This window comes from Dehalococcoidia bacterium (assembly GCA_021295915.1).
Taxonomy (GTDB): Bacteria; Chloroflexota; Dehalococcoidia; order Lucifugimonadales; family UBA1123; genus VXRN01.
Map to the genome: position 1 here is coordinate 238049 of JAGWBK010000001.1, position 47863 is coordinate 285911.

The window sequence follows — 47863 nt, forward strand, 5'->3', positions numbered from 1 at the left end:
TCGAAGCCATCCTTTAGAGCGAGAGGAGCAACATTAGTAAAGGGCGTGATGTCTGAAGCGGCAGTAGCCTCTTCCACAGCAGCGGGCACCTGGGTATCGGGGACCGGAGTCGAAACGGCGACCTGGGGCACTGGAGTCGAGGCGACACTCGCCACGCTTGGACTCGATACCGGAACTGCAACAGGCTGAGGCGCGTCATCAGAGCATGCAAAGACGAAGATCCCAACGGCAATCGTCAGTACTGCGGTCAGGATCCTCAAGTTGCCTCCCAGAATAGCCCCAACTTCAGATGTAGGACTGGCGTCCAGAGTCAGAGTTTGGCGAGCACCTGGAGACATTGGATCTAGGAACCTTCTGCAATTCCGGCGGTCATATCTGCCGGAGCCGTGGGTCCAGCTTATCTCTCAACCAGTCGCCGAAGAAGTTCATCGAAAATACGATCAGTAGAATCGCGCATCCCGGGAAGAATGAAATCCACCAGTCAGTGGCGACGTACTGTCTCCCCTCCGACACCATGCTGCCCCACGAAGGCTGCGGAGGTGGAATGCCAACGCCGAGGAAGCTGAGCACTGACTCCGTTAGAATCAGTGAGCCTACCTGTAGAGACGATAGCACCATGACCGTGTTAACAACCCCGGGCAAAATGTGCTTGAGCGCTATTCTGAGCCCTGACGCCCCTGCGACCCTTGCCAAGGCGACGTAGTCCGTAGTCTTTAGTTGAAGAGTTTCAGCTCGTACCTGTCTTGCGAAGGGCGCCCAGGTAAACAGGGCCAGCAGTATGATCACAAGCTCCAGACTCGGGCCCCAGACCACTGAGGCCACCAGGGCCACAACGATGAATGGCAATGCGAATACGAAGTCCACAAGCCTCATCAGCGCCTCGTCTACCAAGCCTCCAAGGTAGCCTGAAACAAGTCCCACTACGGTCCCAAGGGCAGCCCCGGCTACAAGCACAACAGAGGCTACTAACAGGGATATGCGTGCACCAAATATCATTCTGCTGAGAACGTCACGCCCTATGTGGTCAGTTCCCAACAGGAACTTCGACGAGCCCTCCTCATCCCAGACAGGAGGAACTCTGACGTCAACCAAGTCCCCTTCCAGCGGATCGTGCGGGGATACGAGCTCTGCGAAAACTGCGACAAATACCAGGATCAGGACGATAGCCACAGGGATTACGGGCCAACGCCTGAACGCCTGGAACATCGTCACAAGTCGATTAGTTGAAGGTGCGAACTCGCGTGAGATGGCCCCAGCATCCGACCCGGCGCTATTCATAGCGAATTCTCGGATCGAGCACACCGTAGAGTACGTCGGCGACCAGGCTGGCAGCAAGGAACATCATACCGAACACAAGAGCCAGGCCAGTTACCAGCGGGAAGTCCGTGTTGAGAGCCGCATTTACTGCAAGCCTTCCAATGCCCGGCCAGGCAAACACGGTCTCCACAACCACAGTGCCGGTCATGAAACCGGCGAGGAGTATCATGGCGTATGTGACGGGTGCGATCAGAGCGTTCCTGAACGCATGTTTCCACACGATTGTGCCAAAGCTTACACCTTTCGCTCTCGCCAACTTGACGAACTCGCTGTCAAGTACCTCAAGCATCGACGACCTGGTAAGACGAAGAAGTCCAGCGGCCGGCAGCCAGCCCAGTGTCGCAACAGGGAGGACGTAGTGTTGCCAGTCGCCCCGTCGAGAAGTGGGGAGCCAGTCCAGTTGAACGCTGAATATGATAACCAGCACGATTGCTATCCAGAACGGCGGGACCGACTGTCCAAGCAGAGCGAAACTGCGTCCGGCATAGTCCCAGGCCGTGCTTCGCTTGACTGCAGAAAGTACACCTAGCGGGATCCCCAGGACCATAGCTGTCATAAAGGAAATTCCCGATAGTTGCAGTGTCGCCGGCAGAGACTCAAGAATCATGTCGAGCGAATTCCGCTGGTAGTACACGGAGGTCCCAAAGTCTCCGCGTACCGCCTTGGCGACCCAGATTATGTACTGAACAACCAGGGGCTTATCCAGGCCCATCGCCTTCCCCTGGGCCTCCCAAGCCTCGGAAGTGGTCCTGGTGTACTGCGTCATGTACAGGTACCGCGGGTCTCCCGTGGCATGGGACAACGAAAATACAAGTATGGTCAGTCCAAACAGAACGACCACTATCGCGGCAAATTTTCGAAGGATTAATCTTCGCATAGTCGGGTGCCGTAGGCTCCCCTCAGCTATTGGCAGTCAGGCAGCGACCAAGGGAGAGGCCGCTGCCTGAAGTCTGTGTCAATTCTATCGCTGAGGCCGAAGCCTACTTGTCGATGACTACCGTAGCGGGATTATTGAAGCTGCTTCCCCAGTAAGGGTGCCACTCCTTGATCGTCGGCAGTTTCACCCAGAAACTCTTGACCGTCACTACCCCGGCATTTATATGCCAATACGACATATAGTTCTGGAAGTGGATGCTGTTCTCGATCCTCTTCTCCAGATTTGGCTCAATGTCGTTCTCGTAGTTCACATCGCAGATTACCGCCGGCAGCTCAGCGCCACCTAGGTGTCCTGGAGTAGGACAGAAGAACGGAGCCTTGGTCCCTCCTGGAGGCATGCCCCAGCCGTGCAACCACGGAACGTCCATTTCTTTCGTGACTGTCTCAGGTCTTCTGGAGGCGTAAGGTGATTTGTCCACCGTGACATCCAGGTTGAGGTTCTCTCGCCACATCTCGCCCACGGCATCCGCCACTTCTGGGTCCCATGTGTTTGGAACGCTTTCCGTAGCCCAGAAGACGACCGGGAAGCCATTAGGGAATCCGGCCTCTGCGAGGTATTCCTTTGCCATGGCAGGATCGAATGGGACTGTCCAATCTTCCTGGAAGTTCTCATCCCCTGGTGGGAACTGCGTGTGCATAGCCGTGTACGCTACATCACTGAAGCCGTCCATAACGTTGTCAACGATAGCCTGGCGGTCGATGGCCATAGACATTGCCCAGCGAACTTTCCTGGGCCCTTCCATTTCAGGGCAGACTGAGCCCGCAGGCGGAGGCAAGGCCGAGAACAGCGCATCATAGTCGCAGCCCTCGCCATACGGGTTACCAATCCAGGGATGCTCTTCGTCGGGAAGGAATCCAGGCCTCGGATTGGCAATCAGGTCAGGTTCTTCACATTCAGGGCATACCTTTGCCCAATAGTTGCCCGAGAAGTAGATCGTATTCGGGTTGGGCAAGCCCATGGGCACCGCAATACCGCTGGTGTCATCGACTATCCCGGCTACTTTCTTCACTGAGATCTTCGTGATGTCAACTTCGCCGGTGCGGATCGCGGCTTCACGAGTCGCATCTTCCGGCATCTCGTATATGTTCAATGTCTTGACGTTGGGGACTATCCGCCAGTGGTCGACGAGCGCCTCTGCCTGAATCTCGTCGTTCCCAACCCACCGGTTGGCCTTAAACGGGCCTGTCCCAATCGGAGTCGTAATAAAGTCAGCCTCACCCATTTCCTCGAAGCAGTGCTTGCAGGTGATTCCGAACGTGGAGTCCCAGCCAAGTCCACCGTGGAGAACGCCCCAGGTCGGGCTGAATTCGCCAGGAACGACATTCATCTGCGCGGTGAACTCGTCTATGACTTCCCAACCTGCTCTGTGTCCAGGCGAGAGCTGCTCGCCTGCATTGCTGACCGAACCCGTCTTGAAAGCGTTGTTGAAAGTGAAAACGACGTCCTCAGCCTTTAGTTCGCCCCAGTCGTCGTGCCACATGATTCCGCGTCGAATGGTCAGCGTTGCGCTGTTCATATCGTCAGCGATCGTCCATGACTCGGCAATCTCCGGCTCATGAATCTCCTGTGAAGGGATCGTTCCCGGCTCAGTGAACTGGGCCCTGAAGATTCCCTCAAAGATCTGGAAGTCCGTACCGGGTCCGCCAACGGTTCCGTTTGCGTCTTTCTCTTGTAGCTGCACCAGTGGGTGCAGTAGCGGGACACCGACGTAGAGTTCACCCTTCGGTTCCTTGTCCATGGCCTGTGGCGGAGCCGGAGCAGGCACTGCCGTGGCAGCAGGAGCGGGAGCCGCAGGTGCCGAGGTCGGAGCCGGCGCGGCAGGGGCCGCTGGGGCCGCCGGTTCGGCCTCTTCTTCGCTGCTACAGGCGATCACCATCAGAACGGCGATTGCGCCGAGAACCAGTACACACAGAGGCACTGAAAATGCCCTGCGTCTGAAGTAACCCATTAAAGCCTCCCAAAGGTGCTATGTGTCGCTCGAATCCGTATGGTCGAATTCCCGCTCTATGAGGGTGAGCAGACAACTACAGCGGAACTTAAATAGTGTCCGCATTGGGTGCAAAAATACGTCGGCACTGGATATATGTCAAGTTTCCGCACTGGCTCTCTACCGGAGCACGTTTACGTTCCCTTATTGCCCGCAAAACAGTCTAATCGTTACAATGTGGAGCGTTGGCGGTAGTCGGGGCGTAGCGCAGTCGGTAGCGCGCCACGTTCGGGACGTGGAGGTCGCTGGTTCAAGTCCAGTCGCCCCGACCAGGCGGGTCCGGTCATCTTGAGCCCGCGCTCTGCTTCGGGTCGCACTGTCATCGGAATGGCCGGTGCCAGTGGATTATCTCGGGGAGACGATCTACTTGAACGGCGATGACGGCCGCGTCGGCATCCTGATGGGTGGCGGCCCAGCTCCGGGCATCAATAGCGCAATCAGCGCCGCTACCATAGAGGCGGTCAACCAGGGTTACGAGGTAGTCGGTATACTGGACGGCTTCTCTCACCTGATGGAGGGCCGCACCGACATGGTAGTTCCTCTCAGTATCGTCGATGTCGCTCAGATCCATCATCGCGGTGGCTCGATAATCCGCACTTCCCGTGCCAACCCTACACGCAGACCCGAACACCTCGAAAACACCGTGAGCGCTCTTCAGCGTCTGGGAGTCTCCTACCTGGTTACCATTGGAGGCGACGACACCGCCTTCAGCGCGTCAGAGGTCTCCAGTCATGCTGGCAACCGCATCAGAGTTGCCCACATTCCTAAGACAATCGATAACGACCTGCCGCTGCCCGGTAACATGCCTACCTTCGGCTACGAGACGGCCCGACATCTGGGAACTGAGATCGTCCGTAACCTGATTGAAGATTTCAGGACCACCAACCGGTGGTATCTCGTGACCGCAATGGGACGCGCCGCCGGCCACCTCGCGCTCGGCATCGGCAAGGCGGCTGCCGCCACGCTAACCATAATTCCGGAGGAGTTCCCCGGAGACCGCATCAGACTGAGCCAGGTGTGCGACATCCTGGAGACAGCCATCTTCAAGCGTAGGGTCATGGGGAAGAGCCGGGGGCTCGCGGTGATTGCAGAGGGCGTGGCCGAGAGATTCGATCCTGAAGAGTTGGCGAGCATTCCAGGTGTGGAAGTATCCAGAGATCAGCACGGCCACCTGAGGCTTGGCGACATCCAGTTGGAAAAGGCGCTCCGACGGGAGATTCAGACGCGATTCGCTGTACGCGGGGAGAACCTCCAGATTGTGGACAGCAATGTTGGATACGAACTGAGATCGTACCCACCTATTCCGTTTGACATCGACTACACTCGCAGCCTTGGCTATGGTGCCGCAAGATTCCTGCTCGGTAGTGCAGAACAGTCTCCCGATACTACTGGAGGACTGATCTGCCAGGTAAACGGGAAGATTGAAGTCCTCCCATTCAGCCAGCTCAGGGACCCATCCACCGGACGAACGAAGGTGCGGACTGTAGACATTCACGGCGATGGCTACCGGATAGCACGCAAGTACATGATCAGGTTGGAAAAGTCAGACCTGAAGGATCCCAACATGTGTCGCAAACTGGCCGATCAGGTAGGCATGACGCCCGACGCCTTCGTCCAGAGGTATGGCGGTGTGGTAGAGTTGGCCGGCGCCAATTAGTTTCACAGGATATGAGGGATGACCGCTGAAACGCTAGTCCGGACCGCCCAGACGCTTGTTGCCCCTGGAAAGGGAATTCTCGCTGCTGACGAGAGTACACGCACCATAGGCTCCAGATTTGTCCAGCTTGGCATAGAGAACACCGAGGTCAACCGTAGAGACTATCGTGAGATGCTCTTTACAACTGTGGGTATCGACGATCATATCAGTGGTGTGATTCTCTACGATGAAACACTTCGGCAGAATGGCGCGAGCGGTACATCCATCGTTGAGATGCTCTCGCGACGAGGAATACTGGCAGGCATAAAGGTCGATACCGGTGCCAAGGATCTTGCAAATGCACCGAAGGAAATGGTCACCGAAGGGCTCGACGGGCTTCGTGACCGGCTCAGTGAGTACAGGGAAGTAGGCGCGAGATTCACCAAGTGGCGGGCAGTCATCAATGTCGGCCCTACAATCCCCACCGACTACTGCATAGAGGTCAACGCGCATGCGCTTGCCAGATATGCTGCCCTGGCGCAGGAGGCTGGCCTTGTGCCGATAGTCGAGCCGGAGGTCATGATGGCCGGCACTCACGACATTGACCGGTGCCAGGAAGTGACAGAGTTAGCCCTTCAACGCACGTACGCCCATCTGCTGTCGCAGCGTGTGCTACTAGAGGGCACGCTCCTGAAGCCGAATATGGTGGTGTCCGGCAAAGATTCATCAAACAGGGCTGGCGTCCAGGAGGTCGCACTCAGGACCGTTGAGACCCTGATGAGGTCCGTACCGGCTGCCGTACCTGGAATCATGTTCCTGTCCGGCGGGCAGGGAGATGAGGAAGCCACCAGTAACCTTAACGCTATCGTGCTCAGAGGCCGAGAAGTGGGTGTTCCGTGGGAGCTTAGCTTCTCGTTTGCACGGGGCCTTCATTCAGCCTCCTTGCGAGAGTGGGCTGGCGATGTCGCGAATGTCGTGAAGGCCCAGACAACTTTCCAGACACGGGCGCGCCTCACTGCCGCCGCCCGGCGGGGAGAACTGTCCGCTCAGTCGGTCGCATCCTAGTACCAGACTGAAGCAATTACCGCGGGACCGTCTCTAGGGGACGTCCATTGTCCTGAGCCGCCATACTGTCAGCAGCCAGAAGGCAACGGCCACCAACGCAGCTCCAATGAGCGCCACCGGCATGTCGATAGTCTGCTCTGCCACCGCCTCAAGTGCACTGTCGCTAAGCCCATACATGACAGAGAGGGCGTAGGCGCTCACACTCAGGTACTTCACCCCAGGGACCAAGGCACTGATGACACCCTCCCACAGGAAGACGTAGACAATCGCAAAGGCTAGTGCTCTCGTTGTTATGAGTCCTGCCCAAGTGAAGACTGCTGCGTAGGCTGCGGCTCCGACAATTGTACCCGCACACACGGCGGCTACCGTGGTCACATCGCCATCCATGCCGACGTAGATAGTGACAGCGGCGCTCACTACTACCAGCGGCGCTCCGATCAGAACCGGCGCAGCCAATTTGGAGAGCGCGATCTTCCACCTCGCCGCGGGTGTCATGATGATGAAACTCAGAGTCCTGTCCTCTAGGTCGTTTCCGAAGACGGTGGTGGAGAACGAGATCATCACGATCGGAAGTACGACACCGACAATCAGGGCGTTTACTATGGCATTTACGAAATCCCCAGGATCCCCGTCCCCATCGGAGGCCGTGAGACGCAGCAGCACCGTCAATGCAACTGGGAGCAGCACGAGCAGTAGGACGATAAGTAGACGCCGAACCCCGGTTATCTGCCTGAGGGACAGCCCAAAAACGGGTCCCATCTAACGTTCCACCATGTACTCGAAGAGGCTCTCCAGCGACTCGTCCAGCGGCTCTACTCTCGTCAGGCGAATGCCTCTCTCCTGGGCTAGCTTGGGAATAGAAGTCTGAAGAGCCGCCACGTTACGACTGTGGACAATAAGAGAACGGTCGTCGGAAAAGGCAACAGAGTCCACGGTGTTCATGCCAATGATCGCAGAGGCCATCTCGTTGGGACGATCGACTACTACTCGGAGCTGGTACGCGTGTTCATCCAACCTCGCCCTGATCGCGCGAAAGTCTCCCGATGCCGCGAGCTTTCCGCTGAGCATGAGTAGGATCCTTCCAGCGAGAGTCTCTACTTCCTCTAGGATGTGGGACGAGATCAGAATGGTCTTGCCATCAGATGCCAGTCGTTCCATGGAGTCCTGGAACTCGATGCGCTGACGCGGGTCCGTGCCATTGAGTGGCTCATCCAGGATGATCACTTCCGGGTCGTGGACCAGCGCGGCCGCCAGCCGCATTCGCTGTCTCATGCCCCTGGAGTAGCCGCCCATAGACCTGTTCTGGACGTCCTGAAGTCCGACCATCTCCACTGCTCTATCGACGGCATTTGATACGTCGGCTACCTCGTGAAGCTTGGCCGATGTTTCAACGAACTGGCGACCGGTCAGAAAAGGATAGATTGACTCGTGCTCGGGCATGAACCCTACGCGCCGATAGAGTCCCGGGTTGTCCCTTACCGGCTGATCCAGGACGTTGACAGCACCTCTCGAACATGCGCTCAGGCCAGCGACCAAGTACAGAAGTGTCGTTTTTCCCGCTCCGTTCGGTCCGAGCAACCCAGTGATGCCGGGATATACCTCTAGAGAGACATCGTTCACGGCAACAACATTGCCATACCACTTCGACACTTCAGATACCTCAATTGAGGCCCTGAGTGAATTCAGCGCTCCTTCTTGCATCAAGTCACTAGCCTTCTATAGCGGCTCCACAGAACTGCTGCCGGGACCGAGACTATGACGATCCACCACACCACCGCTACAGAGGGCGGCAACGGGATTAGTTCTGTCTCAGGAGTTAACTCCTCTTCATACTCGCCAAAAATCAGGTCACTAATCTGCAGCGGAATGCCTCCAAAGTCGAGCAGTCGTGCCCACCTTCCCACGATTCCGAGCTCGGGTTCGCAACCAGTGTTTGAATTGTCGAGTCCTGCGAGGCCGCCGCTCCCAAACGTCACGGCAAGGCTAGCCCCAGACGTGGAATCAGAGTTCGCCTGCCGGCCCGATGTGCTCTGTTCCACATCGGGTGAAGTTACACAGTCGATCTCACTAAGCGCAGCTACCACAACCGTGGTAACCACGAACAGACCTATCACCGCCAGCGAAGCGTAGGCTCGCCTCGTTGTAAGTGACGCAGCCGCGAGAGGTATAGTCGTGGTCACAGCAGCGATAGCCAGTCCAGCCAGTAGGAATCTCGGAACGTGCGCCCAGTTCTCTCGAACATATGCAAAGGGCTCTTCTGAACCCATTGCCAGCCCGGTGAGGAGCACCACCTGTCCTGCGTATATGAAAACGAGGCTGACCGCAAAGAAAGACAGCCATCTGCTTGCCACATAGTCATTCGACGACAGCGGACGCACCAGGTACAGGTTAATCACGCCACTCTTACGGTCTGAACAGAGGAGTTCAGGGGCGATGATTGCAGCAAAAATCAGTAGAATCGGCGAGACAATCGCATAGTAGTCCTGAGGTCCAGGGAGGTCCAGCACATCGGCAAACACCTCTCCCAGCAGTCCTGCCATGATGGACAGAATCGCAGCCGGGGCCATGACCGCCACGAGGAAGAGCACTGGCAAGACCTTGGCCCACGCGCCTCGGCCTAGTCCAAAACAAGTCCGAACGCCGTTCACGAAGAGTGCTCTGCGCGCCCGAGTTCTTCCTTCTCTGGGACCGTCATAGTGGCGATATCCGAGGTCGAAAACCTGGCCCTCGGGAGTACTCATTCCGACCCATCTCTGAATATGTCGGACAGACGGCGGCGGCGCGGACCCAGTCTCCTGAGCCTCGATCCTGCTTCTACAAGGGCATCCCTGATCTGATCGTATTCGGAATCACCCACGCCCTCCACAGCAACGGAGACACCGTCCACAGACGCTTCCAGTCCACGTGCCGACAGCGTTGCAATAAGCGATTGCACATCGTCGTAAACGTCAATGTAGACAGTCTCTGACTCTGCGGTGAATCCAGAGACATCGCCAGCCGCAGTGACTTCCCCGCCCTCCAGCACGATGATGCGGTCGCACGTTGTCTCGACATCTCCCATGAGGTGAGTGGAGAGCATGATGCTGATTCCGAATTCCTTGCCAGTCCGCCGGATCAGCGCCAGCATCTCCTCACGTCCCACGGGGTCCAGTCCAGCCGTTGGTTCATCCAGAAAGACCATCTCGGGATCATGTACAAGAGCCTGCGCGAGCTTAACTCTCTGCTTCATGCCAGTGGAGTATTCCCCCATGGAACGGTACCGCTCTTCGTCGAGACCAACGTGTCTGAGGATGTCTGCAGTCCGGCTGCGCGCGGCACCAGTCGGGAGTCCACTGATCTGCGCCATATGTGCCAGGAACTCGGTGGCTGTCAGCGGCAATGGAAGACATTCATGCTCTGGCATGTATCCAAGGTGGGTACGCGCCATTACATTCTCGTAAGGCTTCTCCCCCATGACGGTTGCAGAACCCGACGTCGGGATAAGCAGGCCGAGGAATAGCTTCATGGCCGTACTCTTGCCCGCTCCGTTCGGACCAAGAAGCCCAGTGATGCCACTTTCAACGGTGAAGTTCACACTGTCGAGGGCAAGTGTTGAACCGTAGCGCTTGGTGAGGTCAGTGGCTTCGAGTAGGGGCGGCATGGAGTGAGTATATTGGCGTCTTCCGAATAGAAACAAGGCCGATATGACAGCCTAGCTAATCGGAGACTTTAACTGTTGAACACCTTGTCGGGCCGCCACTGTCGAAGCTTGGCGTCGAATCGCATTATGGCAACGAAGGCGCCGTCCGTACCGTAGGCTCTGATGCGCCCTGAGCCCGGTTCAGTTGAAGGCCCAACGCCTGGGGGTAGTGCTCTGCCATTGCGTATTGCAGACTGGTGTTGTTGGCCGACGATTATTGCCGGCATCGACTCGAGGACACTATCCGGGCCAATCAGCCAATCAGCCGTACGACCGGACTCTATCTCCCGCTGAGCATCCTCTAGTGAGACTGCATCGTCAATGTGAAAAGGCCCCGTCCTGCGGCGGACCAGCGACTTCATGTGACCTCCACATCCGAGCGCGTTCCCGAGATCGTGGGCGAGTGAACGAACGTAGAACCCCTTTCCACACACGATGTTCACCGTGGCAACTGGAGGGACCCACTCCGTAAGATAGATTTCGTGGACGACTACTGGCCTGGAGTCAAGCTCGACCTTGACACCTTCCCTGGCGAGATCATAGAGTCGCCTGCCCTGCCTCTTCAGCGCGCTGTACATGGGTGGGACCTGGGCGATCTCACCCTGGAAGTCTTCAAGTGCCGACTCTATCGCCTGGCGTGTGACGTGGGAGGCATCTCGATCAGCGGCAATGTCGCCCATCGCGTCATAGGTGTCCGTGGTCACTCCCATGTGAATACCACACGTGTACTCTTTCGAGCTGTCGAGCAGAAACTCCATGACTCGCGTTGCCTGTCCAATGCAAACAGGTATAACCCCCGTGGCTATTGGATCGAGGGTCCCGCCATGTCCGACGCCCTTCTTGACACCCAGGGCACGCTTGACGCGCCGAACGACCTCCATCGAGGTCATTCCATAGGGTTTGTCTACGTTGAGGATGCCCGAAGGCGGCCTGTCCGTCATATGGGCTGGGCTGAGTCCGATTCGGGAGGGATCTGGTCAGTAAGGCTATCGAGGAGGCGAAGCATTTCATTCCCCTCGTCGAGAGTTTCGTCTAGGACAAACCTGAGCAGAGGGACGTTGCGGGTCTCCAGCCTGCCCCTGAGCTGCCGTCGGATGAAACCGGAGGCATCTTCCAGGCCTGCGATAGCGTCCTCTTTCTCGCGCAGGTTACCGTAGACGCTCACGTACACCTTAGCGTGCTGAATATCGGCTGACGTGTCCACACGGGTAACGCTCATCTCAACGGCGACCCGAGGGTCTCTGACCTCGTTCCGGATCAGTTCGCTGAGATCACGTCGAATCAGGGAGTTTAGACGCTCGATTCTCCTGGACATGGACCGTAGCTGGCCTTATCTCACCTGCTCGGAGCGATACGCCTCTATGACGTCGTCGATCTCCCAGCCATTGAAGCGATCTAAGGTGACTCCACCCTCGAATCCGGTCGCTACCTCACGTACGTCATCCTGGAAGTGGCGCAAGCTCGAGATGGGGCCTTCAGCGATTAGATCACCGTTGCGTAGGACCCGCAACTTGGCACCACGAGCTATTCTGCCGTCATTGACGTAAATGCCGCCGACCTTGATGGACCTCCCGAGTGTAAAGACTGCTCTGACAGTTGCCCTGCCCTCGAGCACGTCCCTGTACACTGGCTCAAGCATTCCAGTAAGCGCCAGAGCGATATCTTCGGTCATGTGGTAGATGACGTCGTAGTTGCGTATCTCCACGCCCTCCTGGTTGGCAAGCGCCTGGGCACCCTGTTCCGGTGGGCTGTTAAAGCCAATGATGATCGCCTGGGACGCTACCGCGAGCAGTATGTCGCTTTCGGTGATTCCGCCGCTGGCGATGTGAACAATATTGACGCGCGTTTCGTCCGTGTTCAGGCGCTCCAATGCTCCCCTTACGGGCTCGACTGTGCCCTGGACGTCTGTCTTTAAAATCAGGTTGAGCGCCTTGACCTCGCCCAACTGGATGCGTGTGTGAACGTCATCCAGCGTAGGTCCTGACTGGCGTTCCCTTCGCATGTCCCGTTCGTACTCGGTTACCAGCTGCCGTGCCTCACGCTCGTCCTCGGCAACTTCAAAGAGTTCACCAGCTTCAGGAAGATCACTAAGGCCCAGAATCTCAACGGGGGTTGAAGGTCCAGCGGACTCGATTCGTTCGCCATTGGGGTCGAACATTGCCCTGACCTTGCCCCTGATTCCTCCGATGACGATATTGTCGCCAACCTCGAGAGTACCGGTCTGTATGAGAAGCGTGGCTACGCTGCCCCTGCTCTTGTCACGACGTGCGTCGACTACGACTCCCAGTGCATACCTTTCAGGATTGGCCTGAAATTCACTTACCTCTGAGAGTACAACCAGGTTGTCTACGAGGTCATCGACGCCTTCACCTTGCAGTGCCGACATCGGCACCGAAATAATGTCGCCCCCCCACTCCTCGATCAGCAGGTTCTGTTCAGCAAGCTGTCTCTTTACGCGTTCAGTGTCGGCATTGGGTAGATCGACCTTATTTATGGCCACGACAATAGGAACATCGGCTGCCCTGGCGTGGTCGATGGCCTCGATTGTCTGGGGCATGATGCCATCGTCGGCAGCAACGATCAGTACTGCAATGTCCGTGACCTGTGCGCCTCGGGCCCGCATCGCAGTAAATGCCTCATGCCCTGGTGTGTCTATGAAGGTGACCGTGGTCCCGTTGCGATCGATCTGATACGCGCCTATGTGCTGGGTTATTCCCCCTGCCTCCCCCTCCACCACGTTGGCGTTTCTGATTTTGTCCAGGAGAGTAGTCTTACCGTGGTCGACGTGACCCAGAATTGTAATCACTGGTGGTCTTGGGCGTAGCGCCTCCTGGTCCTCTTCCTCATCCGGAGAGATGACCAGAGAAGTAGAGCCGCTATCCACCTGGGACTCGGCATCAAGGGGAAGCACTCCAAATCCAAAGGCTGGGGCTACCAGGGATGCAATATCGTGCTCGATCACGTCGTTAATCGTGAACATATAGCCGTTGCGCATCAACTCTTTGATGACCTCAACGGCACCTACCTCCATCACGGAGGACAGGTCAGCAACGGTGACCGCAGCCGGGATGTCCAGAGGCTCGAGTCCCTGAAGCCTGATGGCCGTGGAGATCTCTTCGAGACTGTGTTCTCGAACTGCTGATCCCTGCTGGTTAGACTGTGCCTGTTCGGTTGTCATAGTGCCCCGTCCACCTACTGTCTCGAGCCTTTAGTCTACAGATTCTGTTACGGACGCGATTGCCACTGTGTTCAACAGGTTATTCCACTCGCCCTCGCCAATCCTGGTCTTTAGCGAGTGTTCCAGCCTGCCGCGCCTCAGTGACTCAGGGGCGGCTCTGCACTCCATGCAGAGGTAGGCCCCGCGCCCATTGAGCTTGCCACCCTGGTCGACTGTGACCTTACCTTCAGGCGGCGACACGATTCGCAGCAATTCCCTTTTCGCGGTCTTCAGCCCACAGGACACACAGGTTCTTAGAGGAATGCGTTTGCTCTTTACCATGGGCGAAACTCCATCCAATTCGCTCCAGGAAACAGCAGTAACTCGCTGCGGGTACTATCTCCGCCTTCTGACTGGCCTGCCCCGTCGACGGCTCCGCCCACGGGCGGGTGGCGGCGAGTCGGTGCTTCCATCTGCGTTGCCGGCCCTCCTTGTGCGCCTTGCCGTAACGCCACCTCTCAACCCGGCGATGTCCTCGGCAAACCTGATCTGGCTGGGCTCCGCCTGCCCTGCAGCAGTTGGGATTGCCCAGACATGCTCAGGTAGATCACGAAGCGAGGTCGCTTCGGCTTCCTTGGCGGCTTGAGCCTCGCGTTCCTGCTCCTCAGCTTCAAGTGCGGCGAGGAATTCTGCCTCCTCACGCTCGAGCTCGGCCAGGATTGCGGCTTCTTCGCGCTCTCGTTCAGCTTGCGCTGCAGCCTCAGCCTCTTCGTCCACGACTTCTTCAACTGGCGCTTCTTCAGGGACAGCCTCGACGATTGCCTCCGCAACCTCCTGAACGGCTGCTGCCGCCTCTGCGACCACGGCGTCCTCTGCAGTGGCAACAGCAAGTTCAGGCTCCACGGGCGGTGCTTCCTCCGGAGCTTCAGCAACGGCTGTGAGAGCCTCCTCCGCCTGGCGCGCCGCTTCTGCAGCTGCCTCTTCGGCGGCAATCCGAGCGCGCTCCAGTGCGAGCGCTTCGGCCTCGGTCGAACTCTTTATATCAACGCTCCATGCGGTAAGTTTGGCTGCCAGCCTGGCATTCTGCCCTTCTTTGCCGATTGCAAGGGAAAGCTGCCTGTCCGGGACCACGGCGATGGCCGCCTGACTTTCTGAGTCGAGTTCTACCCTGAGAACCTGGGCGGGATTGAGTGCGTTCGCGATGAATCGCGAAATGTCCCTGTTCCACTCTAGAACGTCGATCTTCTCGCCCTGCAGCTCATTGACGATGTTCTGTATACGCACTCCCCTAAGTCCGACGCACGACCCCACGGGATCTACGCCGTCCTGGCGTGCCCGTACCGCTACCTTGCTGCGTGATCCAGCCTCGCGAGAGACCGCTACCATCTCGACAGCACCGTTGTAGATCTCGGGAACTTCCATTTCAAACAGTCGTCGGAGGAAGTCCCTGTCGGCACGCGATACAACTAGCTCAGTGCCCCGCGCCGTGCGCTCGACTGACCTCAGCAGGACCTTGAATTTCTGACCCTGCCTGTAGCGCTCATTGGGCATCTGTTCAGACTGTGGAAGAATAGCCTCGCCCCTAACCATGTCTACGACGACATGCCTGGGCTCAATTCTCTGTACAGTGACTGAGAAGACCTCGCCCACCCTGTCAGTGAACTCCTGGAACACGAGGTCGCGCTCGGCCTCTCTCAGGCGTTGTACAACCACCTGCTTGGCAGTCTGCGCCGCGATTCGGCCGGCACTGTGCGGGATCTGCTGTGTCGAGATGACGTCGTCAACCTGGGCATCTGCCTTAATCTGGCGCGCCTCTTCGAGGGTGATCTCGGTCACCGGGTCTACTACTTCAGCGGCAACGGTCTTCAGAATGTTGACCGTTACATCACCAGAACCGGGGTCTAGCTTGACCGAAATGTTCTGCCCTGCGGCGATCGCGTCCTTTCGGTACGCTGAAGCCAACGCTGCCTCGATAGCAGATAGCACTATCTCGCGCGGCAGATTTCGCTCGGCGGCCAACTGGGTCAAGGCGACAAGGAAATCGCTCTTCATTACTCAGCCACCTCCACTTTCTGGCGGATTTAGGATTCCCGATTTAACAAAGAAAGTGGGCGATGCCCACTTCCGCAAGTCAACAAATTCAACGATGGATTTCATCGGGCATTATAACAGCAATACCCCTCACTAACAAGCAGACGAGGCAGCCGGTTGTAGTCTCAGGTCCAGCAGTTCCGGAGCGGATATTTGAACAGCATCCGGAAGGCAATCCTGCTGGGACTGCCGTATCCCAAGTGGTTGCAGACACCTCCGAGCCCACGTCTGTTCAGGCTCTTCCCTGAAGTACGGAATTCCTCACTCCGACATACATTTACCTTCCCTTAGCTTGGAGGGCCGACAATTCGCTATGTTACGATTGGTTTCGTTCTAATACTTGTTCAAGAACTGTCTCAACTGTGCGGCATCTCGCCTGCAGGAGGCTACTGGTGTCTTTTCGATCGAACTTACCGTACGCTGCTCCCCTGTCACTGACCATCTGTCTGTGGGTGGCGTTGGCATTCGTTCTAGCGGGATGCGCGACGGAGGGATCTAGGATTGTCTTCACGTCTGACCGAGACGGCAATCTGGAGATCTATTCCATCTCCTCCACTGGCGAGGATGAGAGGAACCTGACCCAGTCGAATCGCGACGAACACTCTCCCCTGTTGTCTCAGAACCGAAGCTTGATCGCCTTCCTCACCGGCACCAGCGAAAGGTCGGCGCTTGAAGTCATGCGGACCGACGGCTCTGAACGTATTCAGATCGCAAATGGCGAACTGTTATCCGACCATCGTTGGAGTCCGGCGGGCGAGCGAATCGCATTCCTCGGAAGACAGGGAGATCGCAAGAGAGTGATGGTGGGATACACCGATGGCTCGGGGAGCGGGCTTTTGACCTCGATAGAAGCAGATGAGGTCGGAGACTGGGCGCGGAACGGCGAATACGTTGCCTTTGCCCTTACGGAGTGGGATGGACAGGGAATCTACGTACGAAACCCCGACGGAGTCAATGAGCTGAGACTGTCGGACCAGCCCGACTACAGCCCTCGCTGGTCTCCATCCTCAAGGCAGATCGCCTTTCTGTCAACTAGGGACGGCAATCCAGAACTCTACATAATGGACGCCGACGGCACCAACGTGAGGCGACTTACCAACACTGAAGGCGCCGAGTACGACATCGCATGGTCACCCAGGGGAAGGCGAATTCTTTTCGTCTCTGAGCAGGATGGAAATCCTGAGATATACTCTGTAGCGAACGATGGAACAGACATGACACGGTTGACGTACAATACGGTCGTCGACAACCAGCCAGTGTGGGCGCCTTCGGGACAGTTGATAGCTTTCGTAAGCTATCTCGACGGTGACGCTGACATATTCGTCATGGACGCTGACGGTTCCAACCAGAAACGGCTGACCGACAATGACGCCGACGACACCAGCCCATCCTGGTGATCGGCCACATGCGTGCAGGCTGTCCTGATCTGTACGGCTTGCTATTATGAGTAAGTCAGTCTGACCATCTCCGGAGGAACCGAAATGTCCGAGCCAAGTGTCATAAGTGAGCGAGTTGGTGATGTCGGTGTCCTGACACTCAACAGGCCCGACAAGATGAACGCCATAGACCGCAGCATGATCGACGATTTTCATTGTGCCGTCGATCAGGCTCATGAAGACGGTGTTCGTACCCTTCTAGTAACTGGCGCGGGGCGAGGATTCTGTGCAGGAGCGGACCTGACCCCCGCTCCGGGACAGGGACACATACCTGGCACCGAAACGCTGGCGCAACGAGGGATGCCGCTCGGCTATCCTTCGCTGATGCTACAGCGGTTCCCAAGACCCACGATTGCCGCCGTGAATGGCGCTTCCGTTGGCGCCGGATTTGGCCTCGCACTCGCCTGTGATATTCGGATCGCAGCCGAGAGCGCCAGATTTTCGGCGATCTTCGCCAAGCGGGCGCTGTCGCCGGACTATGGCTGTACACAACTGCTGCCCATGGCGATCGGCATGTCGAAGGCGCTGGAGTTGATGTACTCTGGCGACATTATCGACGCTACGGAGGCAGAACGCATCGGTCTCGTGAGCGAGGTCGTGCCTGATGACGAGCTGCTGGAGCGAGCGATGGACTTGGCACAGAAGCTGGCCTCCGGCCCCTCTGTCGCGCACGGATTAACCAAGAAACTCGCCTACTCGTCCTACTCCCGCGATCTGCACGACCAGCTGTGGCATGAGGGCCTGGCCAGTCAGACAAGTGGTTCCACAGAGGACAGGGCTGAAGGCGTGCAGGCCTTCCTCGAAAGACGCGAGCCTGTTTTCAAGGGGCGGTAGTAGCTACTCCTCGTTAGACACCCCGAGTAGTCGAGCCACGGCGCCTCCCAGGATCAGGTCGCGCTCATCCTGCGTTAGGAAGTCGCGGTGGGTCCGAATCATGTCGACGTTCTGCCTGTAGGTCCAGAAGCGCATTACGATAGGCATGTCCGTTCCCCACATGAGGCGTTCCGCACCAATGCGGCTAACGCACTTCTCTATCGCATCGCTCACCTGGAGCATCGGGTAGTCCCATACCGCACCAAGCGCGATCGGGAATAGGAACTGAAGATGCAGGTTCGGGTGGTCGAACGGACGGAAGACATCGTCAGGAAGGTCTACTGACTCTTCAGTCATGAACGCCCGCCACTCAAGGCCGTGGGTCATGACTACCGGCACATCGGGATATCTCTCCATCCAACGAGTGAGAGTAGCCAGCTCCGCTGCATAGCTCTCGACTGCCGGGTCCCGGCGAGGCTTCAACGAGAAGAATACCGGAATGCCCAGTTTCGCTATTCCGTCCCAGAACTGGTGAAACTCTGGCGCGTCCCACGGGCCGCTGTAGTTGTACAGATCAAGCTGTGGAGGCAGGAACTGAAGACCGACCAGCCCACCGTCCTCTACGGCACTCGTGACACTCGCGAGTGAGTCTGCAGGGTCGGTGTTTGTCTTCCACTCTGGTGTGTGTGCCAAGCCAAGCAGCCTGTCGGGATACTGAGAAACGCAGTCCGCTATGAATTCGTTTCCGATGCCCAGGTAGGGCGTCCGGTGCAGAAGCGCCTTTGACACGCCAGCGTAGTCCATCTCGGCCACCAGCCGGTCTGCAGGGTAGCTCATGTCGGTGACGGACGGCGGGAAGTACTGCTTGAAGTAGCGCTCACCATCTGCCGTCCACTCGAATCTCCCGTTCGTGGCGGCGTGGAAGTCTGATGGCTTCAGCGCGTTCAGAGATTGCCAGTTGTCGGCATCGATAAGTGCCGACGCGTCGCCTGGGGCAAGGTCGCGTGCCCTCCATACTGGCTGATGATGGGTTGCCATTGCCTGCTGAAGATGCCGCCGGAAATCGTCAGGATCGTCGAATCCACCGTCCCCCGCGGTTGATGGGAAGCAGTAGGCGTGTCCGTCAAAGATCATTTCTCTCTCCCTCAGAACCCCGCGGTCTTGTCGCAAACATAGATGAAGGGCTCGTTTGCCAGGAATCTGCGCAGGTTCTCCCTGAAAATCTCCCTTCGACCCTCCCACATTTCAACCGTCAGCGCAGAGGAGTGAGGAGAGATAATCACGTTGTCGAGGTCCCACCACGGACTGTCCTCTGGCAGCGGCTCGACCTCGAAGGCATCGATACCCGCCCCGGCGATGCTCTTGTTGCTCAACACATCGAACAGGGCGTCCTCATCGACGATTCCCCCTCTTGAGATGATTATCAGGTGCGCGGTCGACTTCATCAACGCAAGTTGCTCCGCTCCAATCATGCCCTTCGAGTCCACCGTGTACGGCGCAGTCACCACGAACCAGTCAGACATTTGCAGCAGATCGTTCAGCCGGTCCAGTCCCCACACATCGCTGACCCCGGGAGGAGCCTGAAAAGGGTCCCTGTCAACGGCATAGACTTCCATGCCGAACCCCATCGCCCTTCTCGCGACGCCTGAGCCGATGTCACCGAGAGCAAGGATGCCCATCGTAGTGCCCTCCATCTCGATGAAGGATCGGTCGTACTTGGCTCCATCCCAGACGTGAGCCTTCTGATCGAGGACCATCTCGTTTGTGCGATGAGCAAATGCGAGGCACATGGAAATGACATGGTCTGCCATTGGCGCCGCATGAGGTCCTCTTGCGTTAGTGAGAACGACGTCACTATCGACGATCTCCGGGATTTCAGTCAGCTTATCGATGCCTGTGCCGGGGCAATGCAACCATCGAAGATGGTCGGCAGCGAGAAACACGTCCCGATTTGGCGCGCCCAGGTACGCGTCCGCGTCTTTGATCTCGCGGGCCTGATCTTCCTGCGACGTTGCAAACACGAACTCGACACTTGGGAACTCGCTTGTGAGACTGTCCTCGAATCCGTCACCAAAGAGGCTGGTTACAACTACCTTCATCTGAAACTCCCGTACTCACGTTGTGCCGTTTCCCAATTGTCCTACTGCAAATGCTCAACCACGCTAACACAATCTGCTGAGGGTGTCTGAGAACTATGTTTCCGAGAAATAACTTGCAATTTCATCTCTGGCGAATCTGGGGAACTCAGCTTGTTTTCCTGTTTTGAATAGCTTCACGTCCTGGTGTTTGTCAGTAGCACTACCGATAACTGCCGCAGGGATTCCCTCATCGTTAAGAGCTTCAACAATTGCTGTTGAATCTCCGGGGGCGACTGCAGCCAGGAGTGCCCCGGACGCGATCAGTCCCAGTGGGTCAAGGTTAAGTGCCTCGCAGATTGCGATACATTCGGGGAGCAACGGGATTGCTTCGAAATCGACTTCAATGCCTAGTCCGGAAGCGGCCGCCAGCTCGTACAGGCCACCCGACAGGCCACCCTCTGTGGGGTCATGCATGGCGTGGACCTCTCCAGCAGCAAGCGTTACCTGGGCATCGCGAACGACACTGATTCCTGGATCGGTAAGCCCATCGGCCGCTGCCTCAACGCTCTCCCGACTTACACCGGCCTCAAGGAGAGCGTCTGTCGCTTCTCTTGCAAGTATCGACGCACCCTCAATCGCAATCCCCTTGGTGAGTAGCAGAGCGTCGCCAGATCGGACGCCGAAACTGAAGACCGCCCGGTCCTTGCTGACTTCGCCCAGCATTGCCCCGACCGCAATCGGTCTGTCGAGTCGGTAGGTAATCTCCGTGTGCCCACCAACCAGCGCTATGCCAAGGTCTGAACATGCCTGATTGAGCTGCTGAAAGATCTCCGTGACTCTTGGCTCATTAGTGCCCTCAGGCAACAGCAGAGTGGCGAGCAGCCACTTCGGTGTGGCTCCCATTACAGCTATGTCATTGGCGTTCACATTTACCATGTACCATCCGATTAGGTCGGTAGCGAAGGTTATCGGATCCGTCTTGGCCACCAGGTACCGATCACCGAAGTCGATGAGCGCAGCATCTTCACCCGCCCGGGGTCCAAGGACTACACGGGGGTCGGTAATCTCTACTCGGGCCAGGAGTCGGCCAAGTACGTCTATGGGTAGTTTACCTGCCTGCACCTCTTCCTACCTTTCAAGTTGGAAATCTGAATCGCTGTGCTATTATACGACGGCCATGATTCAGGCCATCTTCTTCGACCTCTACGGTACCCTTGCAGGCTTTCAGCCTGATCGATTTCAGATACAGTCGCAGGCGTGCGCGCAGTTCGGGATTGAAGTCACTCCCGACGGAATTCTCAGGGGGTACGCGCTCGCTGACGCATTCATGTCTGATCAGAACGCCGTTCAACCCGTGCGCACGTTGAGTCCCGGTGAGAGGAATGAGTTCTTCGCAGAATACGAGCGCCGCGTGCTGAGGGGGTGCGGCGTCGACGTGTCGGTCCGGCAGGCAGCAGAGGTCTGGACGGCGGTCAGAGAGATCCCTTACGAAATGGCGAGATTCGATGACGTTCTACCGGCCATGGACTTACTGAAGCAGCAGGGATTTACGCTCGGCCTCATCTCCAACATGAATGCGCCTGGAAACCAGCTAGCAGAAGACATGGGACTGACCCCCTACCTCGATCTTGTTGTTACATCCGGCGAAGTGGGAATGGAAAAACCCCATCCGCAAATCTTCCATGAGGCGTTGCGGAGAGCGAGCGTCTCGGCTGGCGATGCGGCCCATATTGGTGACCAGCTTTCCTCAGACATCGACGGCGCCAGAAACGTTGGAATCCACCCGGTCCTCCTCGACCGCGACCGCAATCACACAGGTTTCAGCGAGTGTCCGAGAATCGAGACGCTAATGGAGCTTCCCATGCTAATGGGTGGGCTGTAGGCGATACTCAGTTGGCCGCCGGACTCAGGATCTGGCGCATCATCTCCTGGTTGAACTCTGCAAGTTCCTTGACGAGTTCCATCAGCGACTCCTCCCAGCTCTCACTGAGCATGCCGAGATCAAGACGAATCTGGGTGTTGCCAATCTCAGCAGCGCTGGACAGCCGACGACGAAGCGCATTTCGTGCGCCTCCTACCTCGTGCTTCATCCTGAGCACGATCCGTTCGCTCTCCCTGGTAATGGACTCTATCCCGGCCTTCTTGCCGGCAATTCGCAGCTTCGCAGAATAGAGTAGCGCCTGTGCCTGCCACGGCAGTGGCCCGAACCTGTCCCTCAGCTCGTCTTCTATGGCGTCGATGGCAGCCGGATCGTCGAGCGCAATGATCCGCTGGTAGAGCCCCATCCTGGTTCGGAGGTCGGTCACGTAATCCGAGGGAAGGCTTGCAGGGATGCCAATGTCCAGACCAACTCCGGGATCAGGCTGTAGAGCCTCTGAGACGGTGTCATCGGCGCCCTCCCTGACTGCGTCGGCCATCTCTTCCGGACCCATTCCCGATAGCTCGCCCGCCTCGCGCCTGGCACGAAGGTCTTCAACTGCCTGCGAGAGCATCCGGGTGTAGAGCTCGAACCCGACGGCGTGGATGTGCCCGCTCTGCTCTGCGCCGAGAATGTTCCCTGCCCCTCGAATCTCAAGGTCCTTCATCGCGATCCTGAATCCGGCCCCGAGTTCAGTTGCTGCAAGCATCGCCTTGAGGCGACGTTCAGCGGTCTCGTTGAGTGCCTGAGAACGCGGAATCAGCAGGTAGGCGTATGCGCGACGACTACTCCGCCCCACCCTTCCCCTGATCTGGTAAAGCTGTGCAAGTCCGAACGCGTCAGCCCTGTTGACTATCAGCGTGTTCACATTGGGTATATCCAGGCCCGACTCGATTATCGTCGTGCACACGAGAACGTCCGACTCGCCATCGGCAAACGATCCCATTGCCTTCTCAAGTTCACCCTCAGCCATCTGCCCATGCGCAATACCGACCCGAGCCTCAGGAACAATTCTCCGAATGTAGTCAGCGATGTAGGCGATGTTGTAGACGCGATTGTGAAGGAAGTACACCTGTCCCTGGCGGTCCAACTCACGCAGGATTGCCTCACGAATCAGTTCGTCGCTGAACTCCGACACGTACGTCTTGATCGGCAGCCGCTCTTCAGGCGGCGTCTCGATTGTGCTCATGTCACGTACGCCGGCCAGGGACATGTGCAGCGTCCGTGGAATCGGAGTTGCCGTGAGCGTTAGGACGTCGACCTCCTGCCGCATCTGCTTGAGCCTCTCCTTGTGACCGACGCCAAAACGCTGTTCCTCGTCGACGATTACCAGGCCAAGGTCTTTGAACCTGACATCCTTCTGAATCAGGCGGTGAGTTCCGATGCAGATATCGATGTTGCCCGAAGCAAGCCGCTCAACAATGTCGCGCTGCTCTCCCTTGGTGCGGAACCGGCTCAGTACGTCAACGGTGACAGGGTACGGGCTAAGCCGCTGTGCGAACGTTACGTAGTGCTGCTGGGCCAGCACGGTCGTGGGAACGAGCACACCCACCTGCTTGCCTTCCATTACCGCCTTGAACGCTGCTCTCAGGGCGATTTCGGTCTTTCCGTAACCAACGTCACCGCACACCAGACGGTCCATCGGACGCGACTTCTCCATGTCCGACTTGACCTCTGCCAGTGTCGCGAGCTGGTCAGGCGTCTCCTCAAACGGGAACGACTCCTCAAGCTCCTGCTGCCACGTGGAGTCCGGGCTGAAACTCAGCCCATTGACCATCTCCCTGGCAGCGTAGAGAGCAATGAGTTCGGCGGCCATCTGACGTGTCGATCTCTCTGCCCTCGACTTTGCCCTCTTCCACTCCTGGGTACCGAGCCTCGTGAGATGAGGAGGCGAATCGCTTGGAGCAACATAGGGAGCGACACGATCGAGATGCTCCAGCGGCACGTAGAGCCTGTCCCGATTGGCGTACTCGAGCATCATGTACTCTGGCCCGTCTTCGGCGCTGCTCGATGGCCTTCCCACACCGGTAAACCTGCCAACTCCGTGCTCGACGTGCACGACATAGTCGCCGGGGGAGATTTCCGACAGGAACGCGTCCCAGTTCGCCCTGTTGCGCCTCACAGTGCGGCGCTGCTTGGTGACGCCGAATATCTCCGTGTCTCCAAGAACAACGAGCCTTCCATCTGGAACGGTGAGAACGAAGCCGTCTCCAAAATTCGGGCCTGAGGACTGGACGAGGGTCAGATTTCCAGGGCTGGGAGGCGACTCCAGCGAAGCAGTGAGCTCACTCCGAACAGAGTACTGGGACAGTATCTCCTCAAGGCGCCTGGAGTGACTTGTGATCGCAAGAGTTCGAGCGCCGTCTGAAATCAGGTTGTCCGCATCCTCGACGAAACTCTCGATCCTGCCAATGAACGTCGGGGGTGATCCAAACGGCAGAGTGTGAATGTCGTCATGTACGAGATCCCCGGCGCCCCAGTACTGGATTTCGAGTTGAGTGGCCTGCTGCGACAGGTCTGGCCGAATTTCGTTCCACTCCATGTGGAACGAAGGGAAGTTCATCGGCAGTTCGCCGCGCCGCTCTTTTGAATCGCGTAGTTCGTGGATTCGTTCCTCGTTGTCCCAGGCCGCCGACGCGAGATCTTCGGGCCTGATCTGAATTACCAGGGCGTCTTCGGGAATGTAGTCGGCGAGCGATCCATGGTTGAAAAAGCCGGCGTACATGTTGAGGTCGTCAACTTCGTGCCCGTCGAGCAGCTGCGAGAACTCCTCGCGTATTCGCTCCTGGTGCACCGGCGTGCAATTGGATACCTCTATCCTGGACATCTGCCTGTCGAGGTCTTCCCTTTCGACCATTGCTGGCAGCGTCTCGTGTGCCGGGATGATTCTCAGCGAGTCGACCATGTCGGTTGAGCGTTGGCTGGACGGATCGAAGCGTCGGATGCTCTCTATCTCATCCCCCCACAGCTCGATACGCACTGGGTAGTCGGCGCCTACGGGGAAGATGTCAATGATCCCGCCGCGCCTGCTGACGAATCCAGGACCATAGACAGCCGATTCGAAGCGGTAACCCATCCGACGCCAACCTTCCAGGACATCGTCCAGGTCGACAAGGTCGCCCACGCTGAGACTGTGTGAACTACCCTCAAATGCCCGACGGTCGAGCGTGCGCTGGGCCACAGAAGTTGCAGAAGCCACCACCACGGCATGAGGCTCGGAACTGGCGAGGAGAGCGTCCAGGGCGCATAGCCGCTGTTGCACGGTGTCAATATCTGTGTACAGACGCTCGAATGGCAAAGTCTCCGTCTCCGGAAACTGGTGTACCCTCTGCGGCTCCCGGACCCACGCACTCAGACGCTCGTGAAGCCGCCGAGCCTCTTCAGGTCTGGGCACGACGATGACTGTTGGCAGATCCAGGTCTTCGAGAAGTGCGCTGACCAGGAACGGAACAGAGTCCGAGAGAACCTGTGCCCTTGACCGTGAGGCTGAGCTTCCCAGTGACTCCAGAAGGCTCCTGTACTGCGGAGCGGATCTCAAAATCGGTGTCAGGCGATGCAGGTTCAGGTTCGTCGAATCTTCGGAATCGATCCTGACCTCGCCTTCGTGCCGCTCAGCAGTTGTCGTCACCAAACTCAACCTCCCGGCTAACCGGACTTCCAGGGAACACCAGTGAAACGCAAACAAGGCGGGTACGCTCGCCGGACGCCAGTGCAGCGCCACTGCGTACTCGCCATAAATCTGGCGGTGTGGACCCTAGCCCTGTCAGTCTATTCCTATCTCGTGAAGAGCCTCGTCGTCGATTCCGAAATGGTGGGCTACCTCGTGGATGATGGTGGCTCTGACTTCGGTTACGACCTCCTCGTCCGTGCTGCAGATGCTCTCGATCGCGCGCTGGAACAGCGTAATCTTGTCTGGGAGGACCAGGTTGTAGTCGTAGCGGTCCGGAAGCGGTATGCCTTCGTAGAGGCCAAGAAGCATCTCCCGCTCATCCAGTCCTGACCCGATCAGCTGCTCCCTTGACGCCCAGTACTCCACGACCACATCGACATTCTCCATGCGTTCGAGGAATACCGGTGGGAGTTCGTTTATCGCTCGTCTAACGAGCTGTTCAAACCTTCGCGTCTCCATAGCTTTATGAGTGTAACAAAACAGGAAGGTGGTTCTTCAATACTGGAGTGACGCCTGCAACCAATTTAATCCTTCTCCGTGTGCTTTGCTAGAATCCGAGACTCCAACCGACAGCGAAAGTGCCCCATGTAATGACCAGAAACCTACTCTTTGCAATCGGCGCAGCATTCGTGCTCCTTTCTTGCTCGCAGGCTGCCGACCTGATACCTGCTCCAACTCGTACAGTCGCACCAACTCCCGCACTCCCGGCAGCCACCGCGGTTCCGGCTACTGCCGTTCCCGTAGAACCTGCCGCATCGGCAATCATCCTACGGATTGAGGTCGCGGAATGGAGTGACGACATACCCAGGTACGACCGCGGTCAGTGGCGGCACTGGACGGACGAGGACCGCGATTGCCAGGACGCCAGGCAGGAGACTCTGATAGCTGAGTCCACAATCGAAGTCACCTACACTGACGAACGCCGGTGCCGGGTGCAGTCCGGGCATTGGGTCGGGCCCTACACCGGCACCGAAGTGACCGACCCAGGCGACCTTGACGTCGACCACATGGTGCCACTCGCAAACGCGCACAGTGCTGGCGGCTGGGGCTGGTCTGAGGAGAAGAAGGAAGACTACGCGAACTACCTTGCCTATCCGGGGCACCTTATCGCGACTACCGCTCGGGCCAATCGAGCTAAGGGAGCAAAGGGTCCGGAGGAGTGGCGTCCGCCCAACGAGGAATACTGGTGCCAATACGCGCTGGACTGGATCGAGATCAAACGTACGTGGGAACTAACCGCCACGGAAGAGGAGTTCAATGCGCTCCGAGAGATGGCTGGCACCTGTGAGACCAACGTCTTCATCCAACAGGAAGGCACTGATAGCCAGCCTGAGCCGGCAGCCACGATAGAAGCGCCAACGCCAGTGCCAGCAGAGGCAGTACCCACGCCCGCTGAGAACCCTGCTGTCGCACCACTGACCTTCACACCAGTCGTTGCCACACCCACGTACACTCCCGAGCCGACCGCGACCCGGCAGCCCATCCCCACTGCACGACCTGGCTTCGAAGACCGGAACTGCTCGGATTTCGATAGCTGGTCCGAGGCCCAGGACTTCTACCTGGCCGCCGGAGGCCCCAACGAAGACCCGCACAGACTGGACAGGAATTCCGACGGGGTAGCCTGTGAGTCGCTACCCGGCGCTCCTTGACTTAGTATTGTTTCTGACCAACAACCTTGAAGAACAAAGTGAAAGGACTAGCGCGGTGAAAGTCTCTGCCATCAAACCCTATTCGGTACAGGGCGAAGGGGGACGCGGCTACTACATAGTAAAAGTTGAAACTGACCAAGGTATCTACGGACTTGGCGAGGTGGGAATCAGGAACTGGGGAGGCGCCATAACTCAGGCCATCGAGCACCTATCCCAGGTCGTGATCGGCCAAGACCCCTGGAGCACTGAGAGGCTGTGGCAGCAGATGTTCAGGGGCGGCTTCTTCCCGGCAGACAAGGTCTACTGCTGCGCCATCAGCGCAATCGACATTGCACTCTGGGACATCAAGGGCAAGTCTGTAGGGATGCCAGTATACAAGCTACTCGGCGGACCCGTGCGAGACAAGGTCGTCTGCTATCCGCATACTCAGGGCCGAACGAACGAAGAACTTGTGGAGAACTCCGTGCAGGCAGTTAAGGACGGCTGGAAGTTCGTACGGTGGGGGCAGCCCGAAACAGGGGGCACTTTCGAGTATCGCGACGACAGCGACCCTCTCGGCAATCCCAGCATCCTTGAGCCCACAGAATCCATTCGCCTCGCCGTGGAACAGATGGCGATGGTTAGAGAGGCAGTCGGTCCGGACATCCAGTTGTGCTTCGACGCACACACTCGTCTGGACACAGCCCACATGGTCACGATGTGCCGCGCCCTCGAGCCGTACAATCCGTTCTTCATAGAAGACGCGCTCAGGTCCGAGAATCCCGCGAGCTACAGGACTCTGGCACGGCACGTATCGCTACCGATCGCCGCGGGCGAGCAGTGGGCTTCCAAATGGTCCTTCAGAGAGGTCATCGAGGAGGAACTGATCAGCTATGCTCGGATCGACCTCTGCATTGTCGGTGGGCTGACAGAAGCGTTGAAGATCACGCACTGGGCCGAGACGCACTACATCGACATAGTCCCGCACAATCCACTTGGCCCTGTGAGTGCGGCAGCGTGTGTGAACCTGTGCATGGCCTCTACCAACGTTGGTGTACAGGAGATGCCACAGCGTCCGGGCAGCTTCGCCACTGACTTGTTCCCCGTCCAGATCGAGTGGGCGGACGGGTACGCCTGGACTCCCTCCGACAGGCCTGGCCTCGGCGTCGACTTCGACGAAGACTACGCGAAGGCCCATCCTGCGCCGCTGAATGGATGGCCCCCACAGCTAAGAAGGAACGACGGAGCCTTCACCAACTGGTAGAGATCCGCCGCTCCTTGTCTAATGTCTTCTGAGTTCAGTTGTACGAGATCACCTTGAGTCCATTGGCGTCCGGCACCAACAGCACGCTGGTTCCGGGCGCTGATGTGACTTGCTCAGACAGGAGTTCGATCTGCTCGGCGCTCAGCGTCGGTACAAATGCGTCCGGGTCAGGCCAATTGACCTGCGTGACCCTGTAGCCCAGAGTGCTCTCGACTCTGGCTGCCAGGCCCTCGCCCCCCGCAGCTGTTAACAGCGTCACCGGCTTTGAGGCGGATGCTGCGACTGGCTCCGGCTCGTCCGGCTCAAGCTCCCTATCCTGCCGATATATGACCCAGTGGTACGGGATGGCAAGCAGCACCGTAAGAACTACTGCAAGGCCGGTAGAAAGGTCACTGAGCGTGTTGGCGGACAGCTCGGAGTCGAGCAGGTCCCTTAGGAAGAAGAACAGAGTAGAGCTGGCCCCACCGACAAGCGCCAGGAGTCCCAGACACAGGACACCCATGACATAGAGTTTCCGGGGAAGCGCGATGCGCTCCACCTCAGGGTTGGCAAAAGCCGGAAGCTGGACTCTGCGCCAGTGTGCCAACCACACGGGAATTCCGATTAAGTATAGCGTCAGTATCACGGCAATTCGTTCACGCCATTGCACGGAAGTCACAACAACAAGTGAGGACGTGTCCGAAATCAGCCTGAAGAATGTGTCTAACACAACCCCCGAAGCGAACGCGACAGTCAACAGGCCAATCGCCGCGATCAGGAGGTCGTAACTCCTGTTTACGTGGAACGCCTCGTTCCCGGATGACTCGGATATCATCCGGCGTCTGTGATACACCCACAGTGCGATTCCGACGGCTGCAATTGCGATTCCAGCGGGAAGATCTTCGAAGTGGTTCGCCGCCGATTCGCTCGCAGCCCCCAAGAACCACGACAGCGGTGCGTAGATCGCGATTCCAGCGCCCACGAGGGACGCGATCGTCCCGCCCCCTATTGTGGCTACGAACAGGTAGATCCACCTGAGGATCGAGCTTCTATCGTCCGAGGCGAATCTGAACCAGTGCGTCCACCAGATCAGTCCTCCAACGAGAGAGACTGAAAGCGCCGTCCGAGCAGCATCTCCCAAGAGCCTTTCAGAGCCCGTCAAATCAACCGCAAATGCCGCGGAGTAGCCCTCATTGAGAATGAAGTACACCAGGAATCCGACACCCGACGCCAGCATGGCTATTCCCAGGGCGGAGGCCAGATAGAGGTACAGACGACTGATCCCGCGTGTAAGCGGTATGGAATCCGCGCTTTCGTTCGACTCAATCCACCAGTGGTATGCCCACACGGGAGCCCACACCAGGACCGCAGCCCACGAGAACGCAGGGAAGTCACCAACCTGAAGTATCCACTCGATCACCTTATAGCCGTTGTAGGCTAGGAAGCCCACGGCTACCCCCATGGAGACATTCAGATACAGCCGCCTGAGGATGGACCGGCGCTCGGATGGCTGCGCCTCAACCTTGTTCTGTACGAATCTCCAGTGAAGGCCCCAGAGGGGTAGCCCCACTATCGTCAGTGCCAGACCGGTTGCCAGCCGTGTAGTCGAATCCCTGATGACAGGTCCTCCGAACAGCTCATCGAGCAGGGTCATCAGGACCATAGTGATCCCGCTGACAAGCAACATCAGCGCAATGAAAGAGATAGAGTAGAAGTAAAAGCGGCGAGGCGTGCCGATGCCTACATCGGGGCCGGATTCTGCCGCTCTCCTGCGCCAGACAAGCACCCCGTAAATGATCGCTCCTATAATCGCAAGTTGAATCAGGATTGGAATGATGATTAAGGGTGTCATCTGCCCACACTGCCTTTCAGAATGCTGGGGAAGCCCCGGAGGGATTCGGTCAGATATGTGGTTTCGAAGTCTTAAGGACCTGGGGCGAACTGAGAACTTACGCACTCGTCAGCTAGCCAATGGTGACCTCTGATCCGCCACTCCCCATCGTACTTACGGACACCAAAGTCGTACGATCTTTCGTACTCGGAAGGGCCAAAGATACCACCTCCGGTTGTCCGAACGACACCAACAGTCAGGACAGTCGTTTGGCCAACGACTCTAGTTTCCTCCAGAGTAATCCTGGCTTCAGACAGTCTGTCTAAACCCCTGCCCGCGTCCAGTGCAAACGCCTCAAAGGAGCAGTCTTCCTTTAGACTGGGAGACCACAGGGCCTCCGCAGCGTCGAGGTCCTCGCTGACGAGCGCCCTGACGTATCGCTGGACCGCGAACTCTGGCGAACCCGGATCAAACTCAGCTTCGCCCCTGGATACAGAAATAGCGACACTGGCGATCAGGAGTAATCCCAATAGCGTCCCACCGCCTATGAGCCAGTAACGTTCCATCTCATTCACCTTTCGTTGGGATCCTGCACTTAAGGGCTCTTCATCCCCCGTACACCAAGTGTAGGTAATCCGGAACCGCAGGTAAGGTCACAGCGTACCTGGAATGAAGGGTGTATAAGTACCTGGGATGTTCTGATTGACACTATTTTGGAGCCGTTGTTACACTTCGTGAGAGCCCTCATTCAGCCGATTGGAGTCCTTCATGCCTGATGGCTACGACATCAACTGGATGGCTGTGTTGCTGGTGGCGGGAGTGGGCTTCGCCGCGATGGCAGCGCTTTTCGCCGTATCCTACATATTGGCGCCAAAGCGGAAGTCGGAAGCCAAGGACATCCCCTACGAGTGCGGAATCCCTCCGGCGCCGTTCATGTGGTCCCAGATCCAGATCAGGTACTACGTTTTTGCTATCCTGTTTCTGATCTTCGACGTTGAGGCCGTGTTCCTCTTTCCGTGGGCGTTGGTCTTTCTAACGACCATCCCCGCTGTCTTCTACGAAATGCTGATCTTCATCGGCATCCTGTTCTTCGGAGTCATCTACGGCTGGCGGAAAGGTGTATTGCAGTGGAGATGAGTCTGGGACAAGGATACGAGCCTGGCATGGGGAACTCTCCGGCCGAGAGCATCTTTAATCGTGCGCTTCCCAACGCGCTCACGGCGAAGTCGGACGAGCTATTCGCACTCGCTCGCAAGAACTCTCTGTGGACACTCTCATTCGGCCTCGCCTGCTGCGCGATAGAGATGATGAGCACGCACATGTCCCACCACGACTTCGACCGATTCGGAATCGTCACGTGGCCGTCTCCGAGACAGGCAGACGTGATGATAGTCGCGGGGACTGTAGTCAAGAAAATGGCAGAGCCGATAAAGCTGCTCTACGAACAGATGCCAGATCCAAAGTGGGTAATTGCCATGGGCAGCTGTGCCACCAACGGGGGCCCCTACTATCGCTCCTATTCGGTGGTAATGGGCGTCGACCATCTCATACCCGTCGACGTGTACGTACCCGGATGCCCGCCCCGACCGGAGGCGCTGATGCACGGCATCATGCAGCTCCAGGAAAAGATACAGATGGACGCCAGGCAGCGTGGCGAGACCTCCTAGGCGCGAGCCGATAATCCCGGAGGCCCCAGTTGCCCTCGACTCCACGGGCGAGGCTCTGACGTCGACATTGGCGGAGGTATTCGGCCCGGAGTGGGCTACTCAGATTGGCGCTGCCGTCGACGAGGTAACCCTCACAGTCCCGGCTGATCAGGTCGCTGGCGTGTGCATCACCTGCAAGACCGACCCCCGCTTGGACTTCAACTATCTGCGATGCCTTTCGGTCGTCGACTACGTCGAAGCGACGGCCGAGTTCGAGGTCAACTACCACTTGTATTCACTGGATAAACGACACAAGATGGTAGTCAAGACGCGCATTCCGGAAGACAGTCCGGCCGTCCCGACTATAACTGGCGTCTGGGCCGGCGCTAACTGGTACGAGCGCGAGAGCCACGATCTCTTCGGAGTAGTCTTTGATGGACATCCCGATCTGGTCCCCCTGTTGCTCTACGAGGAATTCGAGGGCTTCCCCGGACGCAAGAGCTTCCCATTCCATGACTATGAAGAGTGGTGACCCAGCCCGCCACTGTTGCTTCACGCAGAGCCCGCCCTGTTAGCTGAGGAACATGCAACTCCAGGAACAGCCCACACAGCAAGCCGACGCCATTGACCTGATGGTCAACATGGGGCCTCAGCACCCCTCCACGCATGGGGTGTTTCGACTCGTGATATGGGTCGACGGCGAGAAGATCGTCCGGTCGGAGCCACATATCGGCTACCTGCACAGGGGATCAGAAAAGCTTTGCGAGGGTGAGCAGTACAGCCAGATCATCACTCTGTTCGACAGGCTCGACTACGTCGGCAACCTGAACTGCGAGCTCGCCATCTGCATGGCGACCGAGAAGCTGATGGGAATAGAGGTGCCCGAACGCGCCGAGTACATCCGGGTCATCCTCTGTGAGTTAAATCGCATAGCCAGCCATATGCTCTTCTACGGAGTGTACGGGCTTGACGCCGGGGCAATGACTCCCATCCTATATGGCTTCCGTGAGAGAGAAAGGGTGCAGGCCCTGTTCGAGGCGGTCACGGGCGCACGCATGATGCACAACTACATACGCATCGGCGGCGTCAATGAAGACCTGCCCGACGATTTCCAGCCCCGCATGGACACTCTGCTTGACCAGCTTGAACGAGGCATCGAGGAGTGCGACGACCTCCTTAGCCAAAACGAGATGTTCCTCGCCCGCACCAAGGGGATCGGCGCGATTTCGGCAGAGGAAGCGATCGATCTGGGAGTTACAGGACCGGCTCTCAGAGCGTGTGGCGTGCCTGAAGATGTCCGAATTTCCGAGCCTTACTCGATCTATGACCGGTTCGACTTCGGGATTCCGGTGGGCACCTATGGCGACTGCTGGGACCGGTACTACGTCCGCGTCGAGGAGATGCGTCAGTCGCTGAGCATCGTAAGACAGGCGATGAAGCAACTTCCCGAAGGTGAGATAGCCGCCAATGTCAGGCGGATCGCACGCCCTCCAAAAGGTGAGGTCTACCTGCGTACCGAGTCCCCAAGGGGCGACTTCGGAGTTTTCCTGGTCAGCGACGGCAGCGACATGCCTTACAGGGTGAAGGTTCGAGCTCCGTCATTCTGCAACCTGCAGGCCCTGCAGGCAATGCTGCGTGACGCTTACATCGCGGACGCAGTGATAGTCCTCGGCTCAATTGACATCATCCTGGGTGAGGTCGACAGATGACCTCGCTTCAAGTCGTCTACTACACACTTGGAGCGGCTGCCCTCCTCGGATTCCTGTCGCTGGTGGTTCTCGTGCTGACCTGGGCCGAACGCAAGGCTCTTGCGAGAATTCAGATGCGGATGGGGCCAATGCGAGTCGGTCTTCACGGAACACTCCAGCCAATTGCAGACGGCATCAAGTTATTCACGAAAGAGGACATTCTGCCGTCCTGGGCTGACCGACGGGTCTACTGGCTTGCCCCGGTAGCCGTCTTTGTGCCGGCCCTGCTCCTGTGGGTTACCCTGCCAATGGGGCGCGACCTCGTCCTGAGAAACCTGGAACTGGGTCTCTTCTACATTACGGCCATCTCGGTGCTGTCGGTGATGGGACTCGTTATGGCAGGATGGGGATCGGCGAACAAGTACGCCATGATCGGTGGACTGCGGGCCGCAGGTCAGCTCGTGAGCTACGAGATCCCGTTCATCATGGCGATTGTTGCGGTGGCGATGCTTGCACAGTCACTGGACATCACCAAGGTTGTGGACGCACAGGCCAACTTCGGTTACGCGCTGATCCAACCGGCAGGACTCTTCCTGTTTCTCACCGCGGGACTCGCCGAGCTTGGCCGTACACCCTTCGACATCCATCACGCCGAGTCGGAAGTCGTCGGCGGCCCTTTTGTCGAATACAGTGGCGCGCACTGGGCTGCCTTCTTCCTCGCCGAGTACCTGAATACATTCACAGTCGCTGCGCTGACCGTCCTGCTGTTCCTGGGAGGATGGAGGTGGCCGGCGATGCCGTTTGACGGGCTGGCTCACTCAACGCTGTCGCTCGCCTGGTTCCTGGTGAAGACGGCACTCGTCATCTGGCTCATCTTCTGGATCAGGGGAACCTTCCCCAGGCTTCGCATCGACCAGCTCATGTCTTTTGGCTGGAAGCTGCTCGTACCACTGTCGTTCCTGAACATCATCGCAACGGCCGTTGTGCTGTTCTATGGCTGGCCGCTCTGGAGCCTGACCTTCATCTCTCTGCTATTATTGGGCGGCACCGTCTATGTCATCTTCAGGAATCCGGGAACGGACATGCGGCGCGAAACCGTGAGCGTCATATCCGCGCGTGATCTAAGGCGTAACCCGACGGTCGACGCGGCAGACGCGTGACTACTGAACCGTAGCAACTAGAGCATCGCTTAATGGTTGGCTTTCTCGAAGGGCTTTTGGTAACGCTGAAAACAGCGTTGCGTAAGCCGGTAACACTTCAATATCCAGAGCCCGATAAGCGGCACCAGGTAGCCCTCAGGTACATGGGCTTCCCTGCCCTCTTGTGGGATGGTGACGTTCCGGAGCCGTACTGCACAGGCTGCATGGTCTGCGTTCGTGCCTGTCCGACACAGTGCATGAGCGCACAGATGACGGACAATCCGAAGTTCGAATCGGAAGAGAGCAGGCGTCGCAAGATCATCGAGACCTTCGAGATAAATCTCGGCAGGTGCATCCTGTGCGGCATCTGCGTCGATGTCTGCAACTTCGACGCCATCGAGATGAGCCACGAGCACGAACTGAGCAAGTACCAGCGCAACGGCAACCGAGTCGATCTCGATATGCTGCTGGACATGGGTCGCAATTATCAGGACGACACCGGTTGGCGTCCGACCAATCCCTCGAAGAATAGCGGCGTGCCGGTAAAGAAGGACGAGGGCAAGGGAACTCCTAGGCGACGCCCGGCAAGAGCCAGACCGGCCTCCCCGAGTACGGAGGAAGAGGACACATCCTCCAACGTGGCAACGGCTATCGCGCAGCCTGAAGGAACAGATCCGTCCGCCCAGAACCCTGTCTCTGACTGCTAATGGTCTCGCAGTCGCTCGTATTCTTCTACATCGCTGCCGCGCTGATAATCATGGGCGGACTCGGCGTTGTACTAACCCGGAACATCGTCTACGCAGCCTTTGCTCTTCTTGCAGCAATGCTTGGAGTCGCCGGAGTATTCCTGCTCATGTTCGCGGAGTTCCTGGCGCTGGTCCAGGTGCTCATCTACGGCGGCGCAGTTGTAATCGTAGTCCTGTTCTCGTTGATGCTGACTCGCATCCAGGACTTTGAAAACCTCACAGATCATCGACAGTGGCCTCTGGCAGCCTTACTCGCAATTGGGGTTTTCGCCCTGCTGGTAGCAGCGACCCTCACGACAAGCGTACGCGTTGTCGAGCGAAAAAGCCTCGGATTTCTAGAGTTGGGGGAAAGCCTGTTCACTGACTGGGCAGTCCCGTTCGAGGTAGCGTCCCTGGTGCTGCTGGTCGCATTGATAGGTTCAATCGTGCTGGTCAGAACAAGCGGTGGCCGCGATTGATTGAGCTTGCCCACCTCCAGGTTCTCGCAGCGGCCCTATTCTCTATCGGGCTGTACGGAGTGCTGGCGCGACGGAGCGCGGTGCTCATACTGATGTCGATTGAGTTGATGCTAAACGCTGTCAACATCAATCTGATCGGCTATGCGGCCTTCGTAGACTTCGGAGAAGCACAAAGAGCGCTGGGCCAGGTCTTGATCATCTTCGTGATCACTATTGCCGCCGCTGAACTCGCACTGGCGATTGCGATCATACTCAGACTGTACCGGAATCGCAGTTCAGTAAACGTGGACCAGATAGACGCCCTCAGATGGTGATCGACTCCGCTGGACTATCCTCACCTGTTGAATGACTGAAATCATCGGCACAAACTGGGCCTGGGTGATTCCCGCGCTGAGCGCGGGAGCGTTCTTCATAGTACTTCCCTTCCGTCGCTACCTGCCCGTCGAGGGTGCTCCAATTTCCATTGCTGCCATTCTCATTGGGTTCATCCTGTTCTGGTTCGTCCTGTTAGACCTGCTGGCGACAGGGGCAGCCGACCTCAGCATCAGGTGGCTCAGCGTCGGAGACACCACCCTGACCTGGGGCACGACCGTGGATCAGATCTCGGTCACTATGCTGGGGCTCGTCACGTTTGTCGCGCTGCTGGTGCAGGTCTACTCGCTCGGCTACATGAAGCATGATGGCAAGTACGACCCCGGACTGGGTCGCTACTATGCAGTCCACTCTCTATTCGTCGCAGCGATGCTGGCGCTGGTCCTGGCCGACAACCTCGTCTTCCTGTACATCACCTGGGAGTTGGTGGGACTCGGCTCCTACCTGCTCATAGGCTTCTGGTACGAGCGTCGCTCGGCAGCGGAGGCAGCCAAGAAGGCGTTCATCACCACGCGAATAGGCGACGTGGGACTCCTGATAGGGATAGTTCTCCTCTTCAGGGCCACCGGTACGTTCGACATCTCCACGCTGATTCACATCGCGCAGAACGGCGGCATCGAACAGGGAACGCTTAACGTTTCCATGTTCCTGATATTCCTCGGCGCGATGGGCAAGTCCGCACAGGTTCCGTTCCATGTCTGGCTTCCCGACGCGATGGAGGGCCCGACGCCAGTGAGCGCCCTCATACATGCCGCGACGATGGTTGCCGCCGGGGTCTACCTGGTTGCGAGGCTCATGCCCCTGTTCGAACTGACCCCGACTGTCCTCGTAATTGTAGCCTCGGTTGGCGTGGTTACCTTCGTGTTCGCTGGAACAATCGCGCTGGTCGTCACCGACATCAAACGAGTACTCGCCTATTCCACAGTCAGTCACCTCGGTCTCATGATGTTGTCGCTTGGTGCGGGTGGAGTCGGCGTGGCACTGTTCCACCTGGTGGCCCACGGCGTGGCGAAAGCCATGCTGTTCCTCGGAGCCGGTGGCGTCATGCACGCCATGCACGAAGAGACTGACATTCGCAAGATGGGCGCCCTGAGACATCGGATGCCCGTTACCGGCTGGACATTCGCGACTGGCGCCGCGTCTCTAGCGGGGGTCATTCCCCTGGCAGGCTTCTTCACCAAGGACGAAGTGCTGCTGAGAGTGTTGGAGTACCGGCACCCTGTGTTCATCGTCCTGGCGCTGTTTGGTGTGGTTCTCAGCGCGCTGTACATGGCCAGACTCACATTTGCCACATTCTTCGGCGAACCGAAGTCCGACCACTCTGACGTCCACGAATCTCCCTCGGTTATGACATTGCCGTTACTGATGCTGGCGATACCAGCTATCGGCGTAGGCTTCTTCGCGTTCGATCTCGGTGACACGTACAAGGGATTCGCCGGCTTCATCGATGGGCACAGCAAGTTCCACCTGAACATCTGGCTTAGCATCGCCTCACTTGTTTTGGCAGGCATCGGAATCTGGATCGGATGGGCTGCATACATTCGAGGCTCACTCTCGACCGAGAGGATCATCGACCGCTTCCAGTCCGTACACCGCGTGCTCGCAGCAAAGTACTACGTGGATGAGATCTACCAGTGGGTGATTGACCGGATCGTACTGGTGCTTGGCCGGTTCATTGCCGCGTTTGACAGAGTGGTAGTCAACGACACCGCTGTTGATGGCACCGGGGATAGCGTCAAGATCTCAGGCTTCCGCATGAAATTCGTCCAGACCGGTCGAATCTACAACTACGGCATGGCCATGGCAGCCGGTGTTGTGGTCCTGTCACTGATCTGGTGGATCGTCCAGGCGTAGCATGTTCGGATTCGATCCATACGTCCTGTTGCTGTTGATTGTCCTGCCCCTTGTCGGGGCCGGGGCCATCCTGGTCACACCCGGGAGTAACGTCAGAGCGATACGCATGGAGGCAGCGGTCGCCGCGACCGTGACCATGCTGCTCTCGGTCTACGTGTTCCTCGCCTATGATCAGTCCGCCGGTGGAATGCAGCTCGAGAGAACCTGGCAGTGGCTTTCGATGCCCGGTCCGTGGCCGCTCGGCGACCACGCCATAACTCTCCACCTCGCCATTGATGGAATTGCAGCCCCAATGGTCCTGTTAACGGGCATCGTGCTGTTCACGGGCGTTCTGGTGTCCTGGAGAGTTGGCGACAGCGAAGAGGACTCGAAACCGCCCAAGGCCTACTTCGTACTCTACCTGCTGCTCCTGTCGGGTGTGTTCGGCGTGTTCGTGACGCTGGACATGTTCTTCTTTTTCTTCTTCTATGAGCTGGCCGTGCTCCCCATGTACCTGTTGATAGGCGTCTGGGGAAGCAGTTCCACGTTCCCTACGTTCAGCCGCACCAAGGAATACGGTGCGATGAAGCTCATGATTTACCTCGTGGCAGGCAGCGTCCTGATCTGGGTGGCGATGCTCGCCATTTTCGTGGAGGGGGGCCTGGGAACCTTCGATCTCGTAGCTCTCGAGCAGGTGACGTTCTCAGACAACTTCCAGAAGATCTTCTTCCCCTTGTTGATGGTCGGATTTGGTGTGCTGGCTGGTCTCTGGCCATTCCACACGTGGTCACCCGACGGCCACGTCGCGGCCCCGACCGCTGTCAGTATGGTCCACGCCGGCGTTCTGATGAAGCTGGGGGCATTCGGAATCATCCGAATCGGTATGATGCTGATGCCAGAAGGCGCTCAGACGTGGATGCCCGTGCTGATAGGCCTGGGCACGGTAAACGTACTGTACGGAGCTTGGTCGGCCATCGGGCAGAATGACCTCAAGTACGTCATAGGCTACTCCAGCGTGAGCCACATGGGGTACGTGCTGATGGGCATCGCAACACTCAACCCGCTGGGTCTCAGCGGAGCGGTGCTCCAGATGTTCAGCCACGGTGTCATGACAGCCCTCTTCTTCGCCGTCGTCGGCGCCGTCTACGACAGGACGCACACCCGTGACATCTACACTCTCGATGGCCTCGCTAAACGGATGGGGTTCACAGCCACGATGTTTGCCATCGCAGGACTTGCCTCGCTCGGTCTACCTGGGCTGAGTGGATTCGTTGCTGAGTTGCTCGTCTTCCTCGGACTCTTCCAGACCTATCCGCTGCTGGGCGTACTAGGCATCATCGGCGCGGCCATTACCGCGGTGTACATACTGAGACTGCTGGCGCGCGTCTTCTTCGGGCCACTGGGAGAACGCTGGGAAGACCAGACCGACGCAAGCGGTCTGGAACGAGTCTCGACCCTGGTCCTTGCGGGATTCATCCTGCTTGTCGGCCTGTTCCCCTTCCCGTTCATCCGAGTCATTGAGAGCGGAGTGTTCGAGGTGCTCGCCAGGTTCGGAGACGTGGGATGAACAACAACTTCCTGCTCCTCCTCCCAGAGTTCATGGTGACCGGACTGGCGTTCGCCATCCTGACTCTCGACTTCTTTGTCGGCAGAGACAGAAAGCACTGGCTCGGTTATCTGGCTGCCGCCGGACTGGCAATCACGCTCATTGTGATGCTGGTCTACCAATGGAACACCACTGACGACCTCTACGACGGCCTGATCTCGATAGACGGATACTCACTGTTCTTCAGAGCCGCGTTCCTGGTGATGGCCATCGTGATAGTGCTGTCCTCGGTTGAGTACGTCCGCAAGAACCTCGAATACCCGGGCGAGTACTACGCAATCCTGGTCTTTGCCGTCGTCGGCATGATGCTGATGTCCGCGTCACGCGAACTGCTGACTGCATACATCTCACTAGAACTGCTTAGCTTCAGCCTCTACGTGTTGGTGTCGTTCGACCGCTATAACCCGAGATCGAACGAAGGTGGCACGAAGTACATACTCCTCGGCGCTGTATCTTCGGCATTGCTGCTCTTCGGCATCAGCCAGATCTTCGGACTCACCGGCACTACCAGGTTCGACGAGATCGGAAGCGCTCTCAGGGCCGCCAGCGAGATCAGCCCCGGTGTCCTGGTCGGGCTCGTGCTGATAATCGCAGGACTCGGATTCAAGGTCGCCGCAGTACCCTTCCACATGTGGGCTCCCGACGCGTACGAGGGCGCGCCGATTCCCATAACTGCGTTCCTTGCTGTCGCGTCGAAGGCTGCAGCGTTTGCCCTGTCCCTCAGGTTCTTTGCGGAATCGCTGCTACCGATAATCGGGGAATGGCAGATCATTCTGGCGATGATGGCAGCGCTAACGATGATGGTCGGCAACCTGGTCGCACTTGCCCAGACCAATCTCAAGAGACTGCTCGCCTACTCCAGCATCGCTCACGTTGGGTACCTGCTGATGGGCCTGGCCGCGTTGGCAGTTGTCGAGCCCGATGGTGACGTTCAGCGCAACGTCTCCCATCTCGCCTCCAACGGTCTGATGCTACACCTCGTTGCGTACGGCATAACCAACTCAGCGGCTTTCCTTTGCCTGGCTGTCTTCTACAACGAGACAAAACGGGATGACATCGCCGATCTCGCAGGTTCAGCCCGTCGCGCGCCTTTCCTGGCACTGGTCATGGCAGCGTCGCTGTTTTCCCTGGCGGGCCTTCCGTTCTTCGCGGGGTTCGTGAGTAAGTTCTACCTGTTCAGCGCGGTAGCTGCACAGGGTCTGCTGTGGCTTGCCGGGCTTGCAATCTTCACAAGCCTCCTCTCGCTTTATTACTATCTTCAGGTAATTCGACAGATGTACATTGAGGAGCCAAGGGTTTCGGGAGCGATTCGGATTCCAAAGGTGACGATTGGCCTACTGGGCGTCCTTCTGGCTGGAATGGTCCTTTTGGGCGTGTACCCGGCTCCTGTAATGGACGCGATTCAACACGCAAGCGATGCTCTATTTGCGTCCATCGGCTAAAGGGACTAGCACTAAATACTGGGGAGAATAGATGGAAACCGAAAACGGATACTCTAGCGCAATGGTCGTAATTGCTCACGCAGACGACGCTGAGTACGGCTGTTCAGGCACAGTTGCCAAGCTCTGCGCCGAAGGCTGGGAGATGACCTACGTCCTGTGCACCGACGGCAGCAAGGGCAGCTCAGACCGCGAGATTACAGGAGAAGAACTGTCGGCCATGAGACGCGAGGAGCAGGTCAACGCAGGAAAAGTCCTCGGCCTGAAGGACGTGGCGTTCCTGGGGTACCCGGACGGATACCTTGAGCCCACCCTGGAGGTGCGTCGGGACATTGCACGAGAGATACGCAGGTTCAAGCCCGACGTGCTGATCTGCCAGTATCCCCTGCGTGTGCTCGACGGCGGCTGGGGCGTTGGCCATCCAGACCACCTCGCAGCTGGCGAGGCGGCACTCGCGGCCGTATTTCCGACCGCGAGAGACCACATGACCTTCCCCGAGCTGTTGGAAGAAGGCTTCGAACCCCACAAGGTTGCCGAGGTCTGGATCATGGGACATCCCGACCCCGACGTTCGCATCGACGTCACTGACCATATGGAGACAGCCGTCAAGGCACTCGCCGAGCACCACACACAGACAGGTGGGCGCCCCTACCAGGAGCTACTCCCCCGGATGCAGGAGTGGCGTCGACGCGGTTCGGAAGGCACTGGAATGCTCTACTCCGAGTCCTTCAAGAAGATCCAGTTCCGGCGTTAGGATGGCGTCCCGCTCCTAGCTGACTCCCGCCTCCCGCAGCGCCTTTGTGACAACCGCTGGCGACATCGGCAACTCGGTGAGTCTTACCCCCGTTGCGTCGTAGATTGCATTGGCTATCGCAGCCATTGGCGGCACTATAGACACCTCGCCTACGCCCCGGACCCCGTAGGGATGTCCGGGGTTGGCAATTTCAACGATCACCGTGTCAATCATGGGCAGGTCCAGGCTGGTCGGCATTCGATAGTCCAAGAACGTCGAGTTCTCCATCGTGCCGTCGTCCCCGAAGTAGTACTCTTCGTTGAGCGCCCAGCCGATACCCTGCACCGCTCCGCCCTGGATCTGCCCCTCGACGTAGCTGGGATGGATCGCCTTGCCCGCATCCTGCAGGGCCGTAAACCGCAGGATTTCAACCTTGCCTGTCTCGGGATCGACCTCCACGTCAACAACGTGAACTGCGAAAGCATTGCCTACCCCGCCTGGGTTCACTGTAGCTCGACCGACAATAGGCCCTCCTGTGCCGTTGAGCTGCGCAGCAAGATCCTTGAAGCTGATGCTGAGCTCTGTATCCTGCCGGTGTCTGAGAGTAGCGTCCTCGTACTCGACGTCGTCGGGATCGACCTCCCATATACGGGCAGCACGCTCGATTAGTTGCGCCCTAGCGTCCTGCGCAGCCTCGTAGCAGGCATGTCCCATCTTGAACGTGACTCCGCTTCCACCAGCGCCGGAACTGTAGCCAATCGAATCTGTATCGACGATTGCAGGGCGCACGTCGTCGACGGGAATCTGGAGCACCTCGGCGACGTGCATGGCCATCGCGGCCCTGCTTCCACCGATATCTGGAGACCCCTCGATAAGGCTGACCGTGCCGTCAGGATTAATTGACGCCACCGCCGAGGCTGGACCCGACCCATTGAACCAGGCCCCGCCGGCAACCCCGCGGCCCTGCAGTTTCCCCTCGAGCCTGGTCTGCAAGTGAGGGTGTTCGCGCGTGGCTTCGAGTATCTCTTTGTTCCCAATTCGCTGGTATCTGGGACCTGCAACCTGCCGCGTGCCCTCTTCGGACGTATTCATTAGGCGAAGCTCCACGGGATCCATGTCGAGCTTCCTGGCCAGCTCATCCAGCGCTTGCTCAGCCGCGAAGGCCGCTGCCGGAGAACCTGGTGCGCGATATGCAGACGACTTCTGTTTATTGACCAGCACGTCTACGCCTTCGACAAGGGCATTCGGCATGTTGTACGGACCGAACATCGTCCTGCATCCTGAGGCAACGGGAGATCCCGGGAACGCGCCGGCTTCATACGTGAGATGAGCCTCTGCGGCAGTAATTTCGCCGGTCACCTTCGCGCCAATCTTGACCGTAATGTGAGTGCCGGAGGTCGGGCCGCTGCCAACGAACACCTCTTCGCGGGTCATAACGATCTTCACCGGCTGACCAGTCTTCTGTGAGAGCTTTGCAGCCAGCGGCTCAAGGTACACACCACCCTGTCCCTTTCCTCCGAAGCCGCCGCCGATCTCCATCGGGACCACCTTAACGTGGGAAACAGGAAGGTCGAGCATCCTCGAGGTGTGGTCTCGAACTGCGAAGTGACCCTGGCTGCTGCACCAGACGGTGACGTAGCCGTCGCTACCCCAGTGGGCGGTTGCGGCGTGTGGCTCAATGTACCCTTGATGCACGGCCTGGGTCTTGTACTCCTCCTCCACGATGACGTCTGCCTCCGCGAAACCCTCTTCGATGTCGCCGAGGCTGAACTCGAACCGGTTAGCGAGGTTGGTCTGTTCCTCGGAGTCGCCCCAGCCACCTGCCCTGAGCGTCGGGCTATGCACGGTGAGCAGGCGTTCATGAAGAATCGGCGCGTTTGTCTCCAATGCGCTATCAGCGTCCAGTACGTGAGGAAGTACCTCATAGTCCACATCTATCAGATCGAGCGCCTGCTCTGCAGTCGCTGAATCGATCGCAGCAACCGCCGCCACGACGTGACCCTTGTACAGGGCTTTCTCCCTGGCGATCACATTCCTACTGTAGAAGCCGTAGTTGACCATGGCGCCTTCCGCCTGGTCGGTGAACTCCGCTGACACTTCGGGCATGTCCGCTGCCGTCACAACGGCTTTGACTCCGGGGTGTGCGAGTGCCCTGGATGCATCTATCGAGCGGATTCGGGCGTGAGCATGTGGGCTTCTCAACAGCTTCCCGTGAAGCATTCCGGGGAGGTGTATATCCGCGCTGTACCGTGCCCTCCCTGTCACTTTGTCCAGACCGTCAGGCCGGACGGGCCTTGATCCAACGGTGTCGAATTCCTCGTTAGACAGCACGAGGTTCGGTTCATAAGTCTGAGTCGCCATGAGTCGCCTCCGTGGCAAGTTCTTTGGTAATCCTGTAGGCCGTAATGTATCACGAGAGACGGGAAGTTCGTTAGTGGACGCATGGCGGCAGAGTCTTCGACGTACTGCTACCATGAGCAACCAGTACAGCCGAATGTGATCGTCAGGAGAAATTCTCGAACATGCCGACCGTCAGTGCAATCAATCTCGCACCAGTGAAGTCTCTCGGTCTGATCAGCCTTGATCGGGCTGACATATACTCACGAGGCATCGAGGGCGACAGGCGTTTCATAATTCTCGACGATTCGGGCAAAGTGGTGACACAGCGCCAGATCGGGCAGCTTACGCTTGTGACCGCTGATTGCTGCACTGCCGACAACCGGCTAAAGGTCACGTTTCCCGATGGCAGCGTGATTGACGGGAGTCCCGAACCGGGTGAGGCAACTGCCACGGTGCTCTGGGGACGCGTAGTAGAGGGCAAGCTGGTCAAGGGGCCATGGTCAGCGGCACTATCCGAATTCTGCGGCACTGAGCTGAGCCTGTTCGAGTCGAACAGCCCCGGAGTATGTTTTGACGAGTACCCGGTGTCGATCATTTCTCAGGCATCAATCGACTATCTGACTGGCCTGACCGGAGGGTCCAAGGCGTTCGAGGCTGAGAGGTTTAGACCCACTCTCCTACTCGACGGCTGTGAGCCCCACGAGGAAGACTCGTGGCTGGGCAAGGGATTACGTATAGGGGAGCGACTTAGATTGCGACTCATCTCGCGCGACCCCCGTTGCGCCATCACCACCCTAGACCCGTCAACAGGCGAACGTGACTTCGATACGCTCAGGCTGATCCTGAGTTACCGCCCAAGCGTTCGCGCAGCCTACTTCGGCGTGTACGGCATCGTCGAGTCACCCGGTACTGTGGCGGTCGGAGACGAGGTCCAGCTAACTATATAACCCGTCTGACTGGGGGCGGCAGATCGGGGGACGGCTCGTCAGCGATGGTCCGGCGCTCGTAGAGCGGCGCGAGCTCGTCGTCACCAAGACCCAGCAGTCCTATGAGCACCTCTGAGTTGTGCTCGCCGTACAGTGGCGAGGCTTTTCTCACGATGCCCGGCGTTTCTGACAGCTTCCAAGGCATTCCCGGATACGGGAAGACGCCCATTTCAGGGTGTTCCATTGGCTCGTAGAAGCCACGAGCATGGAAGTGCCGATTGCTGACAATTTCCCAGTTTGCGAGCACCGGTGCCGCTGGCACCCCGGCAGCCTGGAGCATCGCAGTCGCCTCATTATGATCGTACTGGCGAGTCCACTCTGAAACGGCGAGGTCGATCTCGTCGTGGCGTGCTCTGCGTCCTTCTGCTGTCTCCAGTTCAGGGTCGTTTCCCATATCCGTGTGACCAATGGTCTCGGCCAGTGCCCTCCACTCCTCGAGTGTTCGTACACACAATGCCAGCCAACTGTCATCTCCATACGACGGATAGCACCCCTGCGGAGCGTGTATCGGGTGTCGGTTTCCACGGCGTTTGGCAAGGTTTCCGGTGACCGTGTACTCCATGATCGCCTCTGGAAAGAACGTGATGCCGTTCTCATGAAGAGACATGTCGACGTACTGGCCCTCCCCAGTGCTCTCGCGATAATGAAGGGCCGCCAGGATGGCGATGGCCGCATGAGCGCCTGTGACGGGATCAGCATAGAAGAGCGTACTTCGGTACGGACGATCGTCGTCCGCATACCCGGTAGCCGCTGCAAGACCGCAGCTTGCCTCGACATTCGCCCCGTAAGCGACGTAGTCTCGGTCAGGGCCCGTCTGACCGAATCCCGAGATCGACACCATGATGATCTCGGGGTTCAAAACCTTAAGCACAGGGTACTGAAGGTTGAAGTTGCGCATCACCCGCGGGCTGTTGTTCTCCAGGACCACGTCCGACTCAGCGACAAGCTTCAGGAAAATCTCCCTGCCCGTTTCGTCGTCCAGGTTGAGTGTTATTGCCAGCTTGTTTCGGTTCATTTTGTTGAAGTAGGCTGCGCGATTGTAGTGGTGCCTGAACGGGTCGCCACCAGGATACCTTCCTCCCCGCGTTGCTGGGCGGTCTGGCGCCTCGATCTTAATGACTTCTGCTCCAAGGTCAGCCAAGTGCCTCGCGGCAAGCGGCCCCGCCCAGTTGGCCGTCAGTTCCAGTACTCGCACTCCGGCGAGAGGCATGCGCCTGGTGTCCTGACCGAGGGGCGCTATCTTCTCTCTGTCGATTGCGTGAAACGGGCGACCACCAGGTGCGAATTCGAACTGGGAGTCTTCGTCGAGTCCCGGCGCAGGTCGCCTGATGCTCGCTGGCGTCTTCGAAAACACGTATGGGAAGCTCGGCATAACCGTTCTGCCTGCCTTGGGGTGATCGACCTGTTGTAACCACTCACGGTGTTGGAGCTGGGACGAATTCGTCAGGTCAGCGGCATCGCTCACCGGAGTAACCGGCACTCGCAGTTCCTGACCCGCCCTGAAGATCTCATCCTTGGTCTTGTCGGAGCACCACTCGGTCAGCAGCGCGACCAGCTTCCGGCGGTTGTCCGACCAACTCTGACGGTCAGCGAAGTCGGGACTGTCTATCAGTTCGGGACGATCGATCAGGACAAGGAATGTCGGGTCCCACCTGAATGGGAAGAACCACACCCAACCGTCCTTGCACGGAATGCAGTCCGGCCCTGTTCGGCGAAGGACGATCCCTTCGTGAGTCCACGAAGTAGACGTCCAAGCGTGTGCTGACAGCATGGCCTCAACCGACGACACATCCACATGCTGACCCTTACCAGTCATGCGAGCCCACCTCAGCGCCGCCATGGAGGCAATAGCCGATTGAGCGCCAGCATGAAGCATGGGCTGGTTGTTGTTCATCATGAGCGGCTCGCGTTCTGCGTTGCCGCAGAAGTACCTGTACCCGCCCATGGCGAAGTCCGTGATTTCGTCGGACTTCCAGTGGCGATTTGGGCCCGTCTGTCCAAAGTGCGTCACTGACGTGAACACAAGGGCTTCGTTCACAGCGGATAGCGATTCGTGCCCCAGTCCAATGGAGTCCATGTAGCCAGGTTCAAAGCTCTCAACAAGAATGTCAGCGCAGGCCGCGAAGCTGCGTACCCTTTCACGTCCGGCCTCGGTCTCCAGTTCTAGCACGATGCTTCTCTTGTTCGCGCCGTAGTACAGGAACATACCGCTGGAGTCGAGGTCAGGTGAAGCGGCAAAAGGCCCAATGTGACGCAACGGATGGCCCGAGTCGGGCCGTTCCACCAGGACGACTTCTGCCCCAAGGTCGGTGAGTAATACCGTTTCAGCGTGAGCGAGCCGTAGTGGAAGTGGCGGTGGTCTAATACTTGGTCTATGCTCTTTCCAGCTTT

42 protein-coding genes and 1 tRNA gene (1 of these 43 only partly in view) are annotated in these 47863 nt (G+C 58.0%); 21 read left to right on the plus strand and 22 right to left on the minus strand.

The features are described 5' to 3' along the window. The 4 genes from J4G14_01055 to J4G14_01070 all read right to left on the minus strand — a co-directional run. Positions 1-260: the 5' portion of a CRTAC1 family protein gene (locus tag J4G14_01055; protein MCE2456390.1), read on the minus strand. 1924 nt of this gene lie to the left of the window's left edge; 260 of the gene's 2184 nt are visible here — the first part of the coding sequence; its start codon is at positions 258-260; the stop codon falls past the left edge of the window. A gap of 109 nt (positions 261-369) precedes the next feature. Further along, the gene (locus J4G14_01060) at positions 370-1278 is read right to left on the minus strand and encodes an ABC transporter permease (GenBank protein ID MCE2456391.1); all 909 of its coding nucleotides are present in this window, start codon (positions 1276-1278) and stop codon (positions 370-372) included. Then, positions 1271-2194: an ABC transporter permease gene (locus tag J4G14_01065; protein ID MCE2456392.1), complete on the minus strand. Its 924-nt coding sequence runs from the start codon at positions 2192-2194 to the stop codon at positions 1271-1273. The genes J4G14_01060 and J4G14_01065 overlap by 8 nt, the downstream gene beginning before the upstream one ends. Before the next feature lie 103 nt (positions 2195-2297). Further along, on the minus strand, positions 2298-4202 hold the full coding sequence (locus J4G14_01070; protein ID MCE2456393.1) for an ABC transporter substrate-binding protein: 1905 nt from the start codon (positions 4200-4202) through the stop codon (positions 2298-2300). A gap of 235 nt (positions 4203-4437) precedes the next feature. Here J4G14_01070 and J4G14_01075 point away from each other — a divergent pair. The 3 genes from J4G14_01075 to J4G14_01085 all read left to right on the plus strand — a co-directional run bounded on the left by J4G14_01075 (position 4438) and on the right by J4G14_01085 (position 6942). After that, a tRNA-Pro gene (locus tag J4G14_01075) sits at positions 4438-4513 on the plus strand. A gap of 128 nt (positions 4514-4641) precedes the next feature. Next, entirely contained in the window at positions 4642-5898 is a 1257-nt protein-coding gene (locus tag J4G14_01080; protein ID MCE2456394.1) for a 6-phosphofructokinase, read from the plus strand. Positions 5899-5916: 18 nt separating this feature from the next. After that, on the plus strand, positions 5917-6942 hold the full coding sequence (locus J4G14_01085) for a fructose-bisphosphate aldolase class I (GenBank protein ID MCE2456395.1): 1026 nt from the start codon (positions 5917-5919) through the stop codon (positions 6940-6942). Between the two features lie 33 nt (positions 6943-6975). Here the strand turns inward: J4G14_01085 and J4G14_01090 are convergent, their stop codons facing one another. From J4G14_01090 to nusA, 9 genes are all read right to left on the minus strand, one after another. Beyond that, positions 6976-7701 (minus strand): hypothetical protein, encoded by a 726-nt coding sequence (locus J4G14_01090; GenBank protein MCE2456396.1) that lies wholly within the window; start codon positions 7699-7701, stop codon positions 6976-6978. Next, positions 7702-8643, minus strand: coding sequence for an ABC transporter ATP-binding protein (locus tag J4G14_01095; protein MCE2456397.1), 942 nt, complete (start codon positions 8641-8643; stop codon positions 7702-7704). It abuts the gene before it with no gap. Further along, positions 8643-9683 (minus strand): ABC transporter permease subunit, encoded by a 1041-nt coding sequence (locus J4G14_01100; GenBank protein MCE2456398.1) that lies wholly within the window; start codon positions 9681-9683, stop codon positions 8643-8645. Before J4G14_01100 ends, J4G14_01095 begins: the two co-directional genes overlap by 1 nt. Then, the gene (locus tag J4G14_01105; GenBank protein MCE2456399.1) at positions 9680-10582 is read right to left on the minus strand and encodes an ABC transporter ATP-binding protein; all 903 of its coding nucleotides are present in this window, start codon (positions 10580-10582) and stop codon (positions 9680-9682) included. The genes J4G14_01100 and J4G14_01105 overlap by 4 nt, the downstream gene beginning before the upstream one ends. A 68-nt stretch (positions 10583-10650) precedes the next feature. Continuing rightward, complete coding sequence (gene truB / locus J4G14_01110) at positions 10651-11562, minus strand: tRNA pseudouridine(55) synthase TruB (protein MCE2456400.1); 912 nt, start codon at positions 11560-11562, stop codon at positions 10651-10653. Then, positions 11559-11936, minus strand: a complete 378-nt coding sequence (gene rbfA, locus J4G14_01115; protein MCE2456401.1) for a 30S ribosome-binding factor RbfA — start codon at positions 11934-11936, stop codon at positions 11559-11561. The genes truB and rbfA overlap by 4 nt, the downstream gene beginning before the upstream one ends. 15 nt (positions 11937-11951) lie before the next feature. Further along, a complete protein-coding gene (gene infB, locus J4G14_01120; GenBank protein MCE2456402.1) occupies positions 11952-13799 on the minus strand; it encodes a translation initiation factor IF-2 in 1848 nt (615 codons plus the stop codon). Between the two features lie 30 nt (positions 13800-13829). After that, positions 13830-14120, minus strand: a complete 291-nt coding sequence (locus J4G14_01125; protein MCE2456403.1) for a YlxR family protein — start codon at positions 14118-14120, stop codon at positions 13830-13832. A gap of 54 nt (positions 14121-14174) precedes the next feature. Further along, complete coding sequence (gene nusA, locus J4G14_01130; protein ID MCE2456404.1) at positions 14175-15830, minus strand: transcription termination/antitermination protein NusA; 1656 nt, start codon at positions 15828-15830, stop codon at positions 14175-14177. Positions 15831-16261: 431 nt separating this feature from the next. Between nusA and J4G14_01135 the strand changes: the two genes are divergently transcribed. Both J4G14_01135 and J4G14_01140 read left to right on the plus strand, forming a co-directional pair. Further along, a complete protein-coding gene (locus tag J4G14_01135) occupies positions 16262-17266 on the plus strand; it encodes a PD40 domain-containing protein (protein MCE2456405.1) in 1005 nt (334 codons plus the stop codon). Between the two features lie 84 nt (positions 17267-17350). Beyond that, a complete protein-coding gene (locus tag J4G14_01140; protein ID MCE2456406.1) occupies positions 17351-18139 on the plus strand; it encodes an enoyl-CoA hydratase/isomerase family protein in 789 nt (262 codons plus the stop codon). A 3-nt stretch (positions 18140-18142) separates the two neighbouring features. On the opposite strand, the gene J4G14_01145 is transcribed toward J4G14_01140, so the two are convergent. From J4G14_01145 to J4G14_01155, 3 genes are all read right to left on the minus strand, one after another. Further along, positions 18143-19252, minus strand: coding sequence for an amidohydrolase (locus J4G14_01145; GenBank protein MCE2456407.1), 1110 nt, complete (start codon positions 19250-19252; stop codon positions 18143-18145). 11 nt (positions 19253-19263) lie between these two features. Then, on the minus strand, positions 19264-20217 hold the full coding sequence (locus J4G14_01150) for a D-2-hydroxyacid dehydrogenase (protein MCE2456408.1): 954 nt from the start codon (positions 20215-20217) through the stop codon (positions 19264-19266). Positions 20218-20310: 93 nt separating this feature from the next. Continuing rightward, positions 20311-21318, minus strand: coding sequence for an AIR synthase family protein (locus J4G14_01155; GenBank protein ID MCE2456409.1), 1008 nt, complete (start codon positions 21316-21318; stop codon positions 20311-20313). A gap of 55 nt (positions 21319-21373) precedes the next feature. Here J4G14_01155 and J4G14_01160 point away from each other — a divergent pair, with 55 nt between their 5' ends. Beyond that, complete coding sequence (locus J4G14_01160) at positions 21374-22078, plus strand: HAD-IA family hydrolase (GenBank protein ID MCE2456410.1); 705 nt, start codon at positions 21374-21376, stop codon at positions 22076-22078. 7 nt (positions 22079-22085) lie between these two features. Here J4G14_01160 and mfd read toward each other — a convergent pair whose 3' ends face one another. Both mfd and J4G14_01170 read right to left on the minus strand, forming a co-directional pair. Beyond that, the gene (gene mfd / locus J4G14_01165; protein ID MCE2456411.1) at positions 22086-25745 is read right to left on the minus strand and encodes a transcription-repair coupling factor; all 3660 of its coding nucleotides are present in this window, start codon (positions 25743-25745) and stop codon (positions 22086-22088) included. 132 nt (positions 25746-25877) lie between these two features. Continuing rightward, positions 25878-26243 (minus strand): metallopeptidase family protein, encoded by a 366-nt coding sequence (locus tag J4G14_01170; protein MCE2456412.1) that lies wholly within the window; start codon positions 26241-26243, stop codon positions 25878-25880. A 131-nt stretch (positions 26244-26374) separates the two neighbouring features. Between J4G14_01170 and J4G14_01175 the strand changes: the two genes are divergently transcribed. Next, positions 26375-27433, plus strand: a complete 1059-nt coding sequence (locus J4G14_01175; GenBank protein ID MCE2456413.1) for a DUF1524 domain-containing protein — start codon at positions 26375-26377, stop codon at positions 27431-27433. Positions 27434-27488: 55 nt separating this feature from the next. Beyond that, on the plus strand, positions 27489-28676 hold the full coding sequence (locus tag J4G14_01180; protein MCE2456414.1) for a mandelate racemase/muconate lactonizing enzyme family protein: 1188 nt from the start codon (positions 27489-27491) through the stop codon (positions 28674-28676). Between the two features lie 34 nt (positions 28677-28710). Here the strand turns inward: J4G14_01180 and J4G14_01185 are convergent, their stop codons facing one another. Together J4G14_01185 and J4G14_01190 are read right to left on the minus strand one after the other, a co-directional pair. After that, complete coding sequence (locus tag J4G14_01185; protein MCE2456415.1) at positions 28711-30507, minus strand: hypothetical protein; 1797 nt, start codon at positions 30505-30507, stop codon at positions 28711-28713. 71 nt (positions 30508-30578) lie between these two features. Continuing rightward, the gene (locus tag J4G14_01190) at positions 30579-31052 is read right to left on the minus strand and encodes a nuclear transport factor 2 family protein (protein ID MCE2456416.1); all 474 of its coding nucleotides are present in this window, start codon (positions 31050-31052) and stop codon (positions 30579-30581) included. 202 nt (positions 31053-31254) lie between these two features. Here J4G14_01190 and J4G14_01195 point away from each other — a divergent pair, with 202 nt between their 5' ends. From J4G14_01195 to J4G14_01250, 12 genes are read left to right on the plus strand one after another with little or no spacing between them, the layout of a single operon-like run. Next, complete coding sequence (locus tag J4G14_01195; GenBank protein MCE2456417.1) at positions 31255-31623, plus strand: NADH-quinone oxidoreductase subunit A; 369 nt, start codon at positions 31255-31257, stop codon at positions 31621-31623. Further along, positions 31620-32153 carry an NADH-quinone oxidoreductase subunit B gene (locus J4G14_01200; protein ID MCE2456418.1) on the plus strand — a complete coding sequence of 178 codons (534 nt, stop codon included), beginning with the start codon at positions 31620-31622 and terminating at the stop codon, positions 32151-32153. The genes J4G14_01195 and J4G14_01200 overlap by 4 nt, the downstream gene beginning before the upstream one ends. Further along, positions 32137-32664, plus strand: a complete 528-nt coding sequence (locus J4G14_01205) for an NADH-quinone oxidoreductase subunit C (protein ID MCE2456419.1) — start codon at positions 32137-32139, stop codon at positions 32662-32664. The genes J4G14_01200 and J4G14_01205 overlap by 17 nt, the downstream gene beginning before the upstream one ends. Before the next feature lie 52 nt (positions 32665-32716). After that, positions 32717-33841, plus strand: coding sequence for an NADH-quinone oxidoreductase subunit D (locus J4G14_01210; protein MCE2456420.1), 1125 nt, complete (start codon positions 32717-32719; stop codon positions 33839-33841). Then, positions 33838-34980, plus strand: a complete 1143-nt coding sequence (gene nuoH / locus J4G14_01215) for an NADH-quinone oxidoreductase subunit NuoH (GenBank protein MCE2456421.1) — start codon at positions 33838-33840, stop codon at positions 34978-34980. Before J4G14_01210 ends, nuoH begins: the two co-directional genes overlap by 4 nt. A 32-nt stretch (positions 34981-35012) precedes the next feature. Further along, on the plus strand, positions 35013-35666 hold the full coding sequence (locus tag J4G14_01220; GenBank protein ID MCE2456422.1) for an NADH-quinone oxidoreductase subunit I: 654 nt from the start codon (positions 35013-35015) through the stop codon (positions 35664-35666). Further along, positions 35666-36163 (plus strand): NADH-quinone oxidoreductase subunit J, encoded by a 498-nt coding sequence (locus J4G14_01225; GenBank protein MCE2456423.1) that lies wholly within the window; start codon positions 35666-35668, stop codon positions 36161-36163. Before J4G14_01220 ends, J4G14_01225 begins: the two co-directional genes overlap by 1 nt. Continuing rightward, on the plus strand, positions 36163-36477 hold the full coding sequence (gene nuoK / locus J4G14_01230; protein ID MCE2456424.1) for an NADH-quinone oxidoreductase subunit NuoK: 315 nt from the start codon (positions 36163-36165) through the stop codon (positions 36475-36477). Before J4G14_01225 ends, nuoK begins: the two co-directional genes overlap by 1 nt. 31 nt (positions 36478-36508) lie before the next feature. Continuing rightward, on the plus strand, positions 36509-38389 hold the full coding sequence (gene nuoL / locus J4G14_01235) for an NADH-quinone oxidoreductase subunit L (GenBank protein MCE2456425.1): 1881 nt from the start codon (positions 36509-36511) through the stop codon (positions 38387-38389). A gap of 1 nt (position 38390) precedes the next feature. Beyond that, the gene (locus J4G14_01240; protein ID MCE2456426.1) at positions 38391-39935 is read left to right on the plus strand and encodes an NADH-quinone oxidoreductase subunit M; all 1545 of its coding nucleotides are present in this window, start codon (positions 38391-38393) and stop codon (positions 39933-39935) included. Next, entirely contained in the window at positions 39932-41416 is a 1485-nt protein-coding gene (locus J4G14_01245; GenBank protein MCE2456427.1) for an NADH-quinone oxidoreductase subunit N, read from the plus strand. The genes J4G14_01240 and J4G14_01245 overlap by 4 nt, the downstream gene beginning before the upstream one ends. A 31-nt stretch (positions 41417-41447) precedes the next feature. Further along, positions 41448-42167: a PIG-L family deacetylase gene (locus tag J4G14_01250; GenBank protein MCE2456428.1), complete on the plus strand. Its 720-nt coding sequence runs from the start codon at positions 41448-41450 to the stop codon at positions 42165-42167. Positions 42168-42182: 15 nt separating this feature from the next. On the opposite strand, the gene J4G14_01255 is transcribed toward J4G14_01250, so the two are convergent. Next, on the minus strand, positions 42183-44507 hold the full coding sequence (locus J4G14_01255) for a xanthine dehydrogenase family protein molybdopterin-binding subunit (GenBank protein ID MCE2456429.1): 2325 nt from the start codon (positions 44505-44507) through the stop codon (positions 42183-42185). Positions 44508-44668: 161 nt separating this feature from the next. Between J4G14_01255 and J4G14_01260 the strand changes: the two genes are divergently transcribed. Further along, positions 44669-45433, plus strand: coding sequence for an MOSC domain-containing protein (locus J4G14_01260; protein MCE2456430.1), 765 nt, complete (start codon positions 44669-44671; stop codon positions 45431-45433). Here J4G14_01260 and J4G14_01265 read toward each other — a convergent pair. Continuing rightward, positions 45426-47863: CoA transferase (locus J4G14_01265; protein MCE2456431.1), on the minus strand; the 2438-nt coding region annotated here is incomplete at its 5' end. The two genes, J4G14_01260 and J4G14_01265, sit on opposite strands and share 8 nt — an antisense overlap.

Excerpts from the sequence above, each read along its gene's own strand:
- J4G14_01060 (MCE2456391.1), bottom strand. The coding sequence starts at position 1,278 with ATGAATAGCGCCGGGTCGGATGCTGGGGCCATCTCACGCGAGTTCGCA.
- J4G14_01065 (MCE2456392.1), bottom strand. The coding sequence starts at position 2,194 with ATGCGAAGATTAATCCTTCGAAAATTTGCCGCGATAGTGGTCGTTCTG.
- J4G14_01070 (MCE2456393.1), bottom strand. The coding sequence starts at position 4,202 with ATGGGTTACTTCAGACGCAGGGCATTTTCAGTGCCTCTGTGTGTACTG.
- J4G14_01080 (MCE2456394.1), top strand. The coding sequence starts at position 4,642 with ATGGGTGGCGGCCCAGCTCCGGGCATCAATAGCGCAATCAGCGCCGCT.
- J4G14_01085 (MCE2456395.1), top strand. The coding sequence starts at position 5,917 with ATGACCGCTGAAACGCTAGTCCGGACCGCCCAGACGCTTGTTGCCCCT.
- J4G14_01090 (MCE2456396.1), bottom strand. The coding sequence starts at position 7,701 with ATGGGACCCGTTTTTGGGCTGTCCCTCAGGCAGATAACCGGGGTTCGG.
- J4G14_01095 (MCE2456397.1), bottom strand. The coding sequence starts at position 8,643 with ATGCAAGAAGGAGCGCTGAATTCACTCAGGGCCTCAATTGAGGTATCT.
- J4G14_01100 (MCE2456398.1), bottom strand. The coding sequence starts at position 9,683 with ATGAGTACTCCCGAGGGCCAGGTTTTCGACCTCGGATATCGCCACTAT.
- J4G14_01105 (MCE2456399.1), bottom strand. The coding sequence starts at position 10,582 with ATGCCGCCCCTACTCGAAGCCACTGACCTCACCAAGCGCTACGGTTCA.
- truB (MCE2456400.1), bottom strand. The coding sequence starts at position 11,562 with ATGACGGACAGGCCGCCTTCGGGCATCCTCAACGTAGACAAACCCTAT.
- rbfA (MCE2456401.1), bottom strand. The coding sequence starts at position 11,936 with ATGTCCAGGAGAATCGAGCGTCTAAACTCCCTGATTCGACGTGATCTC.
- infB (MCE2456402.1), bottom strand. The coding sequence starts at position 13,799 with ATGACAACCGAACAGGCACAGTCTAACCAGCAGGGATCAGCAGTTCGA.
- J4G14_01125 (MCE2456403.1), bottom strand. The coding sequence starts at position 14,120 with ATGGTAAAGAGCAAACGCATTCCTCTAAGAACCTGTGTGTCCTGTGGG.
- nusA (MCE2456404.1), bottom strand. The coding sequence starts at position 15,830 with ATGAAGAGCGATTTCCTTGTCGCCTTGACCCAGTTGGCCGCCGAGCGA.
- J4G14_01140 (MCE2456406.1), top strand. The coding sequence starts at position 17,351 with ATGTCCGAGCCAAGTGTCATAAGTGAGCGAGTTGGTGATGTCGGTGTC.
- J4G14_01145 (MCE2456407.1), bottom strand. The coding sequence starts at position 19,252 with ATGATCTTTGACGGACACGCCTACTGCTTCCCATCAACCGCGGGGGAC.
- J4G14_01150 (MCE2456408.1), bottom strand. The coding sequence starts at position 20,217 with ATGAAGGTAGTTGTAACCAGCCTCTTTGGTGACGGATTCGAGGACAGT.
- J4G14_01160 (MCE2456410.1), top strand. The coding sequence starts at position 21,374 with ATGATTCAGGCCATCTTCTTCGACCTCTACGGTACCCTTGCAGGCTTT.
- J4G14_01170 (MCE2456412.1), bottom strand. The coding sequence starts at position 26,243 with ATGGAGACGCGAAGGTTTGAACAGCTCGTTAGACGAGCGATAAACGAA.
- J4G14_01175 (MCE2456413.1), top strand. The coding sequence starts at position 26,375 with ATGACCAGAAACCTACTCTTTGCAATCGGCGCAGCATTCGTGCTCCTT.
- J4G14_01185 (MCE2456415.1), bottom strand. The coding sequence starts at position 30,507 with ATGACACCCTTAATCATCATTCCAATCCTGATTCAACTTGCGATTATA.
- J4G14_01190 (MCE2456416.1), bottom strand. The coding sequence starts at position 31,052 with ATGGAACGTTACTGGCTCATAGGCGGTGGGACGCTATTGGGATTACTC.
- J4G14_01195 (MCE2456417.1), top strand. The coding sequence starts at position 31,255 with ATGCCTGATGGCTACGACATCAACTGGATGGCTGTGTTGCTGGTGGCG.
- J4G14_01200 (MCE2456418.1), top strand. The coding sequence starts at position 31,620 with ATGAGTCTGGGACAAGGATACGAGCCTGGCATGGGGAACTCTCCGGCC.
- J4G14_01210 (MCE2456420.1), top strand. The coding sequence starts at position 32,717 with ATGCAACTCCAGGAACAGCCCACACAGCAAGCCGACGCCATTGACCTG.
- nuoH (MCE2456421.1), top strand. The coding sequence starts at position 33,838 with ATGACCTCGCTTCAAGTCGTCTACTACACACTTGGAGCGGCTGCCCTC.
- J4G14_01220 (MCE2456422.1), top strand. The coding sequence starts at position 35,013 with ATGGTTGGCTTTCTCGAAGGGCTTTTGGTAACGCTGAAAACAGCGTTG.
- J4G14_01225 (MCE2456423.1), top strand. The coding sequence starts at position 35,666 with ATGGTCTCGCAGTCGCTCGTATTCTTCTACATCGCTGCCGCGCTGATA.
- nuoL (MCE2456425.1), top strand. The coding sequence starts at position 36,509 with ATGACTGAAATCATCGGCACAAACTGGGCCTGGGTGATTCCCGCGCTG.
- J4G14_01240 (MCE2456426.1), top strand. The coding sequence starts at position 38,391 with ATGTTCGGATTCGATCCATACGTCCTGTTGCTGTTGATTGTCCTGCCC.
- J4G14_01245 (MCE2456427.1), top strand. The coding sequence starts at position 39,932 with ATGAACAACAACTTCCTGCTCCTCCTCCCAGAGTTCATGGTGACCGGA.
- J4G14_01250 (MCE2456428.1), top strand. The coding sequence starts at position 41,448 with ATGGAAACCGAAAACGGATACTCTAGCGCAATGGTCGTAATTGCTCAC.
- J4G14_01255 (MCE2456429.1), bottom strand. The coding sequence starts at position 44,507 with ATGGCGACTCAGACTTATGAACCGAACCTCGTGCTGTCTAACGAGGAA.
- J4G14_01260 (MCE2456430.1), top strand. The coding sequence starts at position 44,669 with ATGCCGACCGTCAGTGCAATCAATCTCGCACCAGTGAAGTCTCTCGGT.